Source organism: Kribbella sp. NBC_01484 (genome assembly GCF_036227145.1).
In the GTDB taxonomy this organism is placed as follows: Bacteria; Actinomycetota; Actinomycetes; order Propionibacteriales; family Kribbellaceae; genus Kribbella.
The window spans coordinates 6,398,374-6,455,334 of sequence record NZ_CP109437.1 but is presented as its reverse complement, the minus strand read 5'-3'; the positions used below and the strand labels follow the sequence as shown (position 1 = coordinate 6,455,334).

General features: G+C 68.7%; 57 protein-coding genes and 1 riboswitch (2 of these 58 cut by a window edge). Of the genes, 14 read left to right on the top strand and 43 right to left on the bottom strand.

From position 1 onward, the window contains the following. The 11 genes from secD to OG555_RS31350 form a co-directional block, all read right to left on the bottom strand. Positions 1-657: the 5' end (the start) of a protein translocase subunit SecD gene (gene secD / locus OG555_RS31400; RefSeq protein WP_329484904.1), read on the bottom strand. It extends 1,044 nt beyond the left edge of the window; the window shows 657 of its 1,701 coding nt (coding positions 1-657); its start codon is at positions 655-657; its stop codon lies beyond the left edge, outside the window. 123 nt (positions 658-780) lie between these two features. After that, a complete protein-coding gene (gene yajC / locus OG555_RS31395) occupies positions 781-1,215 on the bottom strand; it encodes a preprotein translocase subunit YajC (protein WP_329476163.1) in 435 nt (144 codons plus the stop codon). Positions 1,216-1,440: 225 nt separating this feature from the next. Beyond that, positions 1,441-2,493, bottom strand: coding sequence for a Holliday junction branch migration DNA helicase RuvB (gene ruvB / locus OG555_RS31390; protein WP_329476162.1), 1,053 nt, complete (start codon positions 2,491-2,493; stop codon positions 1,441-1,443). A 3-nt stretch (positions 2,494-2,496) separates the two neighbouring features. Next, positions 2,497-3,099: a Holliday junction branch migration protein RuvA gene (gene ruvA / locus OG555_RS31385; protein WP_329476161.1), complete on the bottom strand. Its 603-nt coding sequence runs from the start codon at positions 3,097-3,099 to the stop codon at positions 2,497-2,499. Then, positions 3,096-3,692: a crossover junction endodeoxyribonuclease RuvC gene (gene ruvC, locus OG555_RS31380; RefSeq protein ID WP_329476160.1), complete on the bottom strand. Its 597-nt coding sequence runs from the start codon at positions 3,690-3,692 to the stop codon at positions 3,096-3,098. Before ruvC ends, ruvA begins: the two co-directional genes overlap by 4 nt. 71 nt (positions 3,693-3,763) lie before the next feature. Beyond that, positions 3,764-4,936, bottom strand: coding sequence for a GNAT family N-acetyltransferase (locus tag OG555_RS31375; RefSeq protein ID WP_329476159.1), 1,173 nt, complete (start codon positions 4,934-4,936; stop codon positions 3,764-3,766). Between the two features lie 10 nt (positions 4,937-4,946). Continuing rightward, entirely contained in the window at positions 4,947-5,414 is a 468-nt protein-coding gene (locus OG555_RS31370) for a hotdog fold domain-containing protein (RefSeq protein WP_329476158.1), read from the bottom strand. A gap of 781 nt (positions 5,415-6,195) precedes the next feature. After that, positions 6,196-8,022, bottom strand: a complete 1,827-nt coding sequence (locus OG555_RS31365; RefSeq protein ID WP_329476157.1) for a hypothetical protein — start codon at positions 8,020-8,022, stop codon at positions 6,196-6,198. A gap of 208 nt (positions 8,023-8,230) precedes the next feature. After that, positions 8,231-8,899, bottom strand: a complete 669-nt coding sequence (locus OG555_RS31360) for a hypothetical protein (RefSeq protein WP_329476156.1) — start codon at positions 8,897-8,899, stop codon at positions 8,231-8,233. A gap of 49 nt (positions 8,900-8,948) precedes the next feature. Then, positions 8,949-9,617 (bottom strand): hypothetical protein, encoded by a 669-nt coding sequence (locus OG555_RS31355; RefSeq protein WP_329476155.1) that lies wholly within the window; start codon positions 9,615-9,617, stop codon positions 8,949-8,951. Next, complete coding sequence (locus tag OG555_RS31350; RefSeq protein WP_329476154.1) at positions 9,614-10,123, bottom strand: RNA polymerase sigma factor; 510 nt, start codon at positions 10,121-10,123, stop codon at positions 9,614-9,616. Before OG555_RS31350 ends, OG555_RS31355 begins: the two co-directional genes overlap by 4 nt. A gap of 113 nt (positions 10,124-10,236) precedes the next feature. Here OG555_RS31350 and OG555_RS31345 point away from each other — a divergent pair, with 113 nt between their 5' ends. Together OG555_RS31345 and OG555_RS31340 are read left to right on the top strand one after the other, a co-directional pair. Then, positions 10,237-11,748: a TldD/PmbA family protein gene (locus tag OG555_RS31345; protein WP_329476153.1), complete on the top strand. Its 1,512-nt coding sequence runs from the start codon at positions 10,237-10,239 to the stop codon at positions 11,746-11,748. Further along, positions 11,745-13,154: a metallopeptidase TldD-related protein gene (locus tag OG555_RS31340; protein ID WP_329476152.1), complete on the top strand. Its 1,410-nt coding sequence runs from the start codon at positions 11,745-11,747 to the stop codon at positions 13,152-13,154. The genes OG555_RS31345 and OG555_RS31340 overlap by 4 nt, the downstream gene beginning before the upstream one ends. A 52-nt stretch (positions 13,155-13,206) precedes the next feature. On the opposite strand, the gene OG555_RS31335 is transcribed toward OG555_RS31340, so the two are convergent. Together OG555_RS31335 and OG555_RS31330 are read right to left on the bottom strand one after the other, a co-directional pair. Beyond that, complete coding sequence (locus OG555_RS31335; protein ID WP_329476151.1) at positions 13,207-13,626, bottom strand: DUF805 domain-containing protein; 420 nt, start codon at positions 13,624-13,626, stop codon at positions 13,207-13,209. A gap of 163 nt (positions 13,627-13,789) precedes the next feature. Next, on the bottom strand, positions 13,790-14,452 hold the full coding sequence (locus OG555_RS31330) for a class I SAM-dependent methyltransferase (RefSeq protein WP_329476150.1): 663 nt from the start codon (positions 14,450-14,452) through the stop codon (positions 13,790-13,792). 383 nt (positions 14,453-14,835) lie between these two features. Between OG555_RS31330 and OG555_RS31325 the strand changes: the two genes are divergently transcribed. Beyond that, complete coding sequence (locus OG555_RS31325) at positions 14,836-16,656, top strand: SCO7613 C-terminal domain-containing membrane protein (RefSeq protein ID WP_329476149.1); 1,821 nt, start codon at positions 14,836-14,838, stop codon at positions 16,654-16,656. A 75-nt stretch (positions 16,657-16,731) separates the two neighbouring features. Beyond that, on the top strand, positions 16,732-18,273 hold the full coding sequence (locus OG555_RS31320; RefSeq protein WP_329476148.1) for a carbohydrate kinase family protein: 1,542 nt from the start codon (positions 16,732-16,734) through the stop codon (positions 18,271-18,273). Here OG555_RS31320 and OG555_RS31315 read toward each other — a convergent pair. Beyond that, positions 18,270-19,235, bottom strand: coding sequence for a Mom family adenine methylcarbamoylation protein (locus OG555_RS31315; protein ID WP_329476147.1), 966 nt, complete (start codon positions 19,233-19,235; stop codon positions 18,270-18,272). The genes OG555_RS31320 and OG555_RS31315 overlap by 4 nt on opposite strands. A 364-nt stretch (positions 19,236-19,599) precedes the next feature. Here OG555_RS31315 and OG555_RS31310 point away from each other — a divergent pair, with 364 nt between their 5' ends. Continuing rightward, on the top strand, positions 19,600-19,755 hold the full coding sequence (locus OG555_RS31310; protein WP_328521459.1) for a hypothetical protein: 156 nt from the start codon (positions 19,600-19,602) through the stop codon (positions 19,753-19,755). 76 nt (positions 19,756-19,831) lie between these two features. After that, complete coding sequence (locus tag OG555_RS31305) at positions 19,832-21,226, top strand: amidase (RefSeq protein ID WP_329476146.1); 1,395 nt, start codon at positions 19,832-19,834, stop codon at positions 21,224-21,226. Here the strand turns inward: OG555_RS31305 and OG555_RS31300 are convergent. The 6 genes from OG555_RS31300 to OG555_RS31275 all read right to left on the bottom strand — a co-directional run bounded on the left by OG555_RS31300 (position 21,223) and on the right by OG555_RS31275 (position 28,007). Beyond that, positions 21,223-21,729 carry an IucA/IucC family C-terminal-domain containing protein gene (locus OG555_RS31300; RefSeq protein WP_329476145.1) on the bottom strand — a complete coding sequence of 169 codons (507 nt, stop codon included), beginning with the start codon at positions 21,727-21,729 and terminating at the stop codon, positions 21,223-21,225. The two genes, OG555_RS31305 and OG555_RS31300, sit on opposite strands and share 4 nt — an antisense overlap. Before the next feature lie 77 nt (positions 21,730-21,806). Further along, the gene (locus OG555_RS31295; RefSeq protein WP_329476144.1) at positions 21,807-22,940 is read right to left on the bottom strand and encodes an IucA/IucC family protein; all 1,134 of its coding nucleotides are present in this window, start codon (positions 22,938-22,940) and stop codon (positions 21,807-21,809) included. Continuing rightward, positions 22,937-24,199, bottom strand: coding sequence for a lysine N(6)-hydroxylase/L-ornithine N(5)-oxygenase family protein (locus tag OG555_RS31290; protein WP_329476143.1), 1,263 nt, complete (start codon positions 24,197-24,199; stop codon positions 22,937-22,939). Before OG555_RS31290 ends, OG555_RS31295 begins: the two co-directional genes overlap by 4 nt. 1 nt (position 24,200) lies before the next feature. Next, complete coding sequence (locus OG555_RS31285; RefSeq protein ID WP_329476142.1) at positions 24,201-24,725, bottom strand: GNAT family N-acetyltransferase; 525 nt, start codon at positions 24,723-24,725, stop codon at positions 24,201-24,203. A gap of 17 nt (positions 24,726-24,742) precedes the next feature. Continuing rightward, on the bottom strand, positions 24,743-26,362 hold the full coding sequence (locus OG555_RS31280) for an IucA/IucC family protein (RefSeq protein ID WP_329476141.1): 1,620 nt from the start codon (positions 26,360-26,362) through the stop codon (positions 24,743-24,745). A gap of 118 nt (positions 26,363-26,480) precedes the next feature. Next, positions 26,481-28,007, bottom strand: coding sequence for a pyridoxal phosphate-dependent decarboxylase family protein (locus OG555_RS31275; protein ID WP_329476140.1), 1,527 nt, complete (start codon positions 28,005-28,007; stop codon positions 26,481-26,483). 177 nt (positions 28,008-28,184) lie between these two features. Between OG555_RS31275 and OG555_RS31270 the strand changes: the two genes are divergently transcribed. Beyond that, positions 28,185-28,952, top strand: coding sequence for a hypothetical protein (locus OG555_RS31270; RefSeq protein ID WP_329476139.1), 768 nt, complete (start codon positions 28,185-28,187; stop codon positions 28,950-28,952). Here the strand turns inward: OG555_RS31270 and OG555_RS31265 are convergent. From OG555_RS31265 to OG555_RS31255, 3 genes are all read right to left on the bottom strand, one after another. Then, complete coding sequence (locus OG555_RS31265; protein ID WP_329476138.1) at positions 28,926-30,248, bottom strand: serine hydrolase domain-containing protein; 1,323 nt, start codon at positions 30,246-30,248, stop codon at positions 28,926-28,928. The two genes, OG555_RS31270 and OG555_RS31265, sit on opposite strands and share 27 nt — an antisense overlap. A gap of 101 nt (positions 30,249-30,349) precedes the next feature. Continuing rightward, complete coding sequence (locus tag OG555_RS31260; RefSeq protein ID WP_329476137.1) at positions 30,350-31,339, bottom strand: FAD-dependent oxidoreductase; 990 nt, start codon at positions 31,337-31,339, stop codon at positions 30,350-30,352. Then, positions 31,336-32,730, bottom strand: coding sequence for a carph-isopro domain-containing protein (locus OG555_RS31255; RefSeq protein ID WP_329476136.1), 1,395 nt, complete (start codon positions 32,728-32,730; stop codon positions 31,336-31,338). The genes OG555_RS31260 and OG555_RS31255 overlap by 4 nt, the downstream gene beginning before the upstream one ends. 335 nt (positions 32,731-33,065) lie before the next feature. Between OG555_RS31255 and OG555_RS31250 the strand changes: the two genes are divergently transcribed. The 3 genes from OG555_RS31250 (at position 33,066) to OG555_RS31240 (ending at position 34,490) form a co-directional block, all read left to right on the top strand. Then, entirely contained in the window at positions 33,066-33,320 is a 255-nt protein-coding gene (locus tag OG555_RS31250; protein WP_329476135.1) for a hypothetical protein, read from the top strand. 347 nt (positions 33,321-33,667) lie between these two features. Continuing rightward, positions 33,668-34,045 (top strand): hypothetical protein, encoded by a 378-nt coding sequence (locus OG555_RS31245; protein WP_329476134.1) that lies wholly within the window; start codon positions 33,668-33,670, stop codon positions 34,043-34,045. A gap of 169 nt (positions 34,046-34,214) precedes the next feature. After that, positions 34,215-34,490, top strand: a complete 276-nt coding sequence (locus OG555_RS31240) for a hypothetical protein (protein ID WP_329476133.1) — start codon at positions 34,215-34,217, stop codon at positions 34,488-34,490. Positions 34,491-34,524: 34 nt separating this feature from the next. On the opposite strand, the gene gcvP is transcribed toward OG555_RS31240, so the two are convergent. The 10 genes from gcvP to OG555_RS31190 form a co-directional block, all read right to left on the bottom strand. Continuing rightward, positions 34,525-37,365, bottom strand: a complete 2,841-nt coding sequence (gcvP, locus tag OG555_RS31235; RefSeq protein ID WP_329476132.1) for an aminomethyl-transferring glycine dehydrogenase — start codon at positions 37,363-37,365, stop codon at positions 34,525-34,527. Between the two features lie 82 nt (positions 37,366-37,447). Continuing rightward, a riboswitch (glycine riboswitch) is annotated at positions 37,448-37,537 on the bottom strand. Between the two features lie 116 nt (positions 37,538-37,653). Then, the gene (locus OG555_RS31230; protein WP_329476131.1) at positions 37,654-38,268 is read right to left on the bottom strand and encodes a MerR family transcriptional regulator; all 615 of its coding nucleotides are present in this window, start codon (positions 38,266-38,268) and stop codon (positions 37,654-37,656) included. Between the two features lie 188 nt (positions 38,269-38,456). Continuing rightward, a complete protein-coding gene (locus OG555_RS31225) occupies positions 38,457-38,951 on the bottom strand; it encodes a bifunctional nuclease family protein (protein WP_329476130.1) in 495 nt (164 codons plus the stop codon). Positions 38,952-39,004: 53 nt separating this feature from the next. Then, the gene (gene ftsR, locus OG555_RS31220; protein WP_329476129.1) at positions 39,005-39,700 is read right to left on the bottom strand and encodes a transcriptional regulator FtsR; all 696 of its coding nucleotides are present in this window, start codon (positions 39,698-39,700) and stop codon (positions 39,005-39,007) included. After that, positions 39,687-40,223, bottom strand: a complete 537-nt coding sequence (locus OG555_RS31215; RefSeq protein WP_329476128.1) for an FHA domain-containing protein — start codon at positions 40,221-40,223, stop codon at positions 39,687-39,689. The genes ftsR and OG555_RS31215 overlap by 14 nt, the downstream gene beginning before the upstream one ends. Positions 40,224-40,369: 146 nt before the next feature. Further along, on the bottom strand, positions 40,370-40,774 hold the full coding sequence (gene gcvH / locus OG555_RS31210) for a glycine cleavage system protein GcvH (RefSeq protein ID WP_328521479.1): 405 nt from the start codon (positions 40,772-40,774) through the stop codon (positions 40,370-40,372). Between the two features lie 9 nt (positions 40,775-40,783). Beyond that, positions 40,784-41,617 carry a DUF881 domain-containing protein gene (locus OG555_RS31205; protein WP_329476127.1) on the bottom strand — a complete coding sequence of 278 codons (834 nt, stop codon included), beginning with the start codon at positions 41,615-41,617 and terminating at the stop codon, positions 40,784-40,786. Position 41,618: 1 nt separating this feature from the next. Beyond that, the gene (locus tag OG555_RS31200; RefSeq protein ID WP_131352136.1) at positions 41,619-41,951 is read right to left on the bottom strand and encodes a small basic family protein; all 333 of its coding nucleotides are present in this window, start codon (positions 41,949-41,951) and stop codon (positions 41,619-41,621) included. Continuing rightward, positions 41,948-42,784: a DUF881 domain-containing protein gene (locus tag OG555_RS31195; protein ID WP_329476126.1), complete on the bottom strand. Its 837-nt coding sequence runs from the start codon at positions 42,782-42,784 to the stop codon at positions 41,948-41,950. The genes OG555_RS31200 and OG555_RS31195 overlap by 4 nt, the downstream gene beginning before the upstream one ends. A 4-nt stretch (positions 42,785-42,788) precedes the next feature. Beyond that, entirely contained in the window at positions 42,789-43,385 is a 597-nt protein-coding gene (locus tag OG555_RS31190) for a CDP-alcohol phosphatidyltransferase family protein (protein ID WP_329476125.1), read from the bottom strand. A gap of 204 nt (positions 43,386-43,589) precedes the next feature. Here OG555_RS31190 and OG555_RS31185 point away from each other — a divergent pair, with 204 nt between their 5' ends. Next, entirely contained in the window at positions 43,590-43,958 is a 369-nt protein-coding gene (locus OG555_RS31185; protein WP_329476124.1) for a YciI family protein, read from the top strand. Further along, a complete protein-coding gene (locus tag OG555_RS31180) occupies positions 43,958-45,142 on the top strand; it encodes an RNA polymerase sigma factor (protein WP_329476123.1) in 1,185 nt (394 codons plus the stop codon). The genes OG555_RS31185 and OG555_RS31180 overlap by 1 nt, the downstream gene beginning before the upstream one ends. On the opposite strand, the gene OG555_RS31175 is transcribed toward OG555_RS31180, so the two are convergent. The 4 genes from OG555_RS31175 to OG555_RS31160 all read right to left on the bottom strand — a co-directional run bounded on the left by OG555_RS31175 (position 45,139) and on the right by OG555_RS31160 (position 50,624). Continuing rightward, the gene (locus OG555_RS31175) at positions 45,139-45,906 is read right to left on the bottom strand and encodes a class I SAM-dependent methyltransferase (RefSeq protein WP_329476122.1); all 768 of its coding nucleotides are present in this window, start codon (positions 45,904-45,906) and stop codon (positions 45,139-45,141) included. The two genes, OG555_RS31180 and OG555_RS31175, sit on opposite strands and share 4 nt — an antisense overlap. A gap of 36 nt (positions 45,907-45,942) precedes the next feature. Next, positions 45,943-47,679: a phosphatidylglycerol lysyltransferase domain-containing protein gene (locus OG555_RS31170; protein ID WP_329476121.1), complete on the bottom strand. Its 1,737-nt coding sequence runs from the start codon at positions 47,677-47,679 to the stop codon at positions 45,943-45,945. A 435-nt stretch (positions 47,680-48,114) separates the two neighbouring features. After that, positions 48,115-49,713, bottom strand: coding sequence for a DNA polymerase Y family protein (locus tag OG555_RS31165; protein ID WP_329476120.1), 1,599 nt, complete (start codon positions 49,711-49,713; stop codon positions 48,115-48,117). Next, entirely contained in the window at positions 49,713-50,624 is a 912-nt protein-coding gene (locus OG555_RS31160; RefSeq protein ID WP_329476119.1) for a hypothetical protein, read from the bottom strand. The genes OG555_RS31165 and OG555_RS31160 overlap by 1 nt, the downstream gene beginning before the upstream one ends. Positions 50,625-50,688: 64 nt before the next feature. On the opposite strand from OG555_RS31160, the gene OG555_RS31155 reads away from it, so the two are divergent. After that, a complete protein-coding gene (locus OG555_RS31155; protein WP_328521489.1) occupies positions 50,689-51,153 on the top strand; it encodes a PPOX class F420-dependent oxidoreductase in 465 nt (154 codons plus the stop codon). Beyond that, entirely contained in the window at positions 51,143-51,901 is a 759-nt protein-coding gene (locus tag OG555_RS31150) for a PIG-L deacetylase family protein (RefSeq protein ID WP_329476118.1), read from the top strand. The genes OG555_RS31155 and OG555_RS31150 overlap by 11 nt, the downstream gene beginning before the upstream one ends. On the opposite strand, the gene OG555_RS31145 is transcribed toward OG555_RS31150, so the two are convergent. The 6 genes from OG555_RS31145 to OG555_RS31120 all read right to left on the bottom strand — a co-directional run. After that, positions 51,864-52,556 (bottom strand): GntR family transcriptional regulator, encoded by a 693-nt coding sequence (locus tag OG555_RS31145; RefSeq protein WP_328521491.1) that lies wholly within the window; start codon positions 52,554-52,556, stop codon positions 51,864-51,866. The two genes, OG555_RS31150 and OG555_RS31145, sit on opposite strands and share 38 nt — an antisense overlap. Before the next feature lie 153 nt (positions 52,557-52,709). After that, a complete protein-coding gene (locus OG555_RS31140; RefSeq protein ID WP_329476117.1) occupies positions 52,710-53,648 on the bottom strand; it encodes a zinc-binding alcohol dehydrogenase family protein in 939 nt (312 codons plus the stop codon). Positions 53,649-53,789: 141 nt separating this feature from the next. Further along, positions 53,790-54,689, bottom strand: a complete 900-nt coding sequence (locus tag OG555_RS31135) for an amidohydrolase family protein (protein ID WP_329476116.1) — start codon at positions 54,687-54,689, stop codon at positions 53,790-53,792. A 1-nt stretch (position 54,690) separates the two neighbouring features. After that, positions 54,691-55,080: a cupin domain-containing protein gene (locus tag OG555_RS31130; protein WP_329476115.1), complete on the bottom strand. Its 390-nt coding sequence runs from the start codon at positions 55,078-55,080 to the stop codon at positions 54,691-54,693. Positions 55,081-55,198: 118 nt separating this feature from the next. Beyond that, positions 55,199-56,758, bottom strand: a complete 1,560-nt coding sequence (locus OG555_RS31125; RefSeq protein WP_329476114.1) for an FAD-dependent monooxygenase — start codon at positions 56,756-56,758, stop codon at positions 55,199-55,201. 3 nt (positions 56,759-56,761) lie between these two features. After that, on the bottom strand, positions 56,762-56,961 hold the 3' portion of the coding sequence (locus OG555_RS31120; protein WP_329476113.1) for an SDR family NAD(P)-dependent oxidoreductase. 529 nt of this gene lie beyond the right edge of the window; only the last 200 of its 729 coding nucleotides appear in the window; its start codon lies beyond the right edge, outside the window; its stop codon occupies positions 56,762-56,764.

The window sequence follows — 56,961 nt, the reverse complement described above, 5'->3', positions numbered from 1 at the left end:
CTGGGTCTGCGGGTCACCGCACTCGAACTTTGCGAACGCGGCTTGAATCGCCGCGTCCGGGGTGTAGGTCAACGGGTCGCCGGTGTTGGTCGCGGGCGCCGGCGGCGTGGCGGCCGGCGTACTCGGCTTGGCGGTCGGCGTCGTGCTCGGCTTCGGAGTCGGCGTGGCTTCACCGAGCGCACTGGTCCAGGCCCGGCCCTTCGGGGTGGTGCTCGGCTTGACCGTGGTGCCGGGCTTCACCGTCGTACTGGGCTTCGGCGTCGTGCTCGGCTTCGGCGTCCCGGTCGGGGCCGGCGTCGGTGTCGCCGCCGGCGCGAGCGCCTGGGCGTCGTAGACGATCCGGAAGTAGAGCAGCGCGGTCTGGCCGACCTGCTTCACCAGCGCGTCCTGCGTGGCGCCCGGGACGGCCACGTTGATGTGGTTTCCGCCGGAGGTCGTGATGTCGGCCTCCGCGACACCCGCGCCGTTGACCCGCTGCGAGATGATGTTCTTCGCCTCGTTCAGTTGATCGGCGGTCACCGAGCCGCTGCCTGCCACCGGCTTCGCGGTCAGCGTGATGGTGGTGCCACCGCGCAGGTCCAGGCCGAGCTTGGGCTTCCAGGTGTTGGTCAGCGCCATGATCCCGAACAGCAGGACCACGATGACCGCCAGGGCGATCAAGTTCCGCCAGGGCCTGGATGTCGTCGTCGTTGCCACGTCAGATTCAACCTTTGTGCTTCTGGGCGCGCCGCAACGTCGAGTGGACGCCGGGCGTCGCGCCGCAGGCCGTTGGGACGGAAATCAGTTCTCGGTGTGCGTCGGCGGCAGCTTCGGCGCGTCCTGCACCTTGCCGTCGGCCTTGTCCTTGCCGGCGTGCGGTACGTCGACGGTGTCCTTGGCGGTCCCGTCGATCATCGGCTCGTCCGCGTCGTCGACGCCGTCGTCGTCCGGGACGACCCGGCCGACCGCGGCCTTGACCACCTGCACCAGCACGCCCTCGGAGATCTCCAGGGTCACGTACTCGTCGTCGGTCTCTTCGACGATGCCGACCAGACCGCTGGTGGTGATCACCTTGGTGCCGGGGCTGAGCGCGGCCACCGTCTCTGCCTGCCGGGCGCGCTGCTTACGCTGCGTGCGGCTCATGAACCAGATCATCCCGACAATCAGGATCAGCGGCAGCAGCAGCGTGATGCCGGAGCCGCCGGAAGAGGCCATCGGTACGGCGAGGAGTTGCATCGGGTCTCAGAATCCTTCGTCGATCGGGAGTACGGGCGTCCGGCACGCTCTGCTCAAGCGCGCAGGTCGCAGCGGAATGGCCTGAGGTCAGGCCATCGGGGAGTCTAACCCTGAGCGGCAACAAGTACCTCATGACACCGGGTCACGTTTGAGTTACTCGCTACGCAGTGTCTACGTACCGGCACCCACGGACGTTCCCTCGGTGTCAGTCTGGGTCGAACTCTTTCAGTCGTCGTCGGTGTCGAACAGAGTGTCCGCGAAGGTGGCGCCCTTCGGGACCTTGAGCCCGATGTGCCGCCAGGCCGCGGGCGTGGCGACGCGGCCGCGCGGCGTACGGGCCAGATAACCGGACCGGACCAGGAATGGCTCGGCCACTTCCTCCACGGTCTCACGTTCTTCGCCGACCGCAACCGCCAACGTGGAAAGACCCACCGGTCCCCCGCCGAATCGGCGGCACAGCGCGTCCAGAACGGACCGGTCGAGCCGGTCCAGGCCCATTTTGTCCACCTCGTACAGCTCCAGCGCCGCCTTCGACAGCGCGAGCGTCACGATGCCATCGGCCCGTACCTCCGCGTAGTCGCGGACCCGGCGAAGCAGCCGGTTCGCGATCCGCGGCGTACCGCGGGACCGGGACGCGATCTCGGCCGCGGCCTCCGGGGTGATGTCGACCTCGAGCAGCGCGGCCGACCGGTTCACGATCTTCTCCAGCTCGGCGGCCTCGTAGAACTCCAGGTGACCGGTGAACCCGAACCGGTCCCGCAGCGGCCCCGGCAGCAACCCGGCGCGCGTGGTCGCGCCGACCAGTGTGAACGGCGGGATCTCCAGCGGGATCGCGGTCGCGCCCGGCCCCTTGCCGACGATCACGTCGACCCGGAAGTCCTCCATCGCCATGTAGAGCAGCTCTTCGGCGGGCCGCGACATCCGGTGGATCTCGTCGAGGAACAGCACTTCGCCCTCGCTCAGACCCGACAGGATCGCGGCCAGGTCGCCGGCGTGCTGGATCGCCGGACCGCTGGTCACTCGCAGTGGCGCGGACAGCTCGCTGGCGATGATCATCGCCAGCGTGGTCTTACCGAGCCCGGGCGGGCCGGACAGCAGGACGTGATCCGGAGCCCGGCTGCGTCCGCGGGCGGCGTGCAGGACGAGCTCGAGCTGCTCGCTGACCCGGCGCTGCCCGCCGAACTCGGCCAAAGTGCGCGGCCGCAGCGCGGACTCGATCTTGCGTTCCTCGAGATCCACCGCGTCCGCGGACACGAGCGGCCGGACGTTGTCCTCCATGGATTACGCCTTCGAGAGCACGCGCAGCGCGGCGCGGAGCAGATCGGGGACGGACGGGTTCGGGTTGTCGGCGGCGAGCGGCGAGACCGCGGTGACGGCATCCTCCGCGTCCCGGGCCGACCAGCCGAGGCCGACCAGACCGGCGTGCACCTGGTCACGCCAGGCCTCCTGCGCCTGCAGCGGACGGCCGGTGACCGTCTTCGACGGCGCACCGATCTTGTCCTTGAGCTCCAGCACGATGCGCTGCGCGCCCTTCTTGCCGATGCCGGGAACTTTCACCAGTACGGCGAGATTCTCGGTCGCAACCGCCTGTCGCAGCTGGTCCGGGCTCAGCACGGCCAGCGCGGCCTGCGCCAGCTTCGGCCCGACTCCGGACGCCGTCTGCAGCAGCTCGAACAGATCCTTCTCGTCGTCGTCCGAGAACCCGTACAACGTCAGCGAGTCCTCCCGCACGACCATCGAGGTCGCGACCCGGGCCTCCTGCCCCGGCCGCAGGCCCGCCAGCGTGCCGGGATGGCAGAACACCTGCAGGCCCACTCCCCCGACCTCGATCACGGCACTGTCCACCCCGATGGCCGCCACCGGCCCCCGCACGAACGCGATCATCTCCTGCCTTCCTGTGCTGCCACCGCGGCCCGCAACCTGGCCAGCTGCAGGCGGGACTGCGCCTGCGCCAGGGCCTCGAGGTTCGTCCGGCTCGCGGCCGCTTCCTGCAACTTGCTCGTCACGCCACCACGCCAGACGTGACAGATCGCCAGCGCCAGCGCATCGGCTGCGTCAGCGGGCGTCGGGCGCTCGGCCAGCTTGAGAATCCGGGTGACCATCGTGGTCACCTGCTCCTTGTCGGCCCGGCCCGATCCGGTGACGGCGGCCTTGACCTCACTGGGCGTGTGCAACGCGACCGGCAGACCGCGCCGGGCCGCGACGACCATGGCCACTCCGGACGCCTGCGCCGTACCCATCACCGTGCGGACGTTCTGCTGCGCGAACACCCGCTCGACCGCTACCGCATCCGGCCGATGCTTGGTGATCCACTCCTCCAGCTCGGCCTCGATCCGGACCAGCCGCTTGGCCACGTCCAGGTCGGCCGGCGTCCGGATCACCCCGACGGCGACCAGCGTCGGCGGCTTGCCCGGGGTGCCCTCGACGATGCCGAGGCCGCACCGGGTGAGCCCCGGGTCGACGCCGAGCACGCGCATGGACCACCTCCGAACGTTTGTTCGACAACCCTAGTCGGCGGTCCCGGACAGCCGGAAATCGACGCGCCGGATCAGAAGTAGTCGAGCATGTACGGTGTCGGCCCCGCGAAGGCGGCCTCGATGGCTGGATCCGCGGCCACCGATCCACCCTGAAGCAAGCCAGCTCCCCGCAGCGCTGCGAGCGACGTACCGGCGTACAAAGCAGCCAATCCGCGCGGCCCCACCCCGATTGCGTCCCCCGACGACTGCGCCTTCGCCAGTTGCCCGGATCCGTCAGCCACCGACAGATGCCAGTCCCCGCTGTTCTCCGGTACGTCGGGATCCTCGATGCGCACGTCCAACTCCAGTACGGCGCCGGCCGCGAACCCACGGGCCGCGATCGCCGCCGGGGCATCGAGCAGCCGCAGCATCCACCGCTGGATCTCGGCCGACTTCGCCGCCTCGGTCTCGACCATCAAGTGGATCGGATCGGCCGGCGGAAGGTAGGCATGCACCGTCTTCGCGGTCGACGACCCCGAACCGACCGTCGCCCACAACGCCCGGGCGGTCCGCTCCGAGCCGGCGATCAACTCCTCGATGCCCAACTCCTCGTCGCCCGCCCAGTTGTACAGAACGAAACCGTCCTCGGCGAGGAACGCGGTGTTGTCCTCGTCCGCGAGCCACTCCTCGATCTCGTCGAGCGGCCAGATCAGCGGACCGTTCGCCCGCCGGGACTCGTTGACCCGGCTCGCCACCTCACGGAACCGCTCGGCGTCGTCGGGACCGGCCCTCCGGATGCTGACGTCCTTGCCGCCGAGCCGGCGCAGATCCGCGGACTGGAAGGAGAACTTGTACCGCGAGCCGCCGAACTCGTAGCCGAGGTGCCGATAGATCACCGTGGTCGCCGGATACAGCCCGGACAGCGGGAAGCCCTTCTCGGCCGCGCGCCGCAGCACCCCACGCATCAACTTGCTGCCGACACCACGCCCGCGGTACTCCGGTGCCACGACCACGCCGGCCACACCAGCCATCGGGACCCGCCGGCCGCCCCACCATTGCTCGAAGTCCCAGAACCGAGCCGCCGCGACCACCTCGTCCCCGTCGGCGACCCCGACGTACCGGCCGTCCTCGAGGAACTTGACGGCGTACTTCCACCACTCGTCCCGGGCCCCCGACCCCAACGCCCCGAACGACTGCCTCCGGACCCGCAACACGTCCTCGAGGTGGTCTTCGGTGAGGTCCACCAACCGCAGCGCATCAGTCACGCCGTCGACCCTACGACGCGGGCCGGTCCGTCACCCACAGATGGATCGTGCCTTCCACAACCACGGTGCCGTCGTCGCGAGTGGCCTTGACCTTCACGGGTACGTCGGGACCCGCGGTCCACGCACCCGGATCCGTCTCGGCGGAGCAGGTCAGGTCGGAGGTGGACTTGGCCAGGTAGGCGACCTCCATCCCCTTCGGCAGCCACCGCTTGCCGCGCGGAACCGTCGCCTCCGCCAACGCCCCCATGGCCGCCTCCAAACCGTTGCACACGGCAATCGCATGCACGGTCCCGATGTGGTTCTGCACCGCCCGCCGCTTCGGCAGCACCAGCGCCGCATAGTTCGGACTCACCTGCACGAACCGCGGCCGGATCGACCGGAAGTACGGCGCCCGCCACGTGAACGCCCGCGAAAACACCCGCTCCCCACCGGGCACCACCCGCAACCGCTCCCACATCCCCAACACCTGACTCGCCATGTGCTTATGTTACCTACGAGTCACTTTTCGTCGAGAGAATCTGCCTAAAGGACCCCGCTTCGCGGCGCCAGTCTTTCGGCCGCCTCCGGCGGCAGTCGCGCAGCGCCAAGACGACCGGACGCAATCGGCGAGACAACTGCCTGCGGCGACGCAGCCACGGGGGGAACTGGATCTGATCTGCGAGGGTCGCTCATAGGCGCAGCAGCATGAGCTGGACCGCAGCAGGCCGGCTCGACACATCACCATCTGCTTGCCGATGACCCGCCGGACGAATCCAGCTGCACGCTCGGTTCGCACCCCGAGCGGTGGTGCAGCCGACCAACCTCGCCAACCCGATCGTTCACACCATGTGACCGGTCGATGCCCTCGGGATTATGGCGGGCCTCCTTGTTGTCTTGGTGCAGACGAAGGATGCGCCCATCCGCCACACCTGCGTCTGTCGGGACCAGAACAACCACCAGAGGACGATGCATCGGCCGGCTGCGCCCGTGCTCTATCTGCTTCTCGGGGTCTGCGTTGACCGCGACGGGTTCGCCTTCGCCGTAGGCTCCGACATGTTACCAGTGCACGCCGCCACCGTTGCCGTATCTGCGCTGCCGAAGGCACCCGGGGAACGGCCGCCGAGAGGCAGCGAGCTTTTCCAGAGACGGGCGACCTCCCGGAGGCGGCGACTTTCACCGGCTGGCGACATCTCTTCACACGCCGAGATGGCCGGGAGTGTCGGCGCAGTCGTGTGGTGTCGAAGACAGGCAACGGTCAAGCGCCGGAACGAGCAGGGTGGTTAGGTCGGGTATTCGCTTCGGGGACGATTGACTCTGATGGTGCCGGCGGGGGTCACGTGGAAGGTGAAGCCGTGGGGTGTGGTCCATTCCAGGGTCTGGTGGTCGAGGCGGCGGACGGTCCAGCCGTGGGCGTGGGTCTTGACCCGGTGACCGTAGCGGCCGAGGGGTGCGAGGTTGGTGCTGTTGGTTTGGCCTGGTGGGCCGAGGGGGTCGTAGGGCCGGAGGTGGTCCAGGTCCATGCCGCTGCGGGTCTCTTGGGTGCCGAACGGGAACAACTCGACCGGGTGGGTGAGTTTGACGCGTTCGCGGATCCGGTCGGGGATCTCGTAGGCGTCGACGCTGACCGCGTCGTTGAGGTCGATGACGGGCTTGACGGTGTACGGGCCGTGGCCGATGAGCTCGCTCAGCTGGTCGGCGAGCAGCGGGCCGATGGCTTCGGCGCGGAGTACGCCGGTGCCGGTGGCCAGGGTGTGGTCGGTGAGGTGGACATAGATCTGGGTTTGTCCCGGGCGTGGCCGTCTACTGCCGCTGGCGCCGCGCGTGCGGTCGGTGCCGGTTGGTGTGTTGGGGTGGGTGTAGGCGTCGAGTTTGATCTGGGCCAGGCGCGCGTGCAGGGCGCGGCGTGCGGCGGCGTTCAGGGGTTCGCCGTCGTCGGGGTCGAGGTGTAGGCCGGGGTCGGAGGGGTCGAAGGGTTCGATCGGCACGGTGTCGGGGGTGTCGAGGGGGTCGGGCAGGTCGCTGGTGCTGGGGTGGGGTGCGTCGCGGTCGGCCTCGTCGTCCGGGCGGGCCTCGTCGCGGACGCTCGCCCGGACGTCGTAGGGGTCTGCCTCGGGGTCCACGGTGTCGGGAGCGGCGGTGTCCGGAGCGGTGCTGTCCGGAGCGGTGCTGCCCTGAGCGGTCCCGCCTCTCGCGGCGCCCGGAGCGCTCGTGCTCGGAACGGTCGCGCCGGGCTCGGTGGTGCCCGCGGTGGTGTCCGTGGCGCCGGTGGTGGGTGGAGCGGTGTTGTCGTGTGCGGTGGCGTTCGGCGCTGTGTCGGTGGTGCTGTGGAGGTGGTGGCGGGCTTGGGTGAGGAGTTCTTGGGTGTAGCGGGGGTCGGCGAGGATGCCGACCGCGTCCGCGCGGCGGTGCTGGACCGGGCGGGTGTCGCCGAAGGTCTTCAGCGCCTCGGCGATCGCGTCGAGGGTCGCCTTGTTGCGGATCACCGCGCCGGCGGCGGCCTTGATGTACATGGTCTTGGTGCCGTGCTCGTCGCTGTGCCCGACGAACACGCCGCGTTCGCGGGTCTTCTCGGCGGCCTCGGCCCGCGCCAGGTCGGGATCGGTGTGCATCCTGGCGGCCTGGACGATCTTGTTCAGCCGGTATGGGGTGATCGAGTCGATGAGGCTTGCGATCCGTTGGTCGACGTAGGCGGCGGCGTCCTGGGTCAGTTTCGCGCAGTCGGCGACGATGCGGCAGGCCTTCCACGCGGTGGCCTCACCGGCCAGGACTCTGGCCCAGGTGAAGGGGAATCGGTGCCGCAGCGCCAACGCCTGACCCACGTAGTTCGCCGCGACCCACGGGGAGATGCCGAGCATGACCGCGAACTCGGCGATCGCGAACTCCAGGATCTCCGGGCAGCCGTCGCCACCCAGCACGACCGCGCGTTCGCGGCCGTCGCAGGCACGGCGGCCCGGGCGGGCCGGGCCCGCGTCAGGGTGAAAGCGATCGGCATAGACCAAGGCGACCTCGAGGACCCGGGCATCGGCCCGGGTGCCGACGGCACGCCACTCGACGGCCGACTCCAGCAGGTCGGCCGTCGACAGCGTCGCCAGATCTCCTTCGAACATGTGTGCGATTCTACGCACCGCCACTGGACCGCCGCAAATCGACGAAGACCCCGAAACCCCTTATCCACAAGGGAAAACATCACACAACGATCGACCGACGAAACATGTACTCTCAAGCGGCGGCGGCCAGGGCCGGGAGCACGTCGTATCCGAAGTTTCCGCGTCCTCCTTGGTGTCGTTGCCCCGATCTGGTCACGCAGGACAACCGTCATTCCGCGTCGATGAGGTCCCAGCGGCGTTTGGGGAGGACGCGGACGGCGAGGACTGCTGCTGCGGCACCCACAAGGAAGCCGGGGATCGTCCATCGCCAGCCGGTGAACGTTCCGGGGGACGCGGCTTGGGTTGTTGCCGGCGGCTGTGCAGCGGCGGACAGTTGCTCCGCCGAAGGCTCAGAAGCCGGCGCCGGAAGGTAGTCGAGGGTGGTCGGGCCCCCGTCGAAGGTCTGGCCGTGCAGGAGCTTAAGGGCGTCGAGGAGCTTGATGAGGGCGGCGCCGTCCGTGGCGAGGTGCCACGTCGGCGTCTCAGGCATGCTGCCGGTCGTCAACGACTCGGTGGTCGCGATCCAGGGTCCACCGGGTGCGTCGGGGTAGATGATGTCGATCCGCCAGACCGACACGTCGTGGATCAGCCACGTCGCCCGGACGAAGTGACCCGACGCATGCTCCTCGACGTTGCCCGCACTCCCCGCGCTGGTCGATCCGCCGTTCTCGGTCACCCGCTGGAGTTCGCCGTACGCCGGATCCTCGTAGCCGACGGCAACCACATGCGGTGGCGCGCTGAGGATGACGCTGGTCGGGCCGCCCGCGTGCGCGGGGGTGGCGCCGAGGGCGGCGACGGCGAGCAGGGTGGCGAGCAATGCGAGCGTGCGGCGGACCATGGCGGCTCTCCCTGAAGTCGAGGACTCACCCCGGATACACCGCCGGCGGCTAGGAGGTTCCGCTCGCCAGTTCGACGGCCTTGGCCTTCTCGACCCCTTCAAGGCGGAAGGTGACTCCGTCGCGCACCCAGACCAGCGTGGGTCCGGCGACGCGTACGACACGCTCCGCGCCGTTCGCGTCCTCCAGCACGAGCTCATGCGGCGTCTTGAACCAGTAGCCGTCGATCCCGGGCACATATTCAAGGCTCGCGTAGTACTTCTTGATGTACCGCATCGACATCTGCGCCTGGAACTGCTCCAGCCGAACGCCGTCCCAGCTCATCGCCACGAAACCCTTCGATGCCTCGACACCGACCGGAGCGCCCAGGTCCTTCGGCTTCACAGGCTTGAAGCCGGCGACACGCTCGGCCTCCTCCAGCGACAGGTGCCCTGGCACTCCAGGCACCGGTGGCGCGGTGCTCGGTCCGGTGCCGACAGGCTGGGCCTGCACTCCCCCGATGTTCAGCCACTCCGCGACGGTCGCCCGTACTGGCGGTGTGAGCGCCGCACCGGCAACCAGCACTAGCAATCCGGCCACGAACGCGCGCCAGCGGTCCCGCAGTCGCCTTCGCACGGGCAGATCGGCCACGCGGGACAGCACTGCGGCGGTCAGGTCCTCAGCCACCGGAGGTACGACCGCAGAACGTCCGAGGACTCGCAGTTCCTCGTCCAAGTTCATCGCTGCACCTCCTTGTCGGGTAGTGAGTCCCGCAGACGCCCCAGTGCGCGGTGCAGCCGGGACTTGACCGTTCCGCGCGGCCAGCCGAGCACTACCGCCGTCTCCTGCTCGTCCAGGTCCAACAGGTAGCGGCAGGTCACCACGAGCCGCATCGGGTCGGGCAGCGCGCGTACTGCGGCCAGCAGCTCGGTCCGCCGCTCCAGCGACACCGCCTCCTCCGCTGGATCCAGTACGACGTCCAGCGGCACGGCCAGCTCCTCACGACGAGATCGGCGGCCGCGGGACCGCACTGCATTCCGTGTCTCGTTCGCGACGATCCGCAGCAGCCACGGACGGAACGCCGACCCGGACCGGAAGCCCCCGAGCGCCCGATACGCCTTGACGAACGCCTCCTGGACCACGTCGTCCGCATCCGCGCCTGCTCCGAGGAACGCCGCCGTACGCTTCGCCACCGAGGCATGCCGCAGCACCAACTCGCCGTACGCGGCCGATTCCCCACCACGCACCCGAGCCAGAATCTCCGCCTCGTCAGCCTGACTGATCGCGCCTCCTGGTCAACTTCCTGACATTGTGACTACACCGCGGGTGATCGCCGGGTTCCCGTGTATAGGGTCGGGTTGTGCCTGAAGTCGATGCGACCTTCCTCGCCCTTCCCCGTCACGAGCTCGCCGACGCCGCGCTGCAGCGTGCCCGCGACCTCGGTGCCACCTTCGCCGAGTTCCGCCTGGAGCGGATCCGGTCCGAGTCGATCGCCCTGCGCGACAGCGTGCTGGAGAGCGCCACGGACGACGAGGACCTCGGCCTCGCGGTGCGCGTGATCCACGACGGCACCTGGGGGTTCGCCGCCGGTGTCGCGCTCACCGAGGACGAGGCGGTCCAGGTCGCCGAGCAGGCGGTGAACATGGCCCAGGTGTCCCGGCCGATCAACGCCGAGCCGATCGAGCTCGCCGACGAGCCGGTGTACGACGACGTCACCTGGGTGTCGTCGTACGAGATCGACCCGTTCAGCGTGCCGCGGGCCGAGAAGGTCGCGCTGCTCACCGACTACAGCGACCGGCTGCTGAAGGCCGATGGTGTCGCGCACGTGAGCGTCCACGTCGCCACCGTCCACGAGGGCAAGTTCTACGCGAACTCCGAAGGGACGTCCTTCACCCAGCAGCGGGTCCGGATCGGCCCGGACATCACCGCCCACGCGGTCCAGGCCGACCGGTTCGACTCGATGTCCAGCGTCGCGCCGCCGGCCGGCCGCGGCTGGGAGTACATGACCGGCACGGGGTGGAACTGGGACGAGGAGCTCGCCCAGATCCCCGGCTGGCTGGCCGAGAAGATGGCCGCGGCGAGCGTCGAGGCCGGCACCTACGACCTGGTCATCGACCCGACCAACCTCTGGCTCACCATCCACGAGTCGATCGGCCACGCCACCGAGCTGGACCGCGCTCTCGGCTACGAGGCGAACTACGCCGGCACCAGCTTCGCGACCACGGACAAGCTCGGCACGCTGAAGTACGGCTCGCCGGTCATGCACGTCACCGGCGACCGCACGGCCGAGCACGGCCTGTCCACGGTCGGTTACGACGACGAGGGTGTCGCCGGACAGCAGTGGGACCTGGTCAAGGACGGCGTACTGGTCGGCTACCAGGTCGACCGCCGGATGGCGAAGGTCAACGAGGACCTGCTCGGTACGCCGCGCTCCAACGGCTGTGCGTACGCCGACTCGTCCGGCCACATCCCGATCCAGCGGATGGCCAACGTCTCCCTGCAGCCCGCCGCGGACGGCCCGTCCACCGAGGAGCTGATCGGCCGGGTCAAGAACGGGATCTACATCGTCGGCGACAAGTCCTGGTCGATCGACATGCAGCGGTACAACTTCCAGTTCACCGGACAGCGGTTCTACAAGATCACCGACGGCAAGCTCGACGGCCAGCTGCGCGACGTGGCCTACCAGGCGACCACCACCGACTTCTGGGGGTCCATGGAGGCGGTCGGCGGCCCGCAGACGTACGTCCTCGGTGGGGCGCTGAACTGCGGCAAGGCCCAGCCCGCGCAGTCCGGTGCAGTCAGTCATGGTTGCCCGTCCGCCTTGTTCCGCAGCGTCCGCATTCTCAACACCACGCAGGAGGCCGGCCGGTGACGACCGCCATTCAGCTCACCCCGCAGGACACGATCGAGCGGGGTCTCGCCCTGGCCGCGGCCGAGGGCGCCGATGGCTGCGTCGTCATCGTCGCGGAGACCTCCAGCGCCAACCTGCGCTGGGCGAACAACACCCTCACCACCAACGGCGCGATGCGCGGCACCAGCGTGACCGTGATCGCCACGGTCGGTGCCGGCGAGGGTACGGCGGCCGGGGTGGTCGGCCGCTCGTCGGTCACGGAGGCGTCGCTGCGCGAGGTCGTCTCGGCCGCCGTCGCGACCGCCCGCGCGTCCAGCCCGGCCGAGGACGCCCGCCCCCTTGTCGACGGCACCGCCGACGCGGACTGGGACGCGGAGGCGGAGGAAACGTCGGTCAACGTCTACTCGAAGTTCGCTCCCGCTCTCGGTGAGACGCTGCAGCGGGCGACCAAGGAGGGCCGCTGGCTCTACGGGTTCGCCGACCACGAGGTCGTCACCCTGTACGTCGGTTCGTCCGCCGGACTGCGGTTGCGTCAGGCGCTCCCCCGCGGGCACGTCACCGCGACCGGCAAGTCGGGTGACCTGAGCCAGTCGGCCTGGGTCGGCGCGGCTACCCGCGACTTCGCCGACATCGACGCGCTGGCGCTCGACGCCGAGCTCACCCGCCGGCTGGGCTGGGCGACGCGGACCGTCTCGGTCGAGCCGGGCCGGCATGCGACCGTGCTCCCGCCGGCCGCCGTCGCGGACCTGATGACGTACCTGTACTGGCAGCTGGACGGGCGCGAGGCCGTCGAGGGACGCACCGTCTTCTCCAAGCCGGCGGGCGGCACGCGGCTCGGTGACACGCTGTCGTCGCAGCCGGTGAACCTGGTGTCGGACCCGCAGTTGCCCGGTCTCGAAACCTTCCCGTTCGCGGTAGCCCGGTCATCCGGCGGATCCTCGAGCGTCTTCGACAACGGGCTGACGCTGACCGCGACGGACTGGATCCGCGACGGCAAGCTCGAGCACCTGATGACCAGCCGGCACACAGCCGCGCTGATCGAGGCTCCGGCCGCGACACCGGCGATCGACAACTATGTGCTGTCCGTCGACGGCGCCTCCGGATCGACCGACGACCTGGTCGCCGGGCTCGAGCACGGACTGTTGCTGACCTGCCTGTGGTACATCCGGATGGTCGACCCGCAGACGTCGCTGCTCACCGGACTGACCCGCGATGGGGTCTACCTGGTCGAGAACGGCGAGGTGACCGGTGCCGTGAACAACTTCCGCTTCAACGAGAGCCCGGTCGACCTGCTCGCCCGTTTCACCACCGCGGGGGCCACGGTCCCGTCGTTCTCGCGGGAGTGGGGCGACTACTTCTCCCGGACCGCGACGCCGCCGCTGCTGGTCCCGGACTTCAACATGTCGAGCGTCAGCCAGGCCAGCTGAAGACAGCAGAACGCCCCGCGAGTAGCTCGCGGGGCGTTCTGCATGTCTGGGGTCAGACAGTCGGGTAGCCCGGCTCGGCAGGGCCGGCACCCGGCTGGCCGAAGCGCTCGGCCGCCTTCGGGTCCGGACCGTACTGGTTGTCACCGGGGTTGCCCTCCTGGGCCGCCAGCACGATGAACCAGATCCAGCCGATGCAGGGGATCAGGTTGATCAGGATCCACCAGCCGCTGCGGTTGGTGTCGTGCATCCGCCGGATCGCCACACCGATCGACGGCAGCAGCACCGCGAGGCTGTAGATCGTCGACAGGATGCCACTGCCACCGTTGCCGTAGTCCGTGCCGATGATCTTGTCCACGATGCCCAGGATGATCGAGGCGATCACGTTGAAGAGCACGAAAAACCAGTACTCTTTGCGCCGGGCCCGGCCACTGAACACGGCGTACTTCTTGAGAACGTCGATGTACCACTGCATTGCTGATTCTCCGTTGGTCGAAGGTGAGACGCGGACAGAGCCTGTCGGAACTGGTCGGGTTCGTCAATGCAGGTTTTCGCTTTGGTGACCACACCGCAATCTCCCGCGCCGGGGCCTGAGCCAACTTCACCTTTTCGGAATCGGCCGAGAGCTAGAGCCGGCTTCAGCTCGCCGGCTTGGTCAGCGTGACGCGCCACAGCCGCCGCCGGCCTTCGTCGTACGGCGTCGCGTCGCCGAACTCCCACTGATCGGCCAACTCGGCGACCAACTGCTCGTCGAAGAACCGTCCGACGAAACCGTCGTGCACGGACAGACCGCCGTCCAGTTGCTGCCAATTCGCCGAACACGGGTCCGCCACCGACCACACGGCGTACACGAAAAGCCCACCAAGGCAGAGCACGCGGTGGATCTCGGCGACCAGGGATCGCAGTTCGGCGCGGGAGAACGCCATGTTCAGCAGGAGATTCGCGAACACCGCGTTGACCGTGGCGTCGGCCGGCGGCAGCGGATCGCGGACGTCGTGCAGCGCGGCCGTGACGCGGTCGTCCAGGCCCTCACGCTGTGCTTCCAGGCGCAGCTGGTCGAGGGCCGACTCGCTGAAATCGGTGGCGTGCACGCTGAAACCCTGCCTGGCCAGGAAAAGCGCGTCGCGACCATGCCCGGCGCCGAGCTCGAGCACGTCATCGATGCCTGCGGCACCGAACGCCTCGGCCGCCCACTGTGCGGCGGCCGACGGCTCCGATCCGTGCAGTTGCGGATGGTGTGCGTACGCCGTCTGCCAACGTTCCTGCTGAGCTCTCGCAAGCTCGACGTGTCCAGTCTTCATGTTGCTCCCCGTGTTCGTCACGCCGGTCTGGACGACCGGCAGACCGCAGCAGCCTACGTCACAAGTTGAGTAGACGTACTCACGCAGGCATCCCTTCCTCATCGGGATAGTGAAGTGAGCCTCAGGAGGACGCGATGCCGACCGCCGCAATCACCTGCCCGACGTGCCACACCCCGCTGCAGCTCAGCATCGAGCCCGTGCAGCCTGTGCAACCCGCTCCGCAGCCTCAGTTCCCGGCGCCTGCGCCCCGGGCAGTCGCCACTCCGAAACCCGCACCGGTCGCAGCTCGAACGACCAAGCCTGCCGCGCCACACCGCTTACCGGAGCCGCCTCGGCAGCCCAAGCCAACCCACAAGGCGCGACACCTGAGTCCACAGGGCACTTTGCTGAGCCTCGGCGTACTGCTGCTCCTCGCGGCCGGAGTCACCTTCCTGGCCGTCAACTGGGACAGCCTTCCCGTCTCCCTGCAGGCCGGCATCATCGGCACCCTGGCCACCCTCGCCTTCGCGGGCTCCGTCCCCGCCAGCCGGCGCTCCCTGGCCGGCACCGCCGAGGCCCTCGCGATTCTCGGCTGCGGCCTGCTCACGGTCGACCTGTACGGCGTCCGCGCCCTGGGCCTCGGCTCACTGGTCGCCATCGACTGGTTCACCTACAGCGCGATCGTCTTCGGATCCCTTGCCCTGATCAACCTCCTGATGACGCGGATGGCACCGAAGGTCGTCACGTACGGTGTCACCACCGTCATCGCCGGTCAGTTCCCGCTGGCGCTGGTCCTGGTCGACCGCACCAGCCTCCCGGTGCTGCTCGCCGCTCTCCTGGCCCAGGTGGTCATCACGCTGATCCTGTCGGCCAAGGGCACCGCGATCGTCCGTCGTACCGGCGCGATCACCTCGGCCGTGGTCTTCTGCGGCATCCTGCTCGCCGGCATGACCCGAACCTTCGTCGGCCTGCTCGCGACGTACTCCACCGGCGGCTACCTCGACCTCGGCCCGGTCCCCACGCACGCGGAGCTGCTGAGGACGATCGCGACGGCCGCCGTCGTCTGCCTCGCCGCCGCTACAGGCCTGGTCACCCTCCGCAAGCGACCACTCCCCGCCTCGGTCCAGTGGGGACTCGGCGAGGCAGTGTGCGCCGCTGCGGCTGGGTTCGCCGTCGCCACCTGCCTCCCGCAGATCCCCGGACCTGGCCGCTGGCTGACCACCGGCGTCCTCACCGTCCTGGGGATCACGAAGATCGTGCTGGCCCGTCGAACCGGCAAGCTCGCCCTCATCCTGCACGTCGCCATCATCACCGTCGCCGCGGTCGACCTCCTCTTCTGCCTGGCGCGGGACGACATCCGGCAACTCGGTTTCCTCGCCGCGATCGTCGCCGTACTGGCCGTCTTCGCCGCTGTGCGCAAGGTGGTCGACGCGGTCCCGGCCGCGGGAGTCGCCTCGCTTGCCGCGCAGATAGCGATCCCGCTGTTCGCCGGCGACGAGTACATCGGTCTCTGGGCCGCCGCGGTCAGTCTCGCGCTCGTCGGCGCGGCCGGCATCGGACTCGCCTGCCGGTACGTCGGTCAGCCGCTGGAACGGGTGTTGATGAGTACTGCGGCGCTGGCTGTCCTGCTCGCGCAACTCACGGCCCTGATGGTGACCGCCACCGAGACGGCGACCGGTGTCGTACTGACCATCGCGGCGGCACCATTGATTGCCTATGGCATGAATCCGGCCCGGCGGATCGGACTACTGATCGCCGGCCTGCTGCTGATCATCGCCAACACAGCCTTCGTCGTCGCGTCCGGCGCAACCACGGTCGAGTGGTTCACGATCCCGCCGGCGGTCGCCATGCTCGCGATCGGCGTACTGGCCTGGCGCAACGAATCCAGCTGGGTCTACCTCGGCCCCGGCCTGCTGATCGGACTGGTTCCTTCCGCCTTGCTTGCCGATAGCAACGATAACTGGATCCGGGTGACCCTGGTCGTCGCCGCCGCACTCGCGGTCATCATGGTGGGTGTCTACGGCGGCCTCCAGGCCTCCTTCGTCATCGGCGCCGCGGTCCTCGCCAAGATCGGCATCTGGCAGTTCCTCGAGGTCGCCCCGCTGATCCCCCGCTGGATCACCCTCGGCGCCGCCGGCGCCATCCTCCTCACCGTCGGCGCCACCTACGAGCGCCGCCTCACCCAGGCCAAACAGGTCGCCCGGTGGGTCACCGCCCTGCGGTGACGCGCGCGCTCGGTTTCCCGGATGGCCTGCTGGTCCGCATACTTGGTTCGAGGAGAATCACGACCCGGGGGCCGGATGACGAACCGCAGCGACAAGCAGACCGCGGATGTGCTGCTGCTTGCCAGCGTGCTCGAAAAACTCCGCACCCATGACGGCCTCACCACCGCTCGACTGCACGCCGGCCGGTCCGGCATCGCGGCACCGCTGATGGAGCTCGCGGCCACCCGCCGGTTCGCCTCGGTCCATGAGCTCGACCCTGCGTCGGCCGCGTTCGACCTGGTCGCCACCTGCGTCGGCGACGACCTGAACGGCACCCAGCAGATCGTCGCCGACGCGATCCTGGCCCTCGGCCTGCATACGGACACCTACACACGCGCCGGGATCGAGGAGCGCATCACCCTCGCGCTCTACAGCACCTCCCTGGGCCGCCGCCGCGAGACCCTCCTCAACCACTGGCACCGCCTCCACCAGGCCCTCGGCCACAAGCCCGGCGAAGCCCCCAGCGACCGAGCTCTCCGCGGCACAACCGAGCCCGCCGTACTCCGGGAGCTCGCCAACCAACTCATCCGCCGGGACATCTACTCCGTCGGCTCGAAGACCGTCGCGATGCTCGACGCCGCCCCGACTGCCGACACTCCACGGAAAGGCCGTGTGATCGTCGTCGGCGGCGCGGTCATGGACGCGACGTTCCGCATCAAGGCGCTGCCGGCTCCCGAGACGTCGAGTGAGGCGTACGGCTTCGACCTCTCCCCCGGCGGCAAGGCGCTGACTCAGGCGGTCGCGGCTGCTCGGCTCGGTCTGCACACCTCCCTGATCGCTGCGGTCACCGACGACCGCTTCGGCGAGGAGATCCTGCAGCACCTGCGCGACGAGGGTGTCGACACGTCCCTGGTCAAACGCGTCCGCGGCCGCCGTACGCCGTTCACCGGCGTCTTCGAACGAGAGCTGGGCGACAGCATCGCGGTCAACTGGCGCAACCAGGCCGAGGTGTTCCTGGAGCCCGAGGACATGGACGAGCGGTACGACCACCTGGCCGGCTGCGACGCGTTGCTGATGACTTTCGAGGTCCCGCGGGACACGATGCAGCAAACGCTCGCATTGGCCCATCGCACCCCAGCCAGTCGGCCACTGGTGATCGTGACGCCGGGACAGCCGTACGTCGACGAACGCATCTCGCGGGACGCCTTCCCGCGGATCGACTACCTGGTGGCGCACCCCTGGGAGCTCGGCCACTTCGCGTCGCAGGGCCTCAGCCCGTTCGACCCGGACCCAGTCGCGCGGAACCTGCTCGCCTTCGGTGTGGAGACCCTCTGCCTGCTGGTCAACGGCGGATGCACGGTCTACTCCGGCCCTGCCCACGAGGTGCTCAGCGTGCCGATCATCCCGTCGATCTACAAGGAGTCGGCCGCCTCGCGTGACGCGTTCTGCGCGGCGCTGGCGGCCAGACTGATCGACAACGACCGGAAGTTCACCGGCGAGGTGGCGCTGTGGGCGGCCGCCGCGATGTCCTGCGCGTCCGCCGACTTCCCGCTGTCGAACTCGATGCCCGACCGCAAACGCATCGACGCGCTGCTGTCCCGCTCGCCGTTCACGGTGACCGGCGGTGGTCTGGGCTAGCGCCGGAGGCGGCGCTGGTTCTCGAGCGGGACGGGCTCGGTGATGCCGCGGAGGCGGCAGCAGTAGATCACTGAGTCCAGCAGCTTGGCGCGGCTTTGCTCGAAGCGGCCGCCGGGGTTGGCGCGACGCAGTTCGGCCAGGTTCGCGCCGCCGTACCGGGTCCGGAGCTGGCGCGGACTGGCGTAGATGCCGTCAACGTACAGATAGGGCCGCGCCTCGATCGACATCCACTGCTGCCAGTTGGCGGCCCGATAGCTGGATCCGACGAATCCGAGATTCGGGTCGACCGCGGTGGTCAGCAGTTGTACGCCGGGAATCTCGCGCCGGATCACCTGCCGGACTTTCGACAGCAGATACGAGATCGCATTCACCGGAGCGACGTCGAACGAATACACCCGGGACACGTCCCAGGCCGCGCCGAGCGGTACGCCGAACTGCGCCTGCAACTGCTTGCCGACGCGCATCCATTCCAGCGGGGAAACACTGCAGAGCGTCACCGGGAGCTTGTTCACCGGGTCCACCAGCGCGAAGTTCACCGAGCCCGCACGGGCGCTGCGCAGGTAATGCAGACGACTGAAGATCTGGTCGGCATCGGTATTCCCCAGCCGCACGAAACGCAGATCGGCGAGCTCGTACTTGTCTTTCGGAATGAGGTCTTCTATCGCCTGCTGATCGCGCTGCAGACGGGCCGCGTTGCGATTCAGCTCGGCAATCACCGCAGTGCGCCCGATGCTGCCGTTCGGCCGTGCCAGCCGGGGCAGATGCAGCAGCGTGCGCACGCTCAGCGCGCGGCTCGGGACGTCGTGCCGCTGCACGGCGTCGAGCAGCAGGTCGGCGAACCCCGGTGCATGCGTTCGGCAATCGTCGAGCGAGAGCCTGGCTGCCGGGGAGTGGACGACTGCTGGAACTGGAGGCGGTGGGACGTCCGCCTTAGCCGCCGGGCCGGCGGCGCTGATCACCACACCCGAAATGCTAGCGGACGGTTGCCGCGTCCTCGCAACTTCCCAACCAGACGAGTTTTGGCGGCGTGTTGTGCCAGTTCCTGCCAGTTGGCAGGCCGGGTCTGCCAACTGGCGCAAAGCGATACCGGGAAAGCCGCCAGCGTATCAACGCCGCCTGCCAAAGCCTTGGTGCGCGTCGGCGCGAGGTTGCCAAAATCATGTCCGGACAAAGAAAGTCGTGCCAATCTATCTGGATTGACAACCGATTGTCGCGGCGTTCACTGAAAGCGTAACCAGTAACGCCGAGCCGCCGCCCAACTCTAACCAGTGAGCGGCGAAAGACAAGAACTCAAGGGAAGTGAATCGAAGGAAAAGAGGAAACGCCATGCCTCCCAACGAATTCGTCGCGACCGTTGTCGTGCTGGCCAGTGCGGTGCTCTTGATCTCCTTCTGGAAACAGATTCTGTTCATTCTGCTCTTCGGAGTGGTCATGGTCTTCTGCTTCGGCCTGTACAACGTCGCCACCGCCATGGGGCACTGACCGCAGCATCCCCGCAGTACCCCTCGACACCCGCCCGGGACTCCCCCGGGCGGGTATTTTCCGTAGGCTCGCAGACGTGAGTGACTCCGCCGCGGATCTCAGCCTGACCGAGGTGCTCCCGTTATTGGGGCAGCGCAAACTCTCCGCGCGCGAACTCGTCGAGGATTGCCTGCGCCGGATCGAGTTGTCCGAATCATCGGTTCGCGCATTCGTCACCCGCACACCCGACCTCGCGCTGGAAGCCGCCGACCGCGCCGACCAGGCCCGGGTGAAGGGCGAGCCGGTCGGCCCACTGGCCGGCGTACCCGTCGCGGTGAAGGACGTGTTCCTCACCAAGGGCGTGCTCACCACCGCGGGCAGCCAGGTCCTCGCCAACTACGTCCCGGCCGAGAACGCCGCGGTCTGGGAGCGCCTGTCGGCGGCCGGCGCCGGATTGCTCGGGAAGACCACGACCCACGAGTTCGCCTACGGTACGGCGTCGACACCGACGGCCAACCCGTGGGACGTACGCCGTACGCCTGGTGGATCGTCCGGCGGATCAGCGGCCGCGCTCGCCGGCCGGATGGTCCCGATTGCCACCGGCACCGACACCGGTGGCTCGCTCCGCATCCCGGCCGCCGCGTGCGGCGTCTGCACCCTCCGCAGCGCCCGCGGCCGCATTTCCCGGTACGGCGTGATCCCGCTGAGTCCGTCGTTCGACGTGGCGGGTCCGATGGCTCGGCGGATGCTCGACATCTCGATCCTGATGCACGTGCTGGCCGGACACGACCCGCGCGACCCGGCGACACGGAACGAGCCGATCCCGTCGTACCCGCTCGAGCCGCCGACCGATCTGAGCGGCGTACGCATCGGTCTGCCGACCAAGATGTCCTGGCAGCAGGTCGACGATCGGATCGCTGCGGTCTGCCGTGACGCACTCGACCTATTGGTCGCCCGCGGCGCTCAACTGGTCGAGATCGGCAACCCCCCGAACGCCAAGACGGTCCTCGAGAAGTCCACCGGCGTCTTCGACACCATCAACGAGAGCGAAGCCCACCAGATCCACGACGCCCTGGTCCCCCACAGCCACCTCTACACACCGCAGGTCCGCGAACGCGTCCGCAAAGGCGAACGCATCAGCCCCGAACGCTACGCCGAAGCTCTTCGCCTGAGAGATCAGTGGACCCACGACTGGCGCGAGATCATGACCACCCACCGTCTCGACGCCATCGCCCACCCCACCATCGACGCCGCCCCACCCCTGATCGACCACACCCGGCCACCCAAAGGCCCCCGCATCCGCCTCTCGATCCCCTGGTCCATCGCCGACTTCCCCGCCCTCAACGTCCCCGCCGGCTTCGACATCCGAGGCCTCCCCGTGGGCCTCTCCCTAGCCACCACTCCCGAACGCGAAGCCAACCTCCTAGCCCTCGGCATCCGCATAGACGAAGACCTCCACCTCTGGCGCCACGGCCCCCCAACCGGCGTTTAGCTGATGGGTGGGATGGATTCCGCGAAGTGAAGTGGATTGGGGATTCGGCCCGTGGTGGGGATGGGTGGGCGGGTGTCTAGCTCTGTGTAGCCGAGGGTTAGGCGGTAGGCGTTGAGGGGGTAGCGGGCGAAGGTTTCTGCGGTTAGAGCGGTGGCCTCGATGCGGTCGGCGTATTCGGGGTGGGTGGTTGTGTAGAGGTCTATTTCGCCTCGGGCCAAGCCCCAGAAGGTGTCTTGGGGGACCAGGTTGACGTCGGATAGGGGGTTCAGGACGCCCAGGAGGAGGGCGTCTACCAGGTATTGGCGGAGGATGTGCCAGGGCTTGCGGGGCAGGACTCGGTGGTGGGAGTCGGGTTCGGGGCCTCGGGCATCTATGGGGGTGGTGGAGATGTTGATGTCGTCTACCAGGTCTTTGATGACCAAGCGGGCAGGGAGGCCGTTGGGGTTGGTGATGATGGCCAGGTTCTCGCCGTGGGGGTTCACGGTGATGCCGTAGTGGTGCATCAGGTGGAGTAGCGGGCGTAAGAGGGTGGCTAGTAGGTGGCTGAGCCAGGTTTGCGGGTCTGCGGTGGAGCGGGTGATCAGCTCGAGGGCCAGGCCGGGTGGAGGACTGCGGCCAGGGGCCAGACGGATTCGCCCTCACGGAGGCGGGCGTCGATGGGGTCGCGCCAGATGCAGCCGAGGGTTTCGGTCCATTGGTAGGGGATGCCGGGAGCCGTCGAGAGTTGGGGGTGGCGGACAGTGACGGAGGCGACTTCGCCGAGGAGTTCGGTGCCTAGGTGGGTGAAGACCTCGTCCCGGGACCTGAGGCCGCGGAGCCATTGGGTGATCATCGGGGCAGCGAGGGTGCAGTGTTCGGGGATGCCGCGGTAGACCGAGGTGTTCAGGATCTTCAGGGGAAGCTTGACCTGGTAACGCGCGGGGTTGGTGATGTTGACCATCGTGCGGATCGACTGGGTCGGCAGATACTCATCCGGCCCATCTCCGAGTACGACGATCTCGCCCGTGGCGAGCTCACGGGCCCACTGCGTGCGTACGACGTGATCCAGCTGCCAGGGGTGACACGGAAGCCATACATACGAATCCGGATCGACCAACTGGGCGCGGAAAGTCTCCAGAACCGACGGACCGAGCTCTCGACCGACGACCGAGTGCTCTGACAGGTCGGGGGTGCCGCGGAACTCTGCTAGGCCGCGTCGGACAGCCAGCCACACCAAGCGGAGCGGCGTGCGCGCTTCGGGTGTGTACCGCAGGCTGTCCGAGGCAGAGAACCCGAGACGGCCCTTATTGGCCACCAGCAACGGATGCCCGGTCAGATGTCCTTCCAGCCGGCTGTGATGCAGTTCCAACAGCTCAGCAGGCGCGACTGCGGTAGAAGCCATTCGTACGTCGGCCGCCAGCGTGCTGGTCAACTCCGCGACATAACCGGCCACAGTGGACCCGTCGAGTCCGAGTACGCCGGCTGCCTCGACGAAGAACTGGATCGGGTCGGTAGCGACCTCGCTCTCGTCATTTCCCAGGATGCCCGCAGTGGTACGACGGATCGAGTCAGCCGCCACCCGCCAGCTGCCGAAGGCACCACGTGTCGCCTCAAAGATGTACGACACACCGCCGAGGTCCAGTCGATTGTCGACCGGCTGCAGCAGGTTCTCCGTGCAGGACTGGGAGATCAGCTTCGCCAGCAGCTCTGACGAACAGCGGGTCCACTCACTCATCCGGGGATGGTGAACGTCGTGAAGGCGGTGGACTTCGGCAGCCGGAACACCTCACGCCCGGCCACGCTGTTCAGGATGGTCGCGTTGCGGATCGCCCCGATGCCAAGGTCCGGCGCGGCGACACCATGGCTGTGCAGATCCGCGTTCGCCACGAAGATCCGGCCGGCCAGCTCGTCGTCCGCGAGAACGCTGTGGTCCCGATTGATGATCCACCGGCCCGCGGCGTCACGTCGTACCCGATCCTCCAGAGAGGTCATGAACGGCAGCGGCCGATTGCGATAGCCGGTGGCCGCAACTACAGCATCGCAAGTGTGCTGGAAGGTCCTGCCGCTGTCCGCGTGGTGCATGGTCAGCTCGATGCCGTCAGCACGGGCAACAGCGGACACCACGGCGACACCGCACTGCAGGTCGACCGGTGCGCCGTTCAGATCGCGCTGGTAGAGGACATCGTGGATGTCGTCGAGCGTGTCCGACGAGATGCCCTTGTAGTGCCGCCACTGCTCCTTGACCAGCTTGTCGCGCGTCGACTCGTCCAGTGCGTGGAAGTAGTCGACGTACGACGGCGTCGTCATCTCGAGCACCAGCTTCGAGTAGTCCAGCGGCGTGAAGGCCGGCGTCCGGGTCATCCAGGACACCGCAGGACCGTTCGCGCGCAGCAGGTCGAGTGCGCACTCAGCGCCGGACTGGCCCGATCCAACGACGGTCACCCGGCCGGTCTTCAACAGGTCCTCGCGCCGGAACAGGTAGTCCGCGGAGTGCAGGAAGCGCTCTGAAGGCAGTCCGGCCAACGCAGCAGGTACAGACGGCTCAGTGCCGACGCCCACGACCAGGTGCCGGGTTTCGAACGTCTCCAGCGCGTCGCCCCGCTCGACCGTCAACTCGAAGAACGAACCGTTCCAGGACGCCGAGCGCACGTGGTGACCGAAGTGGAGTGAGTCCAACTGCGCCGCACACCATCGCAGGTACGTCTCGTACTCGCGTCGCGTCGGATGGAACTTCTCCCGCACGTAGAACTGGTACATCCGGTCGTTGTCCTTCAGGAACGACAGAAACGACAGGTGATGAGCCGGCTCGACCAACGACACCAGGTCCGCCAGGAACGACACCTGCAACATCGCGTCGTCGAACATCAGCCCGCGGTGCCAGGTGAACTCCGGCCGGCTGTCCAGCACAGCCAGGCGTACGTCGTCCACACCGTCGGCCAGCGCGGCCAGTCCGAGGTTGAACGGACCACAGCCGATCGCGATCACGTCGTACATGTCATACCTCCGCGGTCCGGGTGCGGACCATCAGTTGTGCTGTCTTCTCGGGCAGCTGCAGCTCCCCTTGCTGGACGAAGCCCGCTGCGACGAAAGCGCGGACGGATGGTGTGTTCTCCATGTCCGGCTCGGCCACGACGCGTTGACAGGCCGGATCGGCGCGGAGCAATGCATCGGCGAGCGCACGCAGCAACTGGCGCCCGAGGCCGCGACCGACGCGGGTCACGTCCCCGATGGCCACGTGCACACCCCAGTCGTGCTCCGAAGCGTCGTAGTACTCCGCCAGCCGGTCGTGCCGGACGCGGTAGAGCTCGACGTACCCGAAGTCCTCCGCGTCGAGCGCGGCCACGCACGGGACCGAGTGCTCCCCCGCCGCCTGCCGGGCGATCTCCTCCGTCCAGCGCTCCACCGACCAGTCCTGCTGCCACCACCGCTGGATGTGCGGTTGCGCCATCCACACCGCGATCCTGGCGGCGTCCTCGGCTCCGGCCGGCCGGAGGTCGAACCCGTTGTCCAGGTGGAGCATCGGCCTGCTGTCACACCTCATCGCAGCGGGTTCGGAATGTCGAGGTAGACCGACTGCGCATCCAGCGGAGCGACGACCTCGTCGATGCCGCGCAGCCGGGTCATCATGTTGGCCTTGCACGGCAGCGTCTCCGCCTCGAGCCAGCGCCGCGCCAGCCGATCACCATCCGGGCCGGCCGACTTCAGCAGGGGCAGCGCCTGCGTCAGCCGATCACGCACCACAGCAAGCAGCTCAGCCTCCTCCGCGAGCCTGTCCACCGCCAGACAGCCGACAACAGCCAGCGCCTGGTTGTGCAGCAGGTAGTAGGTCAGTCGATCGTCGACAATCGGATCATCGACCACAGCCAGCGTGGAGTCGCGCATCCCGGTCACGGCCAACAGACCGCGCAGGTACGACGAAGCCAGGTAGTAGCCCTGGTTGTCGCGATAGGCGCCACCCGTGATCCGGCCGGCCTCGTCCAATCGGACCAGTGTGTTCTGCTGATGTGCTTCGAGTCCGATCCCTGTTTCGGCGTACAGATGCAGCATCGGGATCAGCACGTTGTCGATGTACGACGCCACCCAGCCGGCCGGGTCCTCAGCGGCGTACTCGCTCAGCCGGCTCACTCCACCAGGCCTCGGCGCGACCAAACCGGCCAAACATGCATAACTGTTGACGTCTATTGGCACTTCTCGTACAGCAACGTCAAGACCAGTCAATGTGGGTCCACCTTCGTCAAGAGCGATCCAGGCTGGGTCGCGGACGATGGTGAAGCGCGGGTGCGCGGTCGCCGTACCAGCGTTGTAGGCCGCGTCCAGCAGCCGGTTGATCTCCAGCCCGCGCCGCAGCTCGGTCGAGGTCGACTCCCGCCGGGAGTTGGTGATGCGCAGGCCGAGCGACAGCTTCAGCATCACCGGCAGGTCCGGGTGGAAGACGGTCCGCAGACTCGACGTCGGGTACCACTGCGCACCCTGCGGACCGAGAGCCTTCACCCGGCCGGCCTTGACCAGCGAAGCCACCCGCGGTCGCTCCAGCAACGACGCCGCCTGCCAGGGGTGCGCTGGGATCAGCACCCGACCGGACGACGCAGTGATACCGGCCAGCGCGCCCATCAACTGCACAGCGTCCAGTCCCTGCAGTGAGGGCGCGCCAGCCACCTGATCCGACGACACCAGCTCAGCGTCGGCCTCGAACCAGTGCACAGCGAAGCGGCCACCGAGCTCCGGCGAGTACGCCGCCAGCTCGTCACCGCTCAATCCGTCCCGGCTCTTCGGCGCGGGGTGATTCAGATGCCCGAGCAGCAACGCCTGCTCGAACTCGAGGAAGCGACCAGGACCCCGCTCACCGTCGGCCCGGTCCCAGAACAGCTCGACGTTGCGCACCGACTCGGCGGTCCGCGCCGCCAGGTCGTCGATCTCCGCCGGATCCGCGTCCGCGGACAGCAGCCGCACCAGATCCTCCGGGGCCGGCTCCACGCCATCCACGTGTACGTCGGTGAACTGGTGCAGGCCGGTCCTGGACGTATGCTCGACCCGCGCCGTCACGGTCGAGTCCCCCACCGGCAATGTCAACAACCCGATCGCGACGGGCACACCCGTCTCCCGCGTATAGCACCGCAGTATCGCGTTGAGGTGGGCAGCAATTGCTGTTGAGGTCATGGGGCCTCCCGGCCTGGACTGAGGAGCGTAGGGAGCGCAGCGACTGGAGCGACGAGGGAAGGCCGGGAGACAAAGCCCCATGACCACGCCGGCGCCGAAGGCCCGGCCAAAAGCACAGTCACGCCGCTCCCTCGCCATCGAGCTTCCGTCCCCGCCGCGCCGCCCCGGTCGGGTCCGCCAGCACGTCGAGGCCGGTGGCCACGACCTGATCGAGCAGGTCCTCGATGTCCGTCGCGGTGGCGTTCGGATTCAGCAGCGTCAGCTTCAACGCGACCACCGCCGGGCCGCCGCGGCCGGCCGGGATCTTGGTCCGGCCGATCAGCACCCGCCCGGACGTCAGCAACCGGCGCCGGACCTCACCCTGGAGGGCATCGGCAGCCGCTGCCTCCAGCCTCTTCCCGGCGACCCGGAACAGCACCGTGGTCAGGGTCACCGGCGCCAGCAGCTCAAGGTTGCTGTCGGCAACGACCCGGGCCGCGGCGGCGTGCGCGAGCTCGTGGCAGGTGTCGAGCATCGTGCCCAGTCCGGCCCGCCCGTACGCCGTCAGCGTGGTAGCGACCTTGACCGCATCCGGCCGGCGGGTGGTCTGCAGGCTGCGGCCGAGCAGGCCGTCCAGCCCGGAGTCGATGTCGTCGGCCGGGTTCAGGTAGTCGACCGAGCGGCCGAGAGCGGAGAAGCGATTCCGGTCGGCCACCAGCAGCACGCTGGTCGCGGCCGGCTGCCAGCCGATCTTGTGCAGGTCGAGCGTGACGGAGTCCGCCTGCGACAGGTCGGCCAGCAAGGGCGCGAGCCGCTCGGAGAACAGCGCGCCGAACCCGTACGCCGCGTCCACGTGCACCCAGGCGCCGTACCGCCGGGCCAGTTCCGCGATCGGCGCGATCGGGTCCACCGAGCCGAAGTCGGTCGTACCGGCGGTCGCGATCACCGCGATCGGCGTCCGGCCCGGCTTGGCCAACTCGTCCGCGAGTACGTCGGTGCGCATCCGGAAGTCCTCGTCGGACGCGATCGTGATCGCGGCCTCCTCCCCGAGCCCGAGCGCGGCACATGCTCGCTGGACCGAGAAGTGGGCGAGCTCGGAGCAGAACACGACCGGGTGATCCAGTCCCCGCAGGCCGTTCCGCCGTACGTCGACTCCGGCCACAGCGGCAGCGTTGTCACGGGCGATCAGTACGGCGAGCAGGTTGGAGATCGACCCGCCGGGTGTCAGGACGCCGTCCGCTTCCGGACCGAACCCGGCCAGGCCGGCGAGCGCCTTCACCACCCACTGCTCGATCGCGAGCGTCGCGGGACCGGAGTCGTAGGTGTCCATCGAGGCGTTGCTCGCCGACGCCAGCGCGTCCGCGTCGACCGCGACCTGCAGCACCGGCGGCTGCAGGTGCGCCGCCGCGTGCGGGTGGCTCAGGTCGATCCCGTTCTCCTCGAGCAGTCCCGCGATCAGGTCGAGCGCCGCGGACTCACCGACGCCGGTCGACGGGACCCGCGGCTCGCCGAGGACTTCCGCCGTACGCCGCAGCACCTCCGCCGGCGAGCCGTGCGGCAACGGCCCCCGGTCGCGATCGGACACCGTCGAAGCGAGCGGCCACGCGGCGGTGAACGGGTTGCGCACAGGCGAGGGCAACGCGGTCAGACGCGCAGGATGCGGCACCAGATCTCCCGGGAAGTTGTCGAGTAAGGCAACCCTTACTAAGGCAGGCCTAACTTTTGTCCCGAGTCACTCATCGTGTCAACTCGGCCACCCGCGGAGTGGCGAGCCTCTCACCCGTTCAGGCCTGGTTCAGCCCACCCGACGCAGGCTGAGCCGTGGACGAAAGGAGCACAGCTCATGATCGGCTGGACGAAAACCGGGGTCTTGCTCGCAGTCACCGCACTGCTTGCCGGTGCCACTCCCCTCACAAGCTCCGCGCACGCGGAGCACCACCACCCGTCGGCGTGCCCGCTACCGGTGTTCGGACCAGGCAGCCGGTACCACCCCAAGATCGACCCCGGCGACTTCTCCCCGAACGTGACCAACCCGTGGTTCCCGCTCAAACCCGGACGCACGCTGGTCTCGACCGGCGTCAAGGATGGCGAGAAGGCTCTCGATCTGTTCGCCGCGACGTCCCGGACCAGAGTGATCGCGGGAGTCCGGACCCGCGTCGTCGAGGACCGCCTCTACCTGAACAACATCCTCGAGGAGCGCACCAGCGACTACTACGCGCAAGACCGCTGCGGCAACGTCTGGTACTTCGGCGAGGACACCGCCGAGCTGGACAGCCACGGCCGCGTCGTCAGCCGCGAAGGCAGCTTCCACGCGGGCATCGACGGCGCCCAGCCCGGCGTCTTCATGCAGGCCCACCCCCAACTCGGCCGCAAGTTCCGCCAGGAGTGGTACGCCGGCCACGCCGAGGACGTCTTCTGGCTCATCGCCCGCAACACCACGGTGACCGTCCCCCGCGGCACCTTCCACCACGCCCTCCGCACCGCCGAGACAACCGCCCTCGAACCAGACGTCCTCGACAACAAGTACTACGTCAAAGACATCGGCCAGGTCGCCGAACTGTCCGTCCGTGGCCCGACAGAACAACTACGCCTGGTGGAGATCATCTCCTAGTCCGTACGGCGTCCTCGTGAGGACGAACGTCGCGACGTTGAGGTGGGTGATGCGGTTGCCTTCGCGGATGACGTGGAGTTTTTCGCCGGCCAAATAGCCGTCGCGGCCCTGGTAGAGGTCGGGGCCCAGCGGGGAGAAGCGGGTGGTGAGGCCACCGGAGAGTTGGAGGATGCCGGCGGAGACGGACATGGTGACGGGCGTGTTGCCCCAGTACCAGTTGCCGAGGAGGTCCGCGCCCTGGGCGAGTGGGGGCTCGGGGAGCCACTCCAGCGGAAGGCTGGGCTCGTAGGTGACCAGCGTCTTGATCAAGTCGGGTGGGAGCGAGGCGACGCGACCGTACGTCGCGTTCCCGAGGGTGACGGCGCCGACGCGGCGGACGCGGTCGACGAACAGGCCGGCCAGGAAGCCGGGCATCGAGCCGGTATGGCCGACCAGCAGATGCGGGTTGTCGGCGATCAGGCGCAGGCCCAAGCCGTACGACGCGGTCAGTCCTTCTCGTGGATCCGCGGCGACCGGCGCCGCCATCTCGTCGACCGTGTCCCGGTTCAGCACCTCGTAGAGCGGATCGATCCAGAAGTTCGCGTACGTCGCCAGGTCCTCGATCGTGCTCCACAACTGCCCGGCCGGCGCCATCGCACCCGCGTCGTACGCCGGCTCGTCCATCAACTGACCGCTGAACGGGTGCACCGAGAACCCTTGCGCGGACGAGCCGGTCGGGAAGTACGTCGTACGACGCATCTCCAGCGGATCGAGGATGCGCTCCTGCACGAGGTCGAACCAGGCACCGTTCCGCAATCGCGCGACGATCTCGCCGAGAAGTCCGTAGCCGAGGTTCGAGTAGTGGTGCCGGCGGTCGGCCGGGCCGACCGCCTGGGACTCGTCCATCGCCGCGGTCAACTGGTCGAACGTGACGCCCGGGTTCCGCTCCCACCACGGCCCCTCGGGCTCGGCGTTCATCCCGCCGCTGTGCGCGAGCAGCTGCCGGACCGTCCGATCACCGAACGCGATCCCCGGCAGATGCTTGCCCACGGCATCGTTCAGCGAGAGCAGCCCGTCGTCCCGGCACTGCATCACCAGAACAGCCGTCAGCGTCTTCGTGATCGAGCCGATCCGGTACTGCACGTCCGGCCCCGGCACACCACCGTCCGCGGTGGCGAACTGCCCCCGCGACCCGGTCCACACCAGCGAACCGTCCCGGACCACTCCGGCATTGATCGAAGGCAACTTCCATTCGCTCTGCGCTGTCGCGATCTCGGCGTACAGAGCAGCGGCAGTGTCAGGACGAACAGAACTCACTCAGAGGCCTCCAGGGCGGGAACGGGCAGATCAGCAGGCGATAGCAGCCTGCGAGTCGATGATCGCGTCGTGGCGAACAGGTTCATCGACATCCCGTCATACTAGACGCAACCCCCTTTCGTCGGACGCCAGAACCCGGCAGCGGAGACAAGCGAGACGACCTCCTCCGCGCATCCCCAGCCGAGACTCACGCCGGCGCCGCTGTGCCCATAGTTGTGGATGACCAGACTTCCGAGCGCTGATCGCTCGGCCTCGACACGGATCGAAGCTCTGGTCGGGCGTAGGCCGACTCGGTGCTCGATGATCGTGGCCTTGGCAAGGCGGGGTTCGAGCCTCACACATCTGGCAACGATGGCAGCTGCGATCGCGTCGTCACGCGCGCGATCCCAGGCCTCAGGCTCGGCGGTTCCACCGAGGATCACGTGATCGCCGTGCGGGTAGATCGCGAGCAGGTCCGCTGGATCTTCGGTGTCGGCTTCGAGGAAGTCCGTCAGACCCGGGTTCGTGGTCACGACGTGGTAGCCGCGAACCGGAAAGAGAGTCATGTCCGGAACGAGCTGTCTGGCGCCGATGCCCGAACAGTTCACAATCACGGCCCGCGGGTCCGTGCTTGCCTGATCCAGCGATGTCAGCCGCTGAATGGTCAGCGTCCCTCCGGCAGCCCGCAGCCTGGTCAGCAGATAGTCGAGGTGAACTGGCATGTCAGCCAGCGGCGCGCTGTACCGGAAGCCCTGGCTGTAGCCAGGTGGGATCTCCTCGGACGTGCAAGGGGTCCGGTCAGGCAGCAGGCCGGCCCAGTCCGGCGGGTCGTAGCTCATCCGGGACACCTCGACGCCCGTTGCCACCCGAACGCCTGAACTCGGGTGATCAGCGAGTTCGCCCAGGACCTTCAGAGTGTGGGCGGCCCACAGAAGAACCCGCTCGCGCGGCTCCACCAGCCACGGACCCCAGAGTGCACCGGCCACGGCCGAAGTCGTCGCCTGCGGTGGCTCGGCCGCCACCACATCTACCCGATGACCTGCCTCAGCGAGCCGCACAGCGCTGGTCAGTCCGACCACACCCGCCCCGACAACAACAACACGCTGGCTCACGACGCCGACGTCCTACCAAGACAAGCCTCGAGCGACGGCAGGAAGTCCCTGACGTACTCGTTACGCCTCGCCCGCCGCAGCCGCGCCGCGAGCCGACTGAGTACGTCGAGACTTCGAGCGGAGCGCACTGTCGCCGTTCGCGCGACGGCAGTGCGTCCCAGAGCGCAGGCCTCCTCCAGGTTGCCCCGGCCTGCGGCCGCTGTAGCAAGCCACGCACCTTCGAAGAGGGCACGACGTTGCGCTTCCGCGGTGAGTGGTCTGTCGTAAGCACCTTTGCGGAGGAGCTTCTCGCCCTCGCGCAGCATCGAACGGCCGACAGATGCATCGCCGCTTTCGGACGCGAGTGTGCCGACGTGTGTCAGCGCGTAGCCGGCCTGCGTGTCGAGATGGCTTGGCGTCAGGTAGTACATCCAGGCTGGATCCTCAGAACGATCACTGTCGGCCAGAACGTCCACAGCGCTCTTGTGTGCCTGCTCGAATGCGGAGATGTCGCCTGCGATCGCGTGCCCGTAGGCGAGGCGCGTCTGGACTGACGCTCGAACGCTCGCCGGGGCGCGCCGAGCGATCTTGGCTGCAGACTCGCCCAGTGCCACCGCGTCTGACGGTTGCTCCCGGGTAGCCGCTTGGAAAGCAAGATCCGCCACGATGTGAGCGGCCATCGACTTGTACCCGCACTCGTGCGCTGCCCGGAGGGCGGTGAAGAGGTAGCGCTGTGCCGGGCCGTGGAGGCCTGCGTCGAAGGCCATCCAACCAGCCAGTTGGCCGATCTCGGCGAGTGCCGAAAGTAGGCGAAATTCGATCGGACGTGGTTGTCCCCCTTGCCGTACCAACAACGCGACCGAGCGGAACTGTGCGCCTACATACTCGAGATGACCACCACCTCCACTGACATCGTCCAACCTTTGGCGCAACGGAATTGTCTGCTCGATCTGCTCGATCAGAGGGCTGTCTGTGGCGACGCGCGCGAACTCGCGTGCAGCCTTCCCGCCCGCAAGGTAGTCGCCAGGGATCGATGTAAGGCTCACACCGGAGATCGCCAGGAATTGTCGCCTGTCCAACAGCCCCGCCACCACCCAGTCGTCGATAGCACTGAGAGTGCCGGCTCGAGTCCAGGGCTGGCGCAGAGCTGCGTCAGCAGGGACGACCAGCGGCGAGTCCACTGCGCGCCCCTGCCAGAGCTCGCCGACCGTGATCAGTCGCCCGAGTTCACGGGACAGGAGATGGGCCACCAGCGCGGGTAGCGGTGGTCGAGGCACGCCACCCGAGTCTCGCCAGTGGTACGGCGCTGTCTCCGCGACCGTGCCCGCGCCGAAGTCCCGGTTGAGACGGCGCGCCAACGTACGAGGTGACCAGCCCAGCTCCCGCAGAAGCTCGTCCAGAACATCGTTCACAGCGAAGCGTCTCCTCGACGTCGTGTCACCTTGCGCGAATTCTCGCAGAAGTTGACAGTTTTGACGCGATTAGTACCTCCCCGTAACCAGCGAGTTGGCTGAGTCTGGGCCGAGTGGGCCGGTGAGCTCGTCTCGGGAGGACAAAGCATGGCGACAGAGCGGTTACTTCTGCCGCGCATCACGGCAGGTTCGACGACGGCGATGCTGAACCTGCTTGTTGCGAGATGCCGGGCACAGGAATGAGCGATGGCAAGGAAGCCGATCAGCTCCAAGGCAGGGTTGCACTCGGACTCATATCGATGCTCTTCGTGAGAAGCACCGGTGAGCTTTTGGCCATGCAGCGAAGGCTGATCGCTTGCGCCACCGAGCGCGGGTATCGGCTCGAGACGGTGTACGTGCAGAGGCTCGGGCCGCCGGATGCCGTCTTCGACCTCCTCGGTTCGCTTCTGGAGTCGGATGGCCTAGCACTCGTCGTACCGACCCTGCATCACTTGGCAGTTCTCGGCAATCCCCTGGACATCCGCGACCACCTCAGCTGCGGCGACCATCAAGTGCTGATCGCCACCGAGCCGGCAGAGCGAACGTGCTGAGAGGGCATCTCCAAGTCCCCAGCGCTCCGCGTCCGTTCCGCCGTTCCACCGGGATCGGCCATTCGCAGTTTCGCCAACCGGATAGCCGATCACACCCGAGGCGGCCATCGCTCGGTGCCCTGCACCGCCGAGCGGGGGCGGCCGCCGCCCAAGAACCAGATCGGAGACAGGACGATGCCCGCCATCGAGGAACTCAAGGAGAAACCGCGTCAACTCCTCACTATGGTCACCCGCATCGCGGGATGCTCGGCCGGCCATCACGAAAACTTCGTGAGGAAGCTCAGGCGGGCGGGGAGGCCGGCGCACGCGCTGGCGCTTGTCGCGATGGTTGGACCGACGGTCAAAGCATGCGCCGCGGACGTGCCCCCGCCTGGCTCGGGCTCGACAACAATCCACTCCTGTTCGCCGAACTACACCGACGAAAACAAGCTGGACGACTGTCAATCCAGCAGAAGGGTCCTGGAACATCGATCCAATGGGGTACGTACCCGAACCTGCCCGCCGAGCGGTACATCGTGAGCATCTATGTCGGCTCGAAGAAGGTCGACGGCAAGAAGCAGAGCTACCCGCCACACGGATCGCTTCCGGCGAGAACGTGGGACAGGTCGAAGAACCGGTATCTGCGGACGTACAAGCCGGGACAGATTTTCAAGATCACTGGCACGTCGTACGACACCAAAGGCGCAGTTGTGCAGAAGTTTTTCATCAAGTGCAAACTAGTGTGATCAACGACCTGGGAGCTGTCATGGACACCTGGACCGAGAGCGAAACGAGGGGGCGGCGCAGGCCTTCGTCGCTGATCGGCTGAACGCGGACTTTGCCGGGACTGGACTGCGGAGCGTCGAGTTCCGGGGCGACCCTGCCTGGACCGGAACGCCTGGTGACGATTTCATCTTGGTCGCCGGCGGACACGAGTTCCCGCTCGACGTCGGGCACCGTGGCGTGGAGCAAGCATGTGCCTTCGCCGCGTTCCAGCTACAGGACGACGCCATGGGTGAGCTGAACCGTCCCTGGCCGGAGCTGGTCAACTCGGCCGGCGAGTCCCTCGGTGTCCTCACAGCTCCGGCGGAGGTGCACGGCGTCGCGGTCTGGGAACTGTCCGGTCAATCGTTCTGCGCTGTTGGACACCTTCGTCGGGCGGTCGAGGCTGCGGGGCTGCGGATCAGGTAGCCGGGTAGAGCTGGATCCGCAGCCCGCGCTTCGCCTACTCGAACGCCTCCGGGGGTGGGCAGGAGCAGATGAGGTTGCGGTCGCCGTAGGCGCCGTCGATGCGGCGGACGGGGGGCCAGTACTTCGAGGCGCGGTCGACGGAGCGGGGGAACGCGGCCTCCTCGCGAGTGTAGGCGTGCTCCCACTTGTCGTTGATCACCGACTCGGCGGTGTGCGGCGCGTTCACCAGCGGGTTGTCGCCGGCCGGCCACTCCCCCGCGGCGACCCGGTCGATCTCGTGCCGGATCGCGATCATCGCGTCGCAGAACCGGTCCAGCTCGCCGAGGTCCTCGGACTCGGTCGGCTCGACCATCAGCGTGCCCGCGACCGGGAACGACATGGTCGGCGCGTGGAAGCCGTAGTCGATCAGCCGCTTCGCGACGTCGTCGACGCTGATCCCGGTCTCCTTGGTCATCGGCCGCAGATCCAGGATGCACTCGTGCGCGACCAGGCCGTTCTCGCCGGTGTAGAGCACCGGGAAGGCACCCTCGAGCCGCTTCGCCACGTAGTTCGCAGTCAGTACGGCGGACTTCGTGGCAGCCGTCAGACCCTCGGCACCCATCATCCGGATGTACGCCCACGAGATCGCCAGCACCCCCGCCGAACCGAACGGCGCCGCGCTGATCGGGCCGACCCCGGATTCCGGTCCGGCCTGGTCCAGCAGCGGGTGGTTCGGCAGGTACGGCGCCAAGTGCGCGGCCACGGCCACCGGTCCGACGCCGGGGCCACCACCGCCGTGCGGAATGCAGAACGTCTTGTGCAGGTTCAGGTGGCTGACGTCGCCGCCGAACTCACCGGGCTTGGCCAGACCGAGCAACGCGTTCAGGTTCGCGCCGTCGACGTACACCTGGCCACCGTGCTCGTGGACGATCCGGCAGACCTCGGTCACACTCTCCTCGTACACGCCGTGCGTGGACGGGTAGGTGATCATGATCGCCGCCAGCTTGGCCGCGTGCTCAGAAGCCTTCGCCCGCAGGTCGTCCAGGTCGATCGTGCCGTCGTCGTTGCCCTTGACAACGACCACCTTCATGCCGGCCATCACCGCGGAGGCGGCGTTGGTGCCGTGGGCACTGGCCGGGATCAGGCACACAGTGCGATCGAGATCACCCCGCCCGTGGTGGTACCCACGGATCGCGAGCAGCCCCGCCAGCTCACCCTGCGAACCCGCGTTCGGCTGGATCGAGACCTTCGCGTACCCGGTCACCTCGGCCAGCCAGCGCTCCAGCTGACCGATCAGCACCGCGTACCCGGCCGCGTCCTCGATCGGCGCGAACGGATGCAGGTCGGCGAACTCCGGCCAGGTGACCGGCTCCATCTCGGTGGTCGCGTTCAGCTTCATCGTGCAGGACCCGAGCGGGATCATCCCGCGGTCCAGCGCGTAGTCCTTGTCGGACAGCTTGCGCAGGTACCGCAGCATGGCGGTCTCGGACTGGTGCGTGTTGAACACCGGGTGCGTCAGGTAGTCCGTGGTCCGCGGCACGGCAACTGCGGCCGCGTCCAGCGAACCGTCGTACCGCACGCCGAAGGACTGGCAGACCCGGGTCAGCGTGGCGACGTCGGTCTTCTCGTCGCAGGAGATGCCGACGTGGTCCGCGTCGACCAGCCGGAGCCAGATGCCGTTCTGCCTGGCGGCGTCGACCACATCCGCGGCCTGACCGGGGACCCGGGCGAGCACGGTGTCGAAGAAGTCGTCGTGCACGACCTCCACACCTCCCGCACGCAACGACGCGGCCAACCGGCCGGCGTAGTCGTGGACGCGCTCCGCGATCGCCTTCAGACCGTCCGGCCCGTGGTAGACGGCGTACATCGACGCGACCACGGCCAGCAGGACCTGCGCCGTACAGATGTTGGAGGTCGCCTTCTCGCGGCGGATGTGCTGCTCGCGAGTCTGCAGTGCCAGCCGGTACGCCGGTGCGCCGTCAGAGTCGACGGATACACCGACGAGGCGGCCGGGCAACGACCGCTCGAGGCCGGACCGGACGGACATGAAACCGGCGTGCGGACCGCCGTAGAACAGTGGTACGCCGAACCGCTGCGAGGATCCGATCACGATGTCGGCGCCGGCCTCACCCGGTGCCTCGAGCAACGTCAGCGCGAGCAGGTCGGAGGCGACCGCGACCAGCGTGTCGCGCTCGTGCGCGGCAGCGATCAGCGGCTTCAGGTCGCGGACGACACCGCCGGAGCCCGGGTACTGCACGAGGAAGCCGAAGAAGTCACCGTCCGGCAGACCGTCGGTGGTGTCGGCGACCACGACCTCGATGCCGAGCGCCGCGGCCCGGGTCCGCACCACGGCGATGGTCTGGGCAAAGCAGTCGGCGTCGACCAGGAAGCGGTCGGACTTGCTCTTCTTGTTCGACCGGTGGGCCAGCGTCATCGCCTCGGCTGCCGCGGTGCCCTCGTCCAGCAGCGACGCGTTCGCGGTCGGCAGGCCGGTCAGGTCGGACACGACGGTCTGGAAGTTCAGCAGCGCCTCGAGCCGGCCCTGGGAGATCTCCGGCTGGTACGGCGTGTAGGCCGTGTACCAGGCCGGGTTCTCGACCAGACGCCGGACGATGACCGACGGCGTGAAGGTGCCGTAGTACCCCTGGCCGATCATCGAGGTGGCGACGGTGTTGCGGGCCGCCAGCTGGCGGAGCTCGGTCAGCGCGTCGACCTCGGAGGCCGGCTCGGGCAGCCGGAGCGCCTCGGCGGACCGGATCGACGCCGGCACCGCGGCATCCACCAGCGCGTCGACGTCGTCGTACCCGAGGAGTTGGACCATGCGGGCGATCTCGTCCGGACGCGGCCCGATGTGCCGGTCGGCGAACGTCGCCGAGAGTTGGGGTGAGTTGTTCATCTAGAGGCTCCGTTGCTGACAGTGCTTCCGGTCGCCTCCCCCTCTGTCACGCCCAGCTCACGCAGGGGCGCTCCAGAGTCGCCTGTGGCACTCGGTCCATGGGCCTGAGAGGTTCCGGGGAGGAATTGCCCCTTCGGCGCCCGGTTGCACGGGTCTCTCCCGAGTGCTGTGTACGGCTGAACCGAGGCTACCAGGAATCCTCGAACAGTTCGGGCAGGAGCCGTCTGCCGGCCGGACTGGAACTCCCCCGCCGTGCCGTGCGCGTAGAGGCGCACGGGATGAAACAGGTCAGCCGGTCATGCGAGCCCGGCGGCGGGCCGCGAGCTCGTCGTTGGCGTGGCTGTCGCCGTCGTCGTGACCGTCGGCACGCTCGGTCGGCAGCTCGGACAGCGAACCCTCGACCTCGCGCCAGACACCCCCGAGGGCGATACCGAAGACGCCCTGACCGCCGGCGAGCAGATCGATCACCTCGTCCGGCGAGGTGCACATGTAGACCGAGGCGCCGTCGCTCATCAGCGTGATCTGGGTCAGGTCGTCGATGCCGCGCTTGCTGAGGTGGGCGATCGCGGTCCGGATCTGCTGCAGTGAAATGCCGGCATCGAGCAGCCGCTTGATCACCTTCAGCAACAGGACGTCACGGAAGCCGTAGAGCCGTTGCGTGCCGGAGCCGGTCGCCGGGCGGACGGACGGGGAGACCAGGCCGGTGCGGGCCCAGTAGTCGAGCTGACGGTAGGTGATCCCGGCCGCCGCGCATGCCGTCGGACCGCGGAACCCGACATCCTCCGGCATCGGCCGCAGGTCGTCGTCGAACAGCAGACCCTGGACGCCCGCGGCAGCGGCCGCCTGGGCGTGTGCGTCGGACGTCGACTGCGCCGTCAGATCCGTGTCGCCGGTGCGTGTCACGCCTGAGCCTCCCTGGGTACCGACTGGAACGGGTCACATCCGTGGAGTGACAACACCCCACGACTCCTTCAAGGTAAGCCGCCGACCAGGGAGGGTCAACGACAACCGCACCGAGCCGGGAGCGTGTCGCGGCCGTCGTACGAATCGTTACCTATCTGATCTTGTACCACTGCGGTGAACTGAACTGGTCAGCTCTTGTCGAAATCCTCGGGTGTCACCTGGTCGAGGAACTCGCGGAATCGCTCGACCTCCTCTTCCTCCACCACCTCGTCGGGATCGTCGGTCTCACTCTCCGGAACCGGGATGCCGGCCTCGGCCAGGATCTCCTCGGTGCAGAACACCGGGGTCCCGGTGCGCAGCGCCAGCGCGATCGAGTCCGACGGTCGCGCCGAGATCTCGGTCTTGTCGTCGAACACCAGGATCGCCTCGAAGATGCCGTCGGTCAGGTTCACGATCCGGACCTGGCTGAGGGTGTGCCCGAGCACCCGGATGGTCTCCGCGAACAGGTCGTGCGTCAGCGGCCGCGGCGGCTCCATCCCCTGCTGGGCGAAAGCGATCGCACTCGCCTCGGCCGCGCCGATCCAGATCGGCAGGTACCGCTCCCCGCCAACCTCTCGCAGCAGCACGATCGGCTGACTCGAGGGCATCTCCACCCGGACTCCGACCACGTCGACTTCGCGCACCCCTTCAGCCTACTCCGCAGGGAAGCCCCGGGTAGGCCCGCGGGGTGCCCCGGTTACCTGGGCAGGCGGGAACGGACCAGCGCCGCGTGCAGGCGGACGGCGAGCGCGGCCAGTTCCTCGGTCTGTTCGGTACGGCGGGGGCCGGTCACCTGCTCGATCAGGCCGGCCTCCCGATCGGCCGCCGTCCGGAACGGGCGCAGGTGCCGCGGCTCGATCCCGTACGGCGCGAAGTCCGCGGCCAGCCGGGCGATCACGATCGCGTCCCCGTCGTAGTGGTTGCCACGGGCCACCACCAGGCCATGGCCCTCCAGCTCGCCGAGCAGTTCGGCCGAGATCCCCGCGGCGGCGCGGAGCTCCTCCCGGGTCAGCTTCAGATCGATGCCCGCAGCACCGAAGTCGTCGGCGACCGGCAGCCGCGGTGGCTCCGGCAACGAGCTCGGCGCGACCGGTGGACCGCCGGCCGCCGGGCGCAGGCCGCGATCGATCGCGCCGAGGTGTTCCTTGATCACCTTCAGCGGCAGGTACTGGTCACGTTGCGCGGTCAGCACGTAGCGCAGCCGCTCGACGTCGGCCGCGCTGAACTTCCGGTAGCCCGAGGAGGTCCGGGCCGGCGTCACCAGTCCCTCGGCCTCGAGGAACCGGATCTTGGAGATCGTGACGTCGGCGAACTCGGCCTGCAGCAGCTGCAGCACCTCTCCGATGCCGCGGCCTTCAGCGGGGCCCTCGACGGAAGGCTCAGGCTTGGCCACTGGCGTAGTACACCAAGCGGTACTTGCCGATCTGGACCTCGTCGCCACTGGTCAGCTGGACCTCGTCGATCCGGTCCCGGTTCACGTAGGTGCCGTTCAGGCTGCCCACGTCGCGGACCTTCACGCCGTACGGGTCGCGGCGGAACTCCGCGTGCCGGCGCGACACGGTGACGTCGTCGAGGAAGATGTCGCTGTCCGGGTGCCGGCCGGCGGTGACCACGTCGACGTCGAGCAGGAACCGGCTGCCCGCGTTCGGCCCGCGCTGGACGATCAGCAGGGCGGATCCGGCCGGCAGGGCGCCGACCGCGGCCTCGTCCTCCACCGACAGCGGCTCGCCGGTGCGCTCGGGCTCGGGCTCGGCGCCGATCGGGGTCAGCATCGCGGTGTCGGTGACACCGTTGGTCGCCGGCGCGGCCGCTGGGGCTGCCGCCGGGCGGTCCGCGCCAGGAAGCATCGCTCCGCACTGCGAGCAGAACCGGCTGCCGTCGGAGTTCTCGTGCCCGCACTGGTTGCAGAACGGCATGCTGTGATCCTCCCGATCGCCGGCGGTCCGGCGACGTTTTCGATAGACCCCGTATGAACAAGTGTGGACGCAGATTCGCGGACCTCAACCCTCGACCAGCAGTTGAGGTCCGGACAACGTACCAGGCGCGGCCAAGCCGCTGCCGGTCAGCTCTGGTCGAGCTGTCCCTGGTAGGTCTCGGCGTCCATCAGCGCCGCCACCTCGGCGGCGTCCTCGACCTCGATGTCGAGCAGCCAGCCCTCGCCGTACGGGTCGCTGTTGACCAGGTCGGGCTGGTCGGCGAGCGCCTCGTTGACGGCGGTCACGGTGCCATTGACCGGCGCGAACAGGTCGCTCACGCTCTTGGTCGATTCCAGCTCGCCACAGGCGTCGCCGGCCCGCACCGCGCTGCCGATCTCGGGCAGCTGCACGTACACGATGTCACCGAGCGCGTCCTGTGCGAAGTCGGTGATGCCGACCCGCACCGGCGCCTCGCCGTCGGCCTTGACCCACTCGTGCTCGGCCGTGTACTTCAGGTCTTCGGGGTACACCTCGGTCCTCTTTCTTTGCATCGGACACAGCTACTTGGTCGGGCTGGGTGCCGGGCGAGCGTAGCGATGCTCCTCCGGCGCGTGCAAGGCGGTGATCTGGAGCGTCGGAACCTCGGTCACCTCGGCGGTTCCGCCCACCTGCGGACCGGTCACCTCACTGACCAGGCCGCCCGGGAAGTTGGCCGCCTCGGACAGGTTGTGCGACTCCCCGATCGCCTCGACAACGTACGGCGAATTCAGCTTCTGACCGTCGATCCGGATCCCCGGCGCGTCGTCGACTAAGTCGGTACTGGCGACGACCCGGACCGAACCGTTGATCTGGATCGCCTCGGCGCCGGCGTCGCGGAGTTCCTCGATCGCGTCCAGCAGGTTGCTCGAGGTCATCTTGCCGTCGGGGTCGTTCAGTGTGATCCGGACGCCGGGCCCCTGCGCGGGCAGCGTGCCGGCCAGGATGCCGAGCACCCGGACCTGTGCCTCGGCCTGCTCGCGCGCGGTCTGGGCCTTGTCCGCGCTGGAGGACAGCGAGTTCTTCCGCGCCTCCAGCTCGGCGATCTCGCTCTCCAGCCGGCGGGTGTTCTGGCCTAGGCCGTCGAGGATCGCGATCAGGTCCTCGCGGCGGGCGTTCTGGTAGCCGTCGTCGGCCCGGTTCACCCGCACCTGGACGACGGCCACGCAGGCGACCAGCGCGAGCACGACGGCGACGATCGCCTGCCCCCGGGACGGCCTGAACCCGGCCCGCAGCCGCCGCAGCGCCAGGTTCGGCGTCCGGGGCTTGGGCATCGGCGTCGGCGTCTCGGGCTGCGGCCGGTCGGCCGGATCGGCGGCTGCCGGATCAGGCGTTGGCTCGGGTTTGTCGTCGCTCATGTCAGGCCCTGAAGATGTGCCGACGGATGGCGGCCATGTTCGTGAAGATGCGGATGCCGAGGACGACCACCACACCGGTGGACAGTTGTGAGCCGACGCCCAGCTGGTCACCGAGGTAGACGATCAGCGCGGCGATCAGGACGTTCGACACGAACGAGACGACGAACACCTTGTCGTCGAAGATCCCGTCCAGGAACGCCCGCAGCGCCCCGAACACCGCGTCGAGGGCGGCGACGACGGCGATCGGCAGGTACGGCTGGGCCCACTCCGGGACGTCGGGCGCGACCAGCAGGCCGATCACGACACCGATCACCAGTCCGAGTACGGCGATCATCTGCGTCCCACCTTCGCGTAGCGCAACGCGATGGTCGCATCGGCCGGCACCAGCAAGGAATCCTCCGTCGTGGTCGTCATCCGGACACCGAAGTTGCTGACCAGATACTGCACCCATTGGCCGCCCGAGCTCTGCGCGAAGCGGGCCGGCATCGTCGCGGTGTCCCCGATCGCGAGCACCGTGTACGGCGGGGTCAGCGAGCTGTAGTCGACCGTGATCGCACTGCCCGCACCCCGGATCGCGGTCAGCGAGGTGAGCCGGTGATCGTTCACCGAGATCGCCTCCGCGCCCGCTGTCCACAGGCCGTTGACCAGCTGCTGCAGGTCGACGTCGAGCAGGCGGCCCTCCTTGGCGTCGGCGTTCTTCGCGTCGTCGATCACCGCCTTGATCCCGGGCCCGGTGGCCGCGACCGCGCCGGTCTGCAGCTCCAGCGTGTCCAGCTGCTGCTGCAGCGTCGCGCCCGAACTGGTGTTGCTCAGTCCACTCGCCTGCAACCGCCGTACCTCGTCGGCCAGTTGCGTCTGGTGGGTGCGCATGCCGTTCAGCCGGGTGTTGGCCTGATTGATCCGGGTGATCAGCTCCTTGCGCTCCTTCTCGGCCTCGGGCGCGCCGCGGTAGTTCTGCGAGGCCGCGATCGCGAGCAGGAAGCCGAGCACGAGGGTGGCCACCACCAGCATCACCCGGTGCCGGGATCGCAGCGACTTGCCGCCCTTGTTCGGACGGGTCCGGGCTGCGACGGCGTACCCCTCGTCCAGCGGGTGTGCCATCAGGTTGTTCAGCAGCGACATCGACGCGTCGACGCGCCGAGGCTTCGGTGGGGATTGCTGAGTCACGGGTCTACCCGGCCGGATGGTTGATCGGTTTCACCGTCTGGACGAGGTGGCGCAGCTGGACGAAGTACAGGACGCCGGCCCAGTAGTACAGCCCGGTCCCCCAGATCGCGAACGCCCAGCCGAACACCCGCGCGAGCAGGTTGAGGGTGCTGTCGCCGTCACCGAGCAGGAGCAGCGGGAACGCGTACAGCAGGCAGAACGTGGCCGACTTGCCGAGGAAGTGCACCGGCAGCGCGTTGAAGCCGCGGCGGTGCAGGGCCGGCAGGGTGAAGAGGAGCAGCAGGTCCCGCAGCGGGAGCGCGATCGCCAGCCACCACGGGATGATGTCACGCAGCGCCAGGCCGATCACGGTCGCGAAGATGTAGAGCCGGTCCGCGACCGGGTCGAGCATCTGGCCCAGCCGGCTGGTCTGGTTCATCCGGCGGGCGATCTGGCCGTCGGCCCAGTCGGTGAACCCGGAGATGGCCAGCACGAGCAGCGCCCAGCCGTCCTCCTCCGGACCGAGGATCAGCCAAAGGAACAGCGGCACTCCCAGCAACCGGAGGAAGCTGAGCGCGTTCGGGATCGTGAGCACCCGGTCGGACACTTCCACCTCCGGCACGCGATCCCTCCCTCTCTCACCCTGATACCGGTCGTAACTGTACTTGGGCACCTCGACAGGTTTACGCCCGGCCATCCCGGGGCAAGCCGGGCCTTCCCCTGCTACCTGAACGCGGCGGACCCCTTCCCGCTACGCCCGCGATGAACCGGTGACCCGATCGATACGCAAGGGTGATGCTTACGCTGTTGAACGGGAGGGGTGGAGATGAAGTTCCTGGTCCTGATCTACGGCAACCCTGAGTCCCGGGCGGTCTGGGACTCCCTGACCGACGAGCAGAAGAAGGAGGGCATGGCCGGGTACGCCGCGCTGCACGAGGCACTCGACGCGCGCGGAGAGCTGGTCGCCTCGGAATCGCTGGACGACCCCGGCCTGACCAAGCAGGTGCTCGTCCGGGACGGCCGGCCGATGACCACCGACGGCCCGTTCGCCGAGGTCAAGGAGCAGTTGGCCGGGTTCTACCTGCTCGACTGCGACTCCATGGATCGTGCCGTCGAGATCGTCGCGCAGATCCCGGAGGCGCCGTTCAGCATCGTCGAAGTACGCCCGGTTCGCGACCTGTCGGCGTACACCTGATGCAGATCGAGGAGCAGCTGCGGGAGCAGGCGCCGCAGGTGCTGAGCGCGCTGGTCCGCCGGTACGGCGACTTCGACGCGTGCGAGGACGCCGTCCAGGAGGCGCTGCTGGCCGCGTCCCTGCAGTGGCCGGGTGACGGCGTACCGGACAATCCGCGCGGGTGGCTGATCACGGTAGCGTCGCGGCGGCGGATCGAGGTGCTGCGCACCGAGGCGGCACGGCAGCGGCGGGAGGAAGCGATCGCCGCCGCTCCGGAACCGGAGCCCGCGTCGTCGGTCGACGATTCGCTGACGTTGCTGATGCTGTGTTGTCACCCGTCACTCAGTCCGCAGTCGCAGGTCGCGCTCACCTTGCGGGCCGTCGGCGGCCTGACCACGAGCGAGATCGCCCGGGCATTTCTGGTGCCGGAGGCAACGATCGGGCAGCGGATCAGCCGGGCCAAGGCCAAGCTGCGGGGTGCCCGGTTCGCGTTGCCGCCGGCGTCCGAGCAGTCCGAGCGGCTGGCTGCCGTACTGCATGTGCTGTACCTGATCTTCAACGAGGGCTACACCGCGTCGTCCGGCTCGTCACTGCATCGGGTCGAGCTGAGCGCGGAGGCGATCCGGCTGACCAGGCAGCTACACTCCGCACTGCCGCACGAAGGTGAGGTCGCGGGCCTCCTGGCGCTGATGCTGCTGACCGACGCGCGCCGGCCCGCGCGGACGACGGCCGACGGCGCGCTGGTGCCGCTGCCGGAGCAGGACCGGACGCGGTGGGACGCTCAGGCGATCTCCGAGGGCACCGAGTTGATCGCGTCGACGTTGCAGTCGGCACCGGTCGGTCCGTACCAGCTGCAGGCCGCGATCGCCGCGGTCCACGACGAGGCGAAGCGCGCCGAGGACACCGACTGGCGCGAGATCCTGATGCTGTACGAACTCCTCGAGTCGACCGCGCCAGGCCCGATGGTGACGCTCAACCGGATCGTCGCGGTCGCCATGGTGCACGGTCCGGCGGCCGGGCTCGCGCTGCTCGACGACGCCGATCCCGCGTTGAAGGATCATCACCGGCTGGCCGCCGTACGCGCGCATCTGCTCGAACTGTCCGGCGACCGGCCGGCCGCTCGGTCGGCGTACCAGCTGGCGGCGCGGTTGACGCAGAGCGTCCCCGAGCGGCGCTACCTGCAGACCCGCGCCGACGCCCTCTAGGCGACCCGTGGCCGGCCCCAGCTCAGCTCGGCGACAATCTGCAGCTCCAGTACGCCGTCCTGCACGTACGGTGACACCGCGCGCTCGATCGAGGTGTCGAAGGTCACTGCCTCGTCGGCGGGCATCAGATCGCGGGCCAGGCTCGAGGTCGAGTGGAACTGCTCGATGTAGTCGTCGACCCGCTGGTGGTATGTGACCGGCGCGGTCCTCGTCGTACCGGTCAGGTCGAGCAGCCCGCGCTCGCGGATCGCGTCGACGACGCTGAACTTCGGGTCGTGGTTCTGTTTACGTGAGTGGCGCTCGAGGACCGGCACGATGTCGTCCCACCACGGTTCGTCCACTGCCCCGTGCTCGATCACGACGAGCTGGGCGTTGGGGGTCAGGTGCGGGACGATCCGGGCGAACGTCTCCTCCCAGGGCATCCAGTGAATGCTCGCGCCGGCGGTGACGAGCGCGTACGGCCCGGTCAGCTCGGCGGTCTCGATGCTGCTGACCTGCCAACTGATGTTCGCCTGATCCCCGCCAGGTCGTTGCCGGCCCGCGTCGACCATCGCTTGGGAGAAGTCGATCGCGTCGACGCGCTCCACCCGGGCCGCGAGCGGGCGGGCGATCGCACCTTCCCCGGCGCCGATGTCGAGCACGCGCCGCGGCTCGTCGGTGATCAGCCCTTCGAGCCGCTCGAAAACCTCATCCGGGTACGGCGGCCGGTGCTGGTACGCCTCCGCCACGGCCTCGTGCTTGAACGTCGCCGCAAGATCTGTCATGCGCTCCAACCTAGTCCGGACGGGTGGCTGGCAGATCTATCCGTGGAGGGCGTGGGATTGCCCGGCGTCATGCACGTCGTTCACTGCGAGCCCGGACCTGCGCTGGTGCGGCCAGCGGACGAAGGATTCGGCTTGCAGCGTGGCCGAAGCGATCCGGGGCAGATCACGGGCCCGTGGGTAGCAGACGAACCGCGGCGTCCAGGCCGGGCCGTACTTCGCGTTGGCCCGGTACAAGGACTCGATCTGCCAGAACCGGCTCAGCCAGAGCAGCATCCGGTACCACAACCGCAGACCGGGACCGGCTCCGGCAAGACCGCCGCGCTCGAACACCTCACGGAAGACCGCGAAATTCAGCGACACCCGCGCGATCCCCAGCTCCGGGGCACTTCGCACCAGTTCGTTGACCATGAACTCGATCACCCCGTTTCCGGCGCTCGGCGACCTGACCATCAGGTCCAGCGACAGCCCGTCCTCGTTCCACGGCACGAGACTCAAGACGGCGACGAGATCCGCGGACCCGTCGCGACAGGTGACCACCACCGCGTCGCCGTCGCGTGGATCGCCGAACCGCCCGAGCGCCATCGAGAAGCCGCGTTCCGCCTGACCCGCCCGCCACCTGGCCACCTGCCGGGACAACTCCGCCACTTCGGTCCGGTCGACGTCGCGCAGCCGGCGAACCTGTGCCACATTGCCCCGCCGTTCGGCTCGCCGTACCGCCTGACGGACACCGCGCATCGAGCGGCCGGCCAAGCTGAAGGAGGCGACGTCGAGAACCGCCTCGTCCCCGAGTTGGATGGCCGCCAGCCCGTGTGCGCGGTAGCTCGGCACTGCGCGTTCGCTGGCTCCCACGACGCCCGGGGTCCACGCATAGCCGCGCGCCTCGGCCAGCCAGGCACTGATCGCACCCGGCCACCCGGCTGGGTCGCCCAGCGGGTCTCCGCCGGCCAACGAGACTCCAGCGACAACGCGGTACGCGATCGCCGCCGTACCGGTGGGATCGAAGATCAGGGACTTGTCGTCGCGAAGCGCGAAGTAGGCCAACGAGTCGTTGCGGTGCCCGGCCAGCAACGAGCGCAGCCGTTCGCCCTCGGCGTCGACCTGATGCTTGGGCGCGCGGGCAGTCCGCAACGCCACGAGCACAGTCGCCACCGCGACGACCACACCGAGGAGCAGGAGCGTGGTCTCGAGCCGCTGCCGCGTCTGCGCCGATTCGAACTGTGCCGGACCACTGATTCCGAGGAAGCCGAGCCAAACCTCGCTGAACAGCTTCGGCGCCGAAAGGCGCTCCACCGCGTCGGGGTCGGCGAGGAGGGAGGCGGCACCCACGGTCGTCGCCAGCACGAACGACGTCAGGCAGGTCGCCAGTACGGTGCGCCGGCTGCCCGGATCGGGGCGGCCGGTGAAGGCCGCGTGGGTGCTGAGCAACACCACGATCACCACGCCGGCGGCTATCGACTCCCCGATCGAGTGAGCCAATCCGTTGAGAACGAGCAGGCCGGCTGAGGTGGCCAGGGCTCCGATCCAAGCCCGGCGTTTGCGGCGGGCGAGGCCTCGGGACAACAGGACCAGTACAACGCCGAGCGGCACGGCTGCACCAGCTGTCTGGGGTACGAGCACCGGCAGCACGTCGGTCAGCGCCTCCAAGCGCGGCCGAAGCGGCGGACTGACCGCGTCGAGCACGCCGACAACACCCAGCAGGCCGACCAGAGCGGCCGTCCAAGGAGCCCAGCGTGCTGGATCGCGTCGCTGTCGCACGACGTTTCCGGACTTCACGGCCCCGCCTCCCAGCTCTCCCGTCCAGGATTGCCGGAGCGGTGAGGACCGTGGAAGGGACGGACGTCCCGGGCTCTCCCGGCGATGGTCCCGGGTCGCTCAGCCCCGTTGCGTCGCGCCCGCGCCCGCGGCGCCCGGGCCCTCGAGGCCTATCCCATGCTCACCCAGCCCGGCAGAACCATCACCTGGGGGTGAACTGCATGTCGGCCCCCATCAAGCCTTCGAAGAAGCCGGCTTCGACCAGATAACCCACCCACCCTCCGCCGCACCGTCATGCGCATCGACTTGCCCACCCCCTGACCACCCCACCAAGCAGCCGGCGCGACCGCGTCCCGAAGCCCGCTCGCCGAGTCGCGGATATCGGCTACGGAAAGGCGGATCCATCAACCACCACCCACGAGTCGGCGCCGAAACCCGGCAGGGTGGCCCAGGACCTCAGTCGTAGGTGGCTTGGGCTTGCCAGGTTGTTTGGTGGAGGGTGAAGAGCCAGGCGCGGCTGTCGGCGGTGTGGAACTGGAAGCGGGCCTGGCGGGATTCGGTGCTCGGGTCCCACCAGCGTTCGTCGGTCAGCCAGGGGCCGGCCCAGGCGGTGATCGGGTGGATCTTGTTGCTGTCGGCAACTTGTGGGGCCGGGGCCAGGCAGAAGGCGGTGGGGACGCCGGAGAGTTCGCCGCGGGCGCTGACCGAGACCTGAGTGCCGTCCTCGGCGAACACCTTCGCCTGCAGAGGCTGGGGAAAGATCGTCGTCGGTGCGAGGGTCGGCCAGCGGACGGGGTCACTCGAACTGATCGCCCCGGGCCACGGCTGGTCCGGCGGCCTGGCCGGCACCGGAGGATCGCCCCACGGGACCAGCGTCTGCCGCTCCGCGAACCCCCGGCCGCCGCCGATCACCACCGACGCGACCGCACCATGACCGAGCATGCTCTGCACCCGCGACAACGCCCGGTGGATCCGCTCGTCCGGCCCACCGCCCCACAACCCGTCGACATGCGCACCGACCGGATCCGCCTGGTCGGGGACGAGCCGGAGCCGTACGACGGGTGACGTCAGCTCACTCGTCGCCGTGCCACTCCCCTGCAACTGCCAGCGGACCCGGTCCACCACGTCGGCCGCGGTGAACCAGCGTGGATGCAACCACTCCCGCTCGTGGATCCGCCCGGACTCGGTGCCGATCTCGACCCGGAGCGTCGTACACACCAGGCCGAGCTCGGTCAGCCGGGCGATCAGTTCGTCGGCGACCGACCGGACCGCGAAGGCGACCTGGTCGACCCGGTCCACGGCCGGCTCGAAGTCGAGGGTGCGGGTGAGCTCCGGCGGGATCTCCCGGCCCACCACCGGGCGATCGTCGTACCCACGGGCCAGCCGGTGGGCGAAGGCGCCGGTCGGGCCGAACCTGGTCAGCACCTCGGTGCGGGGCAGTTGCGCGAACGCACCCAGCGACCGCAGCCCGAGCCGGCGGAGCAGGTCCGTGAGGGTGGGTTGCTCGAGGACGTCGACGGTGAGCGGCGCGAGGAACTCCGGGGACTCCCCCGGCGGCACCACCAGAACCCGCGCCCGCACCGAACTCGCCCGCGCCGCCTGCTCGGCGGCGAACGGACCGTCGGCGATCCCGACCCGGCCGCCGAAGACGTCGAACGTCTCCAGCCGGTCGAGCAGCTTCTCCGCGGCCACCGACTCACTGCCGTAGAACCGGGCCGGCCCCCGCGCCTTCAACGCGCACATGCCCGGGCGGATCACCTGGATGCCGGGCGTGAGCGCCTCCAGGCACGCGATCACCGGGTCGAACGCGCGGGCGTCGATCACCGGGTCGTACTTGAGCACGACGAGCTCCGGGCACCGCGACTGCGCGTCCCGGGCCCGTTGACCGCGGCGGACGCCCTCGGCCCGCGCGGCGGCGGAGGTGGCGAGCACCTTGCCCTTCTCCAGTACGGCGATCGGCTCGTCGGGCGACCGGCCCGTGGCCACCGCGGCCGCGGTCACCGGCCAGTCCGGCACCCAGATCACCATCGTGCGGGTGAGACCTCCGTCGCCCATCAGCCCACCGCCTCTTCCTGCCAGCGTCGTGCCTCGTCACGGACGATCTCGGCGGAGCGGATGGTGCCGTCCGGGCCGGGGAGCCAGAGCTGGTGCCGACGGCGTACGGCGGCTCTCCGGCCGGTCACCACGACCGTCGCCTGCCGGGCGGTGAGCAGACCTGCTCCGTCGCCGAGACCGGTCCAGGTGTTGCTCTCCACCTCCAGCCGGGCCTCGCTTCCCGGCCACGACCCGTACGCGATCAGCAACGCTCCCCGCGTCCGCAGCCGAGCGGCCAGCCGGGACGCCTCCCCCGGCGTCACCTCACCGGGCGGCCGGACGACCACCACGGTCAGCGCGTCGACCAGCGCCGCGACGACGTTGAGCCAGTCGTGCCCGGGGTCGGGCACCAGCACGAGACGCTCGAGGTCGACCCCCAGCCCGCGCGCCGCCTCCGCGCCGAACGACGGCAGTCCGACGACCCCGCACCACGCCCCCTCCGCGGACGGACCGGCCATCAACGCCATCACCAACGCGGCCGAACCCCGCACCGAGTACGCCGAGCCGCCGCGCAGGCCGGCCCCCGCGAGCAACTCGGAAACAGCCGGCAGCGTGGGCAACTCCCGATCCACCCCGGCGGTGTCCAGAGCCTGCTGCATCCGGGTCTCGGTGACCCGGGTGTCGAAGCCGGTGATCGAGGCCAGGCGAGCCGTGGGAGGGGTGGGGGCCTCGAGGGTGGCGGGGTCCGGATCGAGGTCGTGCCTCGAGTCGGGGTCGAAGCTCGCGACCGAGGCGAGACGAGCGGGAGAATCCGGAGAGTCGGTGACAGGGGCATCCTGGGCTTTGCCGGCCTGCACCTGGGCAAGGAGCATCCGGGCCCGGTCGAGCGCTGTGACCCGGCCCGCTTGCCCGGCTGTCGAAGTCCCCGTCATAACTCCATGTTCGAACACCTGTTCGAACATGTCAATCCGGTCGCCGGACCCATAGGGTGGAGGCATGCCGAGGACTATTGCCACCAACACCAAGGTCGACCTCGAGGGACTGCTGGAGTTCGTCCGGCCCCGTCACCACATGCTGCTGATCACCACCCGGGCGGACGGTACGCCGCAGGCGTCGCCGGTGTCGGGTGGTGTCGACCCCGAGGGCCGCATCGTCATCTCGTCGTACCCGGAGCGGGCCAAGAGCACCAACGTGAAGCGCGCTGGGCGGGCCGGCGTCCTCGTGCTGTCGGACGACTGGAACGGCGCGTGGGTCCAGGTGGACGGCAGCGGCGAGGTCATCGAGCTGCCGGACGCGGTGGAGCCCCTGGTCGACTATTACCGCTCGATCTCGGGCGAGCACCCGGACTGGGACGAGTACCGCGAGGCCATGCGGACCCAGGGCAAGTGCCTGATCCGCATCACCCCGGACCGCTGGAGTCCGGTCGCCACCGGCGGCTTCCCGGCCCGCCTTGCCGACTGACGTGCGTACGGCGCTCGTCGTCCACGCCCACCCGGACGACGAGGCGTTCGCCACCGGCGCCGCGACCTGGGTGCTGCACGACGCCGGCTGGCGGGTCGTCCTGCGCGTTGCCACGCAGGGATGGCAAGGCACTGCGGACCACCTCCCCGCGTCGTGCGCGCTGCTCGGGATCGACGAGTGGGGCTGGCTCAGCGACGCGGACCGGTGGATCGACGACGGAGGAGTCAACGGACCCCGCACACTGGCCCGCGCCGAGCCCGGTGCGGTCGCGGAGGAGATCGAGCGGGCCATCGACGAGCTCTCGCCGCAACTGCTGCTGACCGTCGGCAGTGACGGCCTCACCGGCCACCCGGACCACATCGCGATCTCACAAGCCGTCCGGCTCGCACTGAAGGACCGGCAGTGCCGGGCGCTGGGCGCACGGCTGCGAGCCCAGGACGTCCGTGCGGGTGAGCGACTCGTGCGGGAGCTGTTGCCGGGTGAGTCGATCGGGTCAGGCCGTGTCACCGGATGCGACGACGGCACACCGCTGGAGGAGATCTCCGGCGTACCGGAGCTGCGCCGGCGCCAAGCACTCGACCAGTACTACGACGGCCTCGGGACTCAGTCGCTCCCCGACCTCGTCACGACGTACGGCGGTCGCGGGGACGGAGTGCTGCTGAGGGCGGTGTTCGACGCGTCCGGCTGGCAGCAGGACCGGTTCGAGGTGCTCACGGCTTGGCGGAGCGGCGCTCCATCGTCTCGGTGATGCGCTGCATGGCGCCTTCGAGGTGTTCGCGCAGAGCCGCCTCCGCGCCCTCCTCGTCGTGCGCGACGCAGGCGTCGAGGATGGCCTGGTGCTCGCGCCGGGTCTGTTCGATCCGTGCCTTGGTCTGCCGGGAGCCGAACCGGTAGCGCTCACTGTTCTGCCAGACCGGCTCGATCGCCCGTGGCAGCCAGCGCGAGCCGCCGGCCCGGTAGATGGCGAAGTGGAACTCGGTGTGCGCCTGCCGGGACGCGATGTTGTCGCCGAGCTTCGACAGCCGGACATGCTCGGCCAGTGCGGCCCGGGCGAGGGTCGCATCCGATTCGGCGAACCGGGTCGCGGCCGCCCGGACCGCGAGCGACTCCAGGGCCAGCCGGGTCGCGTGGGTGTCGCGCAGATCCTCGATCGACAGCTCGCGCACCCAAGCGCCCTTGTGCGGAACGATCTCGACCAGCCCGAGCGCTGCCATCCGCCGCAGTCCTTCCCGGATCGGCATCTGGCTCATGTCGAGGCGCTTCGCGAGCTCCTCCAGCCGGAGCGGCGTACCGCTGGGAAGCTCGCCGGACAGAATGAGCTCGTGCAGCTCGGCGGCGGCTTCCTCGGCGAGAGTACGACGGCCGGTCGGTCCCCCAGGTGTGAGCTCGAGTCGTCGGGTCATCGGTTGCGGGCTGCCTCTCTCCTTCATTGCATACAACTCTGGGAGGTAACCGTAGCCGCCCCTCGGGGTATCACGGGCACTCCGACGACAGATTGCCCAAGGGAGGCTCTGACAACCCTGTGTGGTCTAGGCCAGTCGGCCCGCAGAGGGCAGTCAGCTCAACGCCGTCAGGTCGAGCAACACCCGTCCTGCTTGCGGATCCAGCACCTCTCCGACACGGTCCGCGGGCAGCAGTTCGAACTCCGGTCGCCACTGCGCAGTCGCGACATCCGCGAGCGCCTGAGCGACCGCACCGGGCTCGAGGCTGGTCCGCTGCAGATTCACCGGCAGCACTCGCAGGTCCCGGCCGATCAGCTGATGCAGATCGATCGTGGCGAACTCACCGGCGTGGTAACCCAGTACGGCGACCCGTCCGCCCGGACTGATGTGCCCGAGCACCCCACTGGTCACCGGACCACCAACAGTGTCGATGGCGGCGTCACACCAGGACAGCTCGCGACCGACCTGCCCCAGCGAGTCCACCCGGACGATCTGGTCGACCAATCCGGCCGCGGACTCGACGGACTCACCGGTCCACGCCAGTCCGATCACCTTGGCAGCCCCGGCCGACCGGGCCACCGCGGCACAGAGCCGGCCGAGCAGACTCGTGATCCCGGTGACCACCACTGTCTCGCCCTCGGCTACCTCGGCAACACGTCGTACTGCGGTATGGGCCGTCAGCACAGGTGTCAACAACGCGACCGCGGCCGTCGGCTCCAGACCCGACGGCAGACGATGTACGGCGGCATCCGGTACGACGGCGTACCGGCCCCACAGACCAGGCCTGGTCACCCCGACGCCATCGCCCCGAACCACCACCGCAGTGCCGGCCTCGAACACGCCAGAGCTGACAACGACTCCGGCTCCCTCTGAGCCCGGCGTGAACGGCGTACTGGGCTGCTTGCCCGCCAGCACCGACCTGTCCTGCTGGGTCACCGCGGCCAGCCGCATCTCCACCAGCGTCTCGCCCGTCTCGGCGACGATCTCGATCTCCTCGGCCTTCAACTGCTCTCCAGGCCCGTGACTCCGCACTACGATCCCCCGCAAGCTCATCCACGTCCTCGCTTCGCTCCGGGCGCGGATGAGGCGCAATGCACGCTGTGCTCGATGATGATCTCGCTTCGCTCGATCATGCCTCTTCCCCGTTCACAATTTGATATCTGATCACACCTAGGCGCTGCCGAAAGCGTTGTCTCACGAGGCGACGACCTCCTTCGCCAGCGGCCTGGTCAGTTCCCCGGCCGCGCCGGACCGCGCGGCCGACACCACGTCACTGCCCATCGGGAACGGCCAGTCGCTCCCGGCCAGCACCCGCTCGGCCCCGAACGTCTTCGTCAGCAGCTCCAGTACCGCGTCGTCGTGCACCAGATCGTCGACGTAGAACCGGCGCAGCGCCTCCGCCACCGACAAGGACAGCGGATCGATCCCGGGCCGGGCCTGATCGATGCCGCGCTGCCACCGTCCGGCCAGCGTCGCCGTCACACCACCCCCATGGCACAGGCAGAACCGGATCCCCGGAAACCGCCCCGGCACGTCCGCGAAGACCAGCGACGCCGCGGCCACCCCGGTCTCGTACGGATTCCCCAACAGATTCGACAGGTAGAACGAATCGAGCCGCTTGTCGTCACTGGGACCCGGGTGAACAAGAGTGAACGCCTCCAGCTCGTGCAGCACCCGCCACACCGGCTCCAGCCCCACGTAGCTCGGCGTACCGAGGGCGAAGCCGCTGAAGACACCTTCACCGGCCAGGGCCGCGGCCACGGCCGGTGCGGACGGATCGAGCAGTGGCAGCTGGCCGAGGACGCGGAGCTGGGGTGTGACGAGCTCCCGAAGGCCCTGGTTCACAAGCTCGGCCCACTCCACGCCGGCGTCGTACCGGAACAAAGCCGGCGGAACAGACACCACAGCACCGTCCAACTCCTGGTCGGCGATCCACTGCAGCAGTGCAGCCGGGTCAGCCAGTCGCCCCAACGGCAGCCGCTGCCCGTCGACCACCAGTTGACCGCTGTCGATCGACAGACCGAACTCACCGCGGTGCGCCGCCGTCAGCACTGTCGGCGGAATCAGGTGCGTGTGGACGTCCCAGCCGGCCATGTCAGCGGGCGTCCTCGTCGTTGTCGTAGAACTCCGGCCGCTCCGGGTAGTGCGAGCCGTCGTACACCTCCAGCAGGATGGAGGTCTCCTCGGCGAGCGTCGGCCCGTGCGCGCACCCCTTGGGGTTCCAGTAGAAGCTGCCCTTGGTCAGCGTCGTCCCGGTCGGCAGGTACACGTACCGCCCGGACAGGCAGAACATGAACTGGTTCGACGCGTGCTTGTGCTCCGACGGGATCCCCGACCCCTGCTCGAACCGCACCAGCGCGATCGAGGCCTCGGTCTCCGGATCGCGCCACAGCATCTTGTGTGACAGCCCGGCGAGTGACTTCTCCACCCACTCCAGGTCCTCTGTCTGCAGCAAAACCTCTCGCAGCGGCTCGTCGAAGGTCATGGGGCCTCCCGGCCTGGACTGAGGAGCGAAGGGAGCGCAGCGACTGGAGCGACGAGGGAAGGCTGGGAGACAAAGCCCCATGACCACGCCGGCGCCGAAGGCCCGGCCAAAAGCACTGTCATGGGGCCTCCCGGCCGGTGGTCCGGGTGTAGAGCTCCTCGGCCACACCGGCGCTCAGCGGAGCCACGGCAGCGATGTGTCCATCCGGCCGAACCAGTACGACGCTCTCCGGCGGTACGCCGTACCTGTTCGTGGCAACGCTGCCTGGATCGAACAGAGCGCGGTCCCGCAGGCCGGAGTCGTGCGGTGCGTCCCACCGGGAGACGGCGTAGTGCTTCAACGCCGGCGAGTCGTTCAACGGGATGTCCGGACGCCGCCGTACGTCGGTGAAGTACAGCGCGACGAACGAGTCCCGGCACAGGTCGTGGATCGTGGTCCGGCCGGTCGGACTCTGCAGGACCAGGTCAGGGGCCCGGTCACCCGCTCGGACAGCCGGAGGTTCGGCGCTGGTCGCGACCATCGACCAGTCGCCCACACCGTCCACGTCGAGCCGGACACTCAGCAGCGTGCGGTTGTACGCCGTCGCCCAAGCACCCGTGTCCTCGGTGACGGCACCACGCTGCTGGGCCATGTACTTGCGCGCGGCTTCGGCCATCTCACCCGAGCCCTCGATCGCCACCGGCCGCTGCTCCTGCTCGTACCCGTCCAGCAGCGAGGGCTCCGCCCAGCCACGCAGCACCCACGCCAGGCGCCACGGCAGGTTCGACGCGTCCAGCGCACCCGTGTTGAGGCCCAGCGCCCACATCGGCGTGATCAAGTGCGCCGCGTCGCCCATCAGGAACACCTTGCGGTCCTTGGTCCACTGCTCGGCGACCCGGTGGTGCACGTTGTAGACCACCGAGCCCATCAGCTCGATCCGGTCCACCTCGCCGATGAACTGCTTCACCTTCACCAGCAGGTCCTCGTCGTCCGGCGGCTCTGCCCCGGCAGCAAGCGGGAACAGGAAGCGCCAGTTGTCGGGCTGCCGGATCAGCACCATCCACTCGGACCGGTCCGCGAAGTACGCGAGGTAGGGGTAGTCGCGCGCGTTGCTGACGTCCAGATCCACCAGGACGTCGATCAGCATGTACCGCTCGGGCAGGGTCTCCCCCACCACCTTCACACCGAGCGCGTCGCGGATCTTGCTCCGGCCGCCGTCACATGCGAGCAGATGCGAGGCCTCGATGTCCCGCGGCCCGTCCGGCGTCTCCACGTGCAGCACTACCCGGTCGTCCAGGACGTCGAACGACAGCAGGCGGTGCCGGGTCAGCACCGGCTGCTCCAGCGCCGCCGCGAGGATCGGCTCCATCTTCTGCTGCGGCAGGTTGATCACGAACGGGAACTGCGTGTCGTTGACCAGCTCGGCCAGCTGAACCGACGCCCGGGGCGTGTTGGTGGCCCGGTCGATGTCACCGATCTCGTCGATCCGCAGTGCGGCCGCCAGGATCCCGTCGACGACCCCGTACCGGTTCCAGATCTCCAGTGTCCGGCTGAGCGTCGTACCGGCCTTGGTGTCCGAGGACAGGACGGCGTCCTCCTCGAGCAGCACGTACGGTACGCCGTAGTGCGCCAGGCCGAGGGCCGTGGTGAGGCCGATCGGTCCGGCACCGACTACCGCGACGGGAAGCTGATCAGTCACTCATCACTCCGCAAACCTCGTGAGCTTGGCAAAGGCACGTTCCCGGGTCAGCACCGACCCGGTCATCGCGGCCGCGTCGGACAGCAGGAACAGCAACGGCCCGACCACGTCCTCGGGGTCGCCGATACCTATGGTGTCGTGCCAGTGCTCCCGGTCCGCACCCGCGTTCGCAGTACGGAACTGCTCGGTGTCGATGACGCCGG

Bases quoted from the DNA above. Each gene is read 5' to 3' on its own strand.
- OG555_RS31330 (WP_329476150.1), bottom strand. From the start codon at position 14,452: ATGAAGACTGGACACGTCGAGCTTGCGAGAGCTCAGCAGGAACGTTGG.
- OG555_RS31130 (WP_329476115.1), bottom strand. From the start codon at position 55,080: ATGACCTTCGACGAGCCGCTGCGAGAGGTTTTGCTGCAGACAGAGGAC.
- yajC (WP_329476163.1), bottom strand. From the start codon at position 1,215: ATGCAACTCCTCGCCGTACCGATGGCCTCTTCCGGCGGCTCCGGCATC.
- OG555_RS31175 (WP_329476122.1), bottom strand. From the start codon at position 45,906: ATGACAGATCTTGCGGCGACGTTCAAGCACGAGGCCGTGGCGGAGGCG.
- OG555_RS31155 (WP_328521489.1), top strand. From the start codon at position 50,689: ATGCCGAGGACTATTGCCACCAACACCAAGGTCGACCTCGAGGGACTG.
- OG555_RS31205 (WP_329476127.1), bottom strand. From the start codon at position 41,617: ATGAGCGACGACAAACCCGAGCCAACGCCTGATCCGGCAGCCGCCGAT.
- OG555_RS31135 (WP_329476116.1), bottom strand. From the start codon at position 54,689: ATGGCCGGCTGGGACGTCCACACGCACCTGATTCCGCCGACAGTGCTG.
- OG555_RS31290 (WP_329476143.1), bottom strand. From the start codon at position 24,199: ATGTACGACGTGATCGCGATCGGCTGTGGTCCGTTCAACCTCGGACTG.
- OG555_RS31360 (WP_329476156.1), bottom strand. From the start codon at position 8,899: ATGGTCCGCCGCACGCTCGCATTGCTCGCCACCCTGCTCGCCGTCGCC.
- OG555_RS31370 (WP_329476158.1), bottom strand. From the start codon at position 5,414: ATGGCGAGTCAGGTGTTGGGGATGTGGGAGCGGTTGCGGGTGGTGCCC.
- gcvH (WP_328521479.1), bottom strand. From the start codon at position 40,774: ATGCAAAGAAAGAGGACCGAGGTGTACCCCGAAGACCTGAAGTACACG.
- ruvA (WP_329476161.1), bottom strand. From the start codon at position 3,099: ATGATCGCGTTCGTGCGGGGGCCGGTGGCGGCCATCGGGGTGGACAGT.
- OG555_RS31145 (WP_328521491.1), bottom strand. From the start codon at position 52,556: ATGACCCGACGACTCGAGCTCACACCTGGGGGACCGACCGGCCGTCGT.
- OG555_RS31160 (WP_329476119.1), bottom strand. From the start codon at position 50,624: ATGACGGGGACTTCGACAGCCGGGCAAGCGGGCCGGGTCACAGCGCTC.
- OG555_RS31245 (WP_329476134.1), top strand. From the start codon at position 33,668: ATGCGCCGCGGACGTGCCCCCGCCTGGCTCGGGCTCGACAACAATCCA.
- OG555_RS31335 (WP_329476151.1), bottom strand. From the start codon at position 13,626: ATGCAGTGGTACATCGACGTTCTCAAGAAGTACGCCGTGTTCAGTGGC.
- OG555_RS31165 (WP_329476120.1), bottom strand. From the start codon at position 49,713: ATGGGCGACGGAGGTCTCACCCGCACGATGGTGATCTGGGTGCCGGAC.
- OG555_RS31280 (WP_329476141.1), bottom strand. From the start codon at position 26,362: ATGACCTCAACAGCAATTGCTGCCCACCTCAACGCGATACTGCGGTGC.
- OG555_RS31180 (WP_329476123.1), top strand. From the start codon at position 43,958: ATGCAGATCGAGGAGCAGCTGCGGGAGCAGGCGCCGCAGGTGCTGAGC.
- OG555_RS31285 (WP_329476142.1), bottom strand. From the start codon at position 24,725: ATGCTCCACCTGGACAACGGGTTCGACCTCCGGCCGGCCGGAGCCGAG.
- OG555_RS31300 (WP_329476145.1), bottom strand. From the start codon at position 21,729: ATGCACCACTACGGCATCACCGTGAACCCCCACGGCGAGAACCTGGCC.
- OG555_RS31295 (WP_329476144.1), bottom strand. From the start codon at position 22,940: ATGAGTGAGTGGACCCGCTGTTCGTCAGAGCTGCTGGCGAAGCTGATC.
- OG555_RS31270 (WP_329476139.1), top strand. From the start codon at position 28,185: ATGATCGGCTGGACGAAAACCGGGGTCTTGCTCGCAGTCACCGCACTG.
- OG555_RS31355 (WP_329476155.1), bottom strand. From the start codon at position 9,617: ATGAACTTGGACGAGGAACTGCGAGTCCTCGGACGTTCTGCGGTCGTA.
- OG555_RS31185 (WP_329476124.1), top strand. From the start codon at position 43,590: ATGAAGTTCCTGGTCCTGATCTACGGCAACCCTGAGTCCCGGGCGGTC.
- OG555_RS31250 (WP_329476135.1), top strand. From the start codon at position 33,066: ATGCAGCGAAGGCTGATCGCTTGCGCCACCGAGCGCGGGTATCGGCTC.
- ruvC (WP_329476160.1), bottom strand. From the start codon at position 3,692: ATGCGCGTGCTCGGCGTCGACCCGGGGCTCACCCGGTGCGGCCTCGGC.
- OG555_RS31140 (WP_329476117.1), bottom strand. From the start codon at position 53,648: ATGAGCTTGCGGGGGATCGTAGTGCGGAGTCACGGGCCTGGAGAGCAG.
- OG555_RS31320 (WP_329476148.1), top strand. From the start codon at position 16,732: ATGACGAACCGCAGCGACAAGCAGACCGCGGATGTGCTGCTGCTTGCC.
- OG555_RS31365 (WP_329476157.1), bottom strand. From the start codon at position 8,022: ATGTTCGAAGGAGATCTGGCGACGCTGTCGACGGCCGACCTGCTGGAG.
- OG555_RS31215 (WP_329476128.1), bottom strand. From the start codon at position 40,223: ATGCCGTTCTGCAACCAGTGCGGGCACGAGAACTCCGACGGCAGCCGG.
- OG555_RS31200 (WP_131352136.1), bottom strand. From the start codon at position 41,951: ATGATCGCCGTACTCGGACTGGTGATCGGTGTCGTGATCGGCCTGCTG.
- OG555_RS31310 (WP_328521459.1), top strand. From the start codon at position 19,600: ATGCCTCCCAACGAATTCGTCGCGACCGTTGTCGTGCTGGCCAGTGCG.
- ruvB (WP_329476162.1), bottom strand. From the start codon at position 2,493: ATGGAGGACAACGTCCGGCCGCTCGTGTCCGCGGACGCGGTGGATCTC.
- gcvP (WP_329476132.1), bottom strand. From the start codon at position 37,365: ATGAACAACTCACCCCAACTCTCGGCGACGTTCGCCGACCGGCACATC.